Origin of the sequence: Oribacterium sp. oral taxon 078 str. F0263, assembly GCF_000469565.1 — a bacterium.
Lineage (GTDB): Bacteria > Bacillota > Clostridia > Lachnospirales > Lachnospiraceae > Oribacterium.
Genome location: NZ_KI273128.1, coordinates 56,539 through 106,318, shown reverse-complemented (window position 1 = coordinate 106,318; position 49,780 = coordinate 56,539). Strand labels below are relative to the sequence as shown.

At 57.4% G+C, this 49,780-nt stretch carries 39 protein-coding genes, 1 other RNA gene and 1 pseudogene; 36 read left to right on the top strand and 5 right to left on the bottom strand.

Going from position 1 to position 49,780, the window contains the following annotated elements; all coding sequences use genetic code 11:
* The first annotated feature begins 779 nt into the window (after positions 1 to 779).
* The 5 genes from HMPREF1986_RS10270 to HMPREF1986_RS10250 all read left to right on the top strand — a co-directional run bounded on the left by HMPREF1986_RS10270 (position 780) and on the right by HMPREF1986_RS10250 (position 5,766).
* Positions 780 to 2,825 (top strand): DHH family phosphoesterase, encoded by a 2,046-nt coding sequence (locus HMPREF1986_RS10270; RefSeq protein WP_021774768.1) that lies wholly within the window; start codon positions 780 to 782, stop codon positions 2,823 to 2,825.
* Positions 2,825 to 3,274 (top strand): 50S ribosomal protein L9, encoded by a 450-nt coding sequence (gene rplI / locus HMPREF1986_RS10265; protein ID WP_009216102.1) that lies wholly within the window; start codon positions 2,825 to 2,827, stop codon positions 3,272 to 3,274. The genes HMPREF1986_RS10270 and rplI overlap by 1 nt, the downstream gene beginning before the upstream one ends.
* Positions 3,275 to 4,624: a replicative DNA helicase gene (dnaB, locus tag HMPREF1986_RS10260; RefSeq protein WP_009216101.1), complete on the top strand. Its 1,350-nt coding sequence runs from the start codon at positions 3,275 to 3,277 to the stop codon at positions 4,622 to 4,624. It abuts the gene before it with no gap.
* Between the two features lie 141 nt (positions 4,625 to 4,765).
* A complete protein-coding gene (locus tag HMPREF1986_RS10255) occupies positions 4,766 to 5,482 on the top strand; it encodes an adaptor protein MecA (protein ID WP_021774767.1) in 717 nt (238 codons plus the stop codon).
* A gap of 38 nt (positions 5,483 to 5,520) precedes the next feature.
* Positions 5,521 to 5,766 carry a DUF1858 domain-containing protein gene (locus HMPREF1986_RS10250; RefSeq protein ID WP_009216099.1) on the top strand — a complete coding sequence of 82 codons (246 nt, stop codon included), beginning with the start codon at positions 5,521 to 5,523 and terminating at the stop codon, positions 5,764 to 5,766.
* Between the two features lie 575 nt (positions 5,767 to 6,341).
* On the opposite strand, the gene HMPREF1986_RS10245 is transcribed toward HMPREF1986_RS10250, so the two are convergent.
* On the bottom strand, positions 6,342 to 6,962 hold the full coding sequence (locus tag HMPREF1986_RS10245; RefSeq protein WP_021774765.1) for a TetR/AcrR family transcriptional regulator: 621 nt from the start codon (positions 6,960 to 6,962) through the stop codon (positions 6,342 to 6,344).
* A 406-nt stretch (positions 6,963 to 7,368) separates the two neighbouring features.
* On the opposite strand from HMPREF1986_RS10245, the gene HMPREF1986_RS10235 reads away from it, so the two are divergent.
* The 3 genes from HMPREF1986_RS10235 (at position 7,369) to HMPREF1986_RS10225 (ending at position 14,415) form a co-directional block, all read left to right on the top strand.
* Positions 7,369 to 9,633 carry an efflux RND transporter permease subunit gene (locus tag HMPREF1986_RS10235; RefSeq protein WP_242837378.1) on the top strand — a complete coding sequence of 755 codons (2,265 nt, stop codon included), beginning with the start codon at positions 7,369 to 7,371 and terminating at the stop codon, positions 9,631 to 9,633.
* Between the two features lie 119 nt (positions 9,634 to 9,752).
* Positions 9,753 to 12,245 (top strand): hypothetical protein, encoded by a 2,493-nt coding sequence (locus HMPREF1986_RS10230; protein WP_155978808.1) that lies wholly within the window; start codon positions 9,753 to 9,755, stop codon positions 12,243 to 12,245.
* Between the two features lie 232 nt (positions 12,246 to 12,477).
* Complete coding sequence (locus HMPREF1986_RS10225; RefSeq protein ID WP_021774760.1) at positions 12,478 to 14,415, top strand: hypothetical protein; 1,938 nt, start codon at positions 12,478 to 12,480, stop codon at positions 14,413 to 14,415.
* Positions 14,416 to 14,603: 188 nt separating this feature from the next.
* Here HMPREF1986_RS10225 and rsmI read toward each other — a convergent pair whose 3' ends face one another.
* On the bottom strand, positions 14,604 to 15,479 hold the full coding sequence (gene rsmI, locus HMPREF1986_RS10220; RefSeq protein WP_036600290.1) for a 16S rRNA (cytidine(1402)-2'-O)-methyltransferase: 876 nt from the start codon (positions 15,477 to 15,479) through the stop codon (positions 14,604 to 14,606).
* Between the two features lie 446 nt (positions 15,480 to 15,925).
* On the opposite strand from rsmI, the gene HMPREF1986_RS10210 reads away from it, so the two are divergent.
* The 4 genes from HMPREF1986_RS10210 to HMPREF1986_RS10195 all read left to right on the top strand — a co-directional run bounded on the left by HMPREF1986_RS10210 (position 15,926) and on the right by HMPREF1986_RS10195 (position 20,378).
* Entirely contained in the window at positions 15,926 to 16,465 is a 540-nt protein-coding gene (locus tag HMPREF1986_RS10210; RefSeq protein WP_155978807.1) for a hypothetical protein, read from the top strand.
* 13 nt (positions 16,466 to 16,478) lie between these two features.
* Complete coding sequence (gene metG / locus HMPREF1986_RS10205) at positions 16,479 to 18,500, top strand: methionine--tRNA ligase (protein WP_021774758.1); 2,022 nt, start codon at positions 16,479 to 16,481, stop codon at positions 18,498 to 18,500.
* A 72-nt stretch (positions 18,501 to 18,572) separates the two neighbouring features.
* A complete protein-coding gene (locus HMPREF1986_RS10200; RefSeq protein WP_242837377.1) occupies positions 18,573 to 19,289 on the top strand; it encodes a TraX family protein in 717 nt (238 codons plus the stop codon).
* A 36-nt stretch (positions 19,290 to 19,325) separates the two neighbouring features.
* The gene (locus tag HMPREF1986_RS10195) at positions 19,326 to 20,378 is read left to right on the top strand and encodes a TatD family hydrolase (RefSeq protein ID WP_021774756.1); all 1,053 of its coding nucleotides are present in this window, start codon (positions 19,326 to 19,328) and stop codon (positions 20,376 to 20,378) included.
* A gap of 192 nt (positions 20,379 to 20,570) precedes the next feature.
* Here HMPREF1986_RS10195 and ffs read toward each other — a convergent pair.
* Positions 20,571 to 20,700: signal recognition particle sRNA large type (ffs, locus tag HMPREF1986_RS12960), an RNA gene on the bottom strand.
* A gap of 59 nt (positions 20,701 to 20,759) precedes the next feature.
* Between ffs and HMPREF1986_RS12650 the strand changes: the two genes are divergently transcribed.
* From HMPREF1986_RS12650 to HMPREF1986_RS10145, 8 genes are all read left to right on the top strand, one after another.
* Complete coding sequence (locus HMPREF1986_RS12650) at positions 20,760 to 22,547, top strand: MBOAT family O-acyltransferase (protein WP_021774754.1); 1,788 nt, start codon at positions 20,760 to 20,762, stop codon at positions 22,545 to 22,547.
* Positions 22,548 to 22,605: 58 nt separating this feature from the next.
* Positions 22,606 to 24,009: a DHHW family protein gene (locus HMPREF1986_RS10180; RefSeq protein ID WP_021774753.1), complete on the top strand. Its 1,404-nt coding sequence runs from the start codon at positions 22,606 to 22,608 to the stop codon at positions 24,007 to 24,009.
* 184 nt (positions 24,010 to 24,193) lie between these two features.
* Complete coding sequence (locus HMPREF1986_RS10175) at positions 24,194 to 25,492, top strand: UDP-N-acetylglucosamine 1-carboxyvinyltransferase (protein WP_036600285.1); 1,299 nt, start codon at positions 24,194 to 24,196, stop codon at positions 25,490 to 25,492.
* Between the two features lie 63 nt (positions 25,493 to 25,555).
* Positions 25,556 to 27,061, top strand: a complete 1,506-nt coding sequence (locus HMPREF1986_RS10170; RefSeq protein ID WP_155978806.1) for a hypothetical protein — start codon at positions 25,556 to 25,558, stop codon at positions 27,059 to 27,061.
* A gap of 257 nt (positions 27,062 to 27,318) precedes the next feature.
* Entirely contained in the window at positions 27,319 to 28,602 is a 1,284-nt protein-coding gene (locus HMPREF1986_RS10165) for a glycoside hydrolase family 10 protein (protein ID WP_021774750.1), read from the top strand.
* A 227-nt stretch (positions 28,603 to 28,829) separates the two neighbouring features.
* On the top strand, positions 28,830 to 29,336 hold the full coding sequence (locus HMPREF1986_RS12645; protein WP_009215885.1) for a hypothetical protein: 507 nt from the start codon (positions 28,830 to 28,832) through the stop codon (positions 29,334 to 29,336).
* 88 nt (positions 29,337 to 29,424) lie between these two features.
* Positions 29,425 to 29,580 (top strand): hypothetical protein, encoded by a 156-nt coding sequence (locus HMPREF1986_RS10150; protein WP_155978805.1) that lies wholly within the window; start codon positions 29,425 to 29,427, stop codon positions 29,578 to 29,580.
* 59 nt (positions 29,581 to 29,639) lie between these two features.
* A complete protein-coding gene (locus HMPREF1986_RS10145) occupies positions 29,640 to 30,266 on the top strand; it encodes a TetR family transcriptional regulator (RefSeq protein ID WP_021774748.1) in 627 nt (208 codons plus the stop codon).
* A gap of 29 nt (positions 30,267 to 30,295) precedes the next feature.
* On the opposite strand, the gene HMPREF1986_RS10140 is transcribed toward HMPREF1986_RS10145, so the two are convergent.
* Positions 30,296 to 30,970: a hypothetical protein gene (locus HMPREF1986_RS10140; protein ID WP_021774747.1), complete on the bottom strand. Its 675-nt coding sequence runs from the start codon at positions 30,968 to 30,970 to the stop codon at positions 30,296 to 30,298.
* A 390-nt stretch (positions 30,971 to 31,360) separates the two neighbouring features.
* Here HMPREF1986_RS10140 and rho point away from each other — a divergent pair, with 390 nt between their 5' ends.
* From rho to nth, 12 genes are all read left to right on the top strand, one after another.
* The gene (rho, locus tag HMPREF1986_RS10135) at positions 31,361 to 33,292 is read left to right on the top strand and encodes a transcription termination factor Rho (RefSeq protein WP_021774746.1); all 1,932 of its coding nucleotides are present in this window, start codon (positions 31,361 to 31,363) and stop codon (positions 33,290 to 33,292) included.
* A 134-nt stretch (positions 33,293 to 33,426) separates the two neighbouring features.
* Positions 33,427 to 33,870 (top strand): hypothetical protein, encoded by a 444-nt coding sequence (locus HMPREF1986_RS10130; protein WP_051273923.1) that lies wholly within the window; start codon positions 33,427 to 33,429, stop codon positions 33,868 to 33,870.
* 38 nt (positions 33,871 to 33,908) lie between these two features.
* Positions 33,909 to 34,469, top strand: a complete 561-nt coding sequence (locus HMPREF1986_RS10125; RefSeq protein WP_009215878.1) for an RNA polymerase sigma factor — start codon at positions 33,909 to 33,911, stop codon at positions 34,467 to 34,469.
* Positions 34,466 to 35,329: an RsiV family protein gene (locus HMPREF1986_RS10120; RefSeq protein ID WP_021774744.1), complete on the top strand. Its 864-nt coding sequence runs from the start codon at positions 34,466 to 34,468 to the stop codon at positions 35,327 to 35,329. Before HMPREF1986_RS10125 ends, HMPREF1986_RS10120 begins: the two co-directional genes overlap by 4 nt.
* Positions 35,330 to 35,462: 133 nt before the next feature.
* A complete protein-coding gene (rpmE, locus tag HMPREF1986_RS10115) occupies positions 35,463 to 35,663 on the top strand; it encodes a 50S ribosomal protein L31 (RefSeq protein WP_036600279.1) in 201 nt (66 codons plus the stop codon).
* Positions 35,664 to 35,776: 113 nt separating this feature from the next.
* Positions 35,777 to 36,748: a DUF1385 domain-containing protein gene (locus HMPREF1986_RS10110; protein ID WP_009215875.1), complete on the top strand. Its 972-nt coding sequence runs from the start codon at positions 35,777 to 35,779 to the stop codon at positions 36,746 to 36,748.
* A complete protein-coding gene (prmC, locus tag HMPREF1986_RS10105) occupies positions 36,703 to 37,641 on the top strand; it encodes a peptide chain release factor N(5)-glutamine methyltransferase (RefSeq protein WP_051273922.1) in 939 nt (312 codons plus the stop codon). Before HMPREF1986_RS10110 ends, prmC begins: the two co-directional genes overlap by 46 nt.
* A 51-nt stretch (positions 37,642 to 37,692) precedes the next feature.
* Entirely contained in the window at positions 37,693 to 38,769 is a 1,077-nt protein-coding gene (gene prfA, locus HMPREF1986_RS10100) for a peptide chain release factor 1 (RefSeq protein WP_036600239.1), read from the top strand.
* Between the two features lie 416 nt (positions 38,770 to 39,185).
* Positions 39,186 to 40,943: a glycosyl hydrolase family 18 protein gene (locus HMPREF1986_RS10095; RefSeq protein ID WP_021774741.1), complete on the top strand. Its 1,758-nt coding sequence runs from the start codon at positions 39,186 to 39,188 to the stop codon at positions 40,941 to 40,943.
* A gap of 86 nt (positions 40,944 to 41,029) precedes the next feature.
* Complete coding sequence (locus HMPREF1986_RS10090; RefSeq protein ID WP_021774740.1) at positions 41,030 to 42,136, top strand: L-threonylcarbamoyladenylate synthase; 1,107 nt, start codon at positions 41,030 to 41,032, stop codon at positions 42,134 to 42,136.
* Between the two features lie 95 nt (positions 42,137 to 42,231).
* Positions 42,232 to 42,732 (top strand): deoxycytidylate deaminase, encoded by a 501-nt coding sequence (locus tag HMPREF1986_RS10085; protein ID WP_009215869.1) that lies wholly within the window; start codon positions 42,232 to 42,234, stop codon positions 42,730 to 42,732.
* A gap of 143 nt (positions 42,733 to 42,875) precedes the next feature.
* The gene (gene nth / locus HMPREF1986_RS10080; RefSeq protein ID WP_021774739.1) at positions 42,876 to 43,574 is read left to right on the top strand and encodes an endonuclease III; all 699 of its coding nucleotides are present in this window, start codon (positions 42,876 to 42,878) and stop codon (positions 43,572 to 43,574) included.
* A gap of 127 nt (positions 43,575 to 43,701) precedes the next feature.
* Here nth and HMPREF1986_RS10075 read toward each other — a convergent pair whose 3' ends face one another.
* A complete protein-coding gene (locus HMPREF1986_RS10075; protein WP_021774738.1) occupies positions 43,702 to 44,118 on the bottom strand; it encodes a TOBE domain-containing protein in 417 nt (138 codons plus the stop codon).
* Positions 44,119 to 44,668: 550 nt separating this feature from the next.
* Between HMPREF1986_RS10075 and ppk1 the strand changes: the two are divergent.
* From ppk1 to HMPREF1986_RS10050, 4 genes and pseudogenes are all read left to right on the top strand, one after another.
* Positions 44,669 to 46,954 (top strand): annotated as a pseudogene (gene ppk1 / locus HMPREF1986_RS10065) (polyphosphate kinase 1); the annotation flags it as partial.
* Between the two features lie 2 nt (positions 46,955 to 46,956).
* A complete protein-coding gene (locus HMPREF1986_RS10060; protein ID WP_021774735.1) occupies positions 46,957 to 47,829 on the top strand; it encodes a hypothetical protein in 873 nt (290 codons plus the stop codon).
* Between the two features lie 60 nt (positions 47,830 to 47,889).
* Positions 47,890 to 48,987 carry an SPL family radical SAM protein gene (locus HMPREF1986_RS10055; protein ID WP_021774734.1) on the top strand — a complete coding sequence of 366 codons (1,098 nt, stop codon included), beginning with the start codon at positions 47,890 to 47,892 and terminating at the stop codon, positions 48,985 to 48,987.
* An 88-nt stretch (positions 48,988 to 49,075) separates the two neighbouring features.
* Positions 49,076 to 49,777: a CAP domain-containing protein gene (locus tag HMPREF1986_RS10050; RefSeq protein ID WP_021774733.1), complete on the top strand. Its 702-nt coding sequence runs from the start codon at positions 49,076 to 49,078 to the stop codon at positions 49,775 to 49,777.
* The last annotated feature ends 3 nt before the right edge of the window (positions 49,778 to 49,780 follow it).

Here is a 49,780-nt window from a genome sequence, read left to right as displayed (position 1 = left end):
CGCTGGCCGCGGCAGCCGGAGTGAGAGCGTCCTGTGCCGGGCAGACAAAGGGCAGAAAAGGCGGCATCCCTGCATGCTCATATCTGTTGTCCCGTCAGATGCCAGAATGTCCGCTCATGCTGACATAACCATCCACCGTGCATAAGTCCTTACGCGGTATTTCGCTGCTGGCGCAGCTTTCATACCGCTGACAGATATTCGCATTCCGGGCTATCGCCCTACATGCTCATATCTGTTGTCCCGTCAGATGCCAGAATGTCCGCTCATGCTGACATAACCATCCACCGTGCATAAGTCCTTACGCGGTATTTCGCTGCTGGCGCAGCTTTCATACCGCTGACAGATATTCGCATTTCGGGCTATCGCCCTTCATGCTCATATCTGTTGTCCCGTCAGATGCCAGGATGTCCGCTCATGTTGGCATGGCCATCCGCCGTGCATAAGTCCTTACGCGGTATTTCGCTGCTGGCGCAGCTTTCATACCGCTGACAGATATTCGCATTCCGGGCTATCGCCCTACATGCTCATATCTGTTGTCCCGTCAGATGCCAGAATGTCCGCTCATGCAAGCATGGCGTCCATTCTGTCGCCTGACGAGGACTTATGCACTTAGTATAGCACAGTCCGGCGGGAAGCCGAAGGGAAAAGCGAGGTCTTTTCTGCTTTGGCGGGGCGATTTTTCGCGGGGAATTCCGGAGGGGAGCCCCGCTTCCCATTTTCCGCTTTAGCGGTTATAATAATTAAATTGTAAAAGAGCATTCAGGAAGGGAAGAGGGAGCATGAAAAAGCGGAAAAAACAAGCGAGCTTGATGGATCTTTATCTGCGCTGGCCGATCTGGCTTTCGGCGCTCTTTTTGCCCCTCGCCCTCATCGGGAGTTTTTTTTCGCGTGCTGCGGCCCTTTTGATTCTGATCGCGGGGCTCATCCACCTTCTGATCGCACTCCGGCTCTATTTTACGAGGCGGAGCGGGCTGATCTCCGCCCTTTTGAATTTTTCCCTTTCCACCGGGGAGGAGCAGCTTCGCCGCATCTGGGAGATGCCCTTTCCCTATGCGATTGTGAACGACAGGGGGACGGTGCTCTGGAAGAACAGCGCCTTTTCGGAGATCGCGCGGAAGGAGAAGAACCTGTCCGGAAATCTCCTCAGCATGTTTCCGAATATCACGGAGGAGATGCTTCTTCGGGAGGATGCGATGCTGGAGATCCACTCCTCCTTTCAGGGGAGAAAATACTGCATCGACTTTCGAAGGGCCGCTCTGATATCGGGGGAGAGCACGGAGCAGCCGTCGTTTTATGACGGGGAGAGCGAGGTGGTCTCCGTCTACCTCCGGGATGAGACGGACGAGCTTCGCCTTGCAAAGGAGCTCTCCGACGAACGCATCGTCTGCGGCCTTGTCTATATCGACAACTACGAGGAGGTCCTGGATCAGATCGAGGAGGTGAGGAGATCACTGCTCACAGCCCTTGTGGACCGGAAGATAAACCGCTATATCTCCTCTGTGAACGGACTGATCAAGAAGATTGAGAAGGACAAATATTTCTTTGTCATGAAGCGGGAGTATTTGCAGCGGATGCTGGACGACCGCTTTTCGATCCTGGATGAGGTGAGGCAGGTCAGCATCGGAAATGAGCTCTCTGTGACGCTCAGCATCGGGGTGGGCTACGGGGCCGCGGAGTACGCGCAGAACTATGAGTACGCGAGAGTCTCCATCGACATGGCGCTCGGCCGGGGAGGAGATCAGGCGATCGCGAAGTCTCAGGACAGCCTGAGCTACTTCGGCGGGAAGTCCAAGAGCACGGAGCGGGTCACGAGGGTGAAGGCGAGAGTGAAGGCGCAGGCCTTTGAGGAGCTTTTGGAGAATAAGGACCGCCTGTTGATCATGGGGCATGCGAACGGGGATATGGACTGCCTCGGCGCCTCCGTCGGCGTCTTCCGCATGGCTGCCGAGCTCGGAAAGCGGGCGAGCATCGTGCAGAACCGGGTGACTCCTCCGATCCTTCCCTTAAAGGCGCGCTTTCTGAACAATGAGGACTACCCGGACGACATGTTCATCTCCGGAGAGGATGCGAAGGAGATGGTGGACGGCAATACGGTCCTGGTGGTCGTCGACTGTGACCGCCCCTCGATATTGGATGAGCCGGAGCTCCTGGAGCTTTGCAAAACCATCGTGGTCTTTGACCACCACAGGCAGAGCTCGGAGACGATACAGGGCGCGGTCTTGAGCTACTGTGAGCCCTATGCCTCCTCGGCCTCGGAGATGATCGCGGAGATGATGCAGTATATCGGAGACGGGATCAAGGTCCGTCCGATCGAGGCGGACTGTCTCTACGGCGGCATCGTCATTGATACCCAGGAGTTTACGAGTCAGACGGGGGTCAGGACCTTTGAGGCGGCGGCCTACTTAAGGAGGTGCGGCGCGGACATCACGAGGATCCGGAAGAATTTCCGCGAGGATCTGAAGGATTACCAGGCGAAGGCCGAGGCGATCAGCGGAGCGGAGATCTACAGGGATGCCTATGCGATCAGCTCTCTCAAGGCGCAGGGGCTGGAGAGCCCGACCGTCGTCTGTGCGCAGGCCGCCAACGAGCTTTTGAATATCCGGGGGATCAAGGCCAGTGTCGTCATGACCTCCTGGAACGGAAAGGTCTACGTCAGCGCGCGCTCCATCGACGAGATGAACGTGCAGGTGCTCATGGAGAAGCTCGGAGGAGGCGGGCACCGCACCGTGGCGGGGGCGCAGTTTAAGGCGGGGAAGATTCCCGAGATCATCGCGCAGGTGAAAAAGGCGATTGATCAGATGATTGAGGAAGGAGAGGTGTCCTGATGAAGCTTATCTTGTTAAAGGATGTGAAGTCGCTGGGAAAGAAGGGGGATGTCGTAGAGGTCAATGAGGGCTATGGCCGGAATTTCATCATCCCCTCAAAGGCGGGGATTCTCGCCGACGCGAAGAACCTGAACAGCTTAAAGCTGCAGAAAAAGAAGGAGGAGAAGCTCGCGGCGGAGAAGCTCGCGGAGGCGCAGGACCTCAAGGGGAGACTCGAGGAGGCGAAGATCGTCCTGAAAATGAAGGCCGGAAAAGAGGGCAGGACCTTCGGGGCGATTTCCACGAAGGAGATCGCGGAGGCCCTGAAGGAGCAGACCGGCATCGAGGTCGATAAGAAGAAAATCGAGAGCGATGTCCCGATCCGAAATCTCGGCGGCTATGAGCTTCGCATCCGGCTTCACCGGGATGTCGAGGCGAAGCTTCACCTGAGCGTTCAGGCGGCGGAATAGATGGCGGAGCTTTCGGAAAAGCTGATCCAGAGGGTGATTCCGCACTCTCAGGAGGCGGAGCAGAGCGTCATCGGCTCCATGCTCCGGGACAAGGAGGCGGTCGCCGCCGCGACAGAGCTTCTCAGCGAGGAGGACTTCTACCAGCGGCAGTATGCCATACTCTTTCGGGTGATGCGGGAGCTCTATAATGAGGCGAAGCCGGTGGACCTCGTGACGGTGCAGGAGAAGCTCCGGGGGAAGGATATCCCGCCGGAGCTCTCGGAGATCGCCTTTTTGAAGGAGGTCATGCAGTCCGTCGCGACCAGCGTGAATGTGCGCTCCTACTGCTCGATCGTAAAGGAGAAGTCCGTACTCCGCGCTCTGATCCGCGCGAATGAGGAGATCGCGGAGCTCTGCTATTCCGGAGGGGAGGAGCTGGAGGAGGTGCTCTCCATCGCGGAGAAGAAGATCTTTGATCTCCTCCAGAAAAGAAGCGCGAGAGAATTCACTCCGATCGAGGATGTCGCGATGACCGTCCTCCACAATATCGAGAAGGCTTCCCGGCAGAAGGACCCGATCACCGGAGTGCCCACGGGTTTTCTGGATCTCGACTACAGAACGGCGGGGCTTCAGCCCTCGGATCTCATCCTGGTTGCGGCGCGCCCCTCCATGGGAAAGACGGCCTTTGTCCTGAATATCCTGGATTATGTGGGAGTCCGGAAGAATATGCCGGCCATGGTATTCTCCCTCGAAATGTCGAAGGAGCAGCTGGTAAACCGCATGCTCTCCCTGGAGACCCTGATCGACGCGGACAAGCTTAGGAAGGGAACGCTCACGGACGAGGACTGGGCGACGCTCATTGAGGGGATTGACCGCGTCGTTGCCTCCAATATCATTATCGACGATACACCGGGGATCTCGGTATCGGAGCTCCGCTCAAAGTGCAGGAAGGCGAAGCTTGAGAGGGGACTCAGCCTCATTATGATCGACTACCTCCAGCTCATGACCGGCTCCGCCGGGAAGAGGGCGGAGAACCGGCAGCAGGAGATCACGGAGATCTCGCGCTCTCTGAAGGCGCTGGCGCGGGAGATGAACTGCCCGGTGATCGCGCTCTCCCAGCTCTCCAGAGCCTGCGAGCAGCGCCCGGACCATCGCCCCATGCTCTCGGACCTGAGGGACTCCGGCGCGATCGAACAGGATGCGGACATCGTTATGTTCCTCTATCGGGATGATTACTACAATAAGGATACCGAGCATCCGAACGAGGCGGAGATCATCATCGCGAAGCAGAGGAACGGTCCGATCGGCACCGTGACTCTGCTCTGGCAGCCGGAATATACTCGATTTGTGAACGCGGAGCGCGGGAGCTGAGACGGGCTTATTAACTTTCTATAAATTTTTATCAAAGTGCTTTGCAAACGGGAAGATTCGTTATATGATACGGTATCCAGAGGGGGTGAAGGCAAGGGGAAGAAGCGCTTTCATCCCGGCAGAGAAGGAGGGGGAGGAGCCATGAAATTGGAAAAAATTGATGACAACTCCATCAGGTGCACGCTGAGCAGTCTGGATCTTTCTTCCAGGAATCTGAATCTCCGTGATATGACGTATGGTTCTCAGGCGGCGAAGCAGCTGTTCAATGAGATGATGCAGAAGGCGCGGGTGGAACTCGGCTTTATACTGGATAATACGCCGCTCATGATCGAGGCGATTCCGCTGCAGGGAGGATCCGTGCAGCTCATCATCTCCAAGGTGGAGGATCCGGAGGAGCTGGACACGCGCTTTTCGAAGTTTACCCAGAGGGGAGACGGGCAGGGGAGTATTTTCTCCCGCCTCGCAAGCCAGATCCTGGAGGGAGCGCAGGGACTTTTGAAGCAGGCACAGGAGACGGAGGACGCGGCTGCGGGAGGCGGAAAGAGCGCTGCGGAAGAGGAGGAATCCGGGATGCGGATCTTCCGCTTTGACAGCCTGGACCGTGTCATGGATGCCGCCGCCGCGGCCGGGGACAGCTTCCGTGGCGGAAGCACACTGTATAAGGACGAAGACCGGCGGCGCTATTACCTTACGCTTCATCCCGAAAGCGGAAAGGGGGAGGATATCTCCCGGCTTTCCAATCTGCTTTCGGAGTACGGTGAGAAGGTGGAGGGGGATGAACTGAACGAGGCCTATTATGAGGAGCATTTCGAGACTCTGATGGGAAAGGATGCGATGCGGAAGCTCGCATTGATCTAAAGCGCTCCCGGCGCGGAGAAAGGATAAGGGTGATCCGGATGGCAGAGGTTACAAAGGATATGAGAATCGGGGATATTCTGGCAATCAATGAATTGATCGCCCCCTTCCTGATGCAAAACGGCATGGGCTGCGTCTACTGCCCGGCGTCTCAGGAGGAATCCCTGGAGGAGGCCTGCGAGGTCCACGGCATTGACCCGGATGCGCTGGCTGAGGATTTAAATGATGTGATCCGGGAGTATGCGGAGGCGCAGAAAGAGGCGGAGGCAGGGGGAAAGACAGATTAAAGGACCCCTTCTCCCGGAGAAAAGCGTGCTATAACGAAAGGAAGAGGGCGGCCGCGTGGATGGCGGGGCCCTCTTTTTGTGCTTTTGTGCAGGGAAAAGGTATATTTTTTAGTGCCCCAAGGGGAGACATTTTGTTTTGCGGGAATCATGCCGCAGACTCTCATTTTCCGGGGCTCTGAAATTTTTTCGAGAAATTTTAAAATTCCTATTGACAACTGGGATTTTATGTTGTATCCTTTCTACAGTTAGTTAGATATAACTAACCTGTGGGGCTGCAGAATTCCTGATCTGCAATCACCATAACGCGCCGGGTGTTCGTGTCCTCCTGACCATAAGCACGTTCACTTGGAAATCTCCTGAAATAGATAGACTCAACTTAAGTGACCGTCAGCAGTGATGCGGCGGGAAACGCGAAAAAGCGAGAGCCCCATCTCTCGCTTTTTTCGCGTTTATTTTTATGGAATATTCTCCCATTAACGGTTAGGGCAGCTGCGTTCCTGTTCCGGTCTTTTTCGCATGGGGGCTGTACGCCTCTGCCCCGGTCTTCTTTTTGTACTCTGGAGCGCCAGGGCTTATCACATATGGTTCGCGAGGAAGATTCCGGTGATTTCCGCGAGCTCCTCCGGGCTTTCTATCATGCCGCCGTGGAACCAGTACTGGAGAAGACTGAGACAGCCGCCGACGATGAAGGAGAAGTAGGCATCGAAGTGCTGGATCCCCTGCCTTCTCAGGATGGCGCTCCAGTCGTTCAGGCACTTCTCCCGGAGGAAGGTCTTGAGCTGATTCAGAAAATTGATGTCCCCGTTTTCGCCGATCAGGATGCTGACCAGATCCGCGTTGTCCCGGCAGAGCTCATAGACGCCGCAAAAGAGCGGCACCGGATTTCCGCTCATGAAGTCTTCGCTGTGAAGCTCGACGGCTTCCCGGAGCTTCGTGAAGAAGTCTCCCTCCGACTGCGAGAGGAGATCAAAGACGTCCTCATAATGAAGGTAGAAGGTGCCGCGGTTTACGTCGGCGATATCTGTGAGCTCCTTTACGGTGATATCCTTGATGGTTTTCTTCTGCATAAGCACGGTGAGTGCGTGCTTCAGGGCGTTTGTGGTCTTTCTCACTCTGCGGTCCCGCCTCGGAGTGTCCATCTTCACGCTCCGCTCCCGGCTTTTCTCCAGCTTTCCCGGTTTCCCCTTCACAGCCATAATTTCTCCTCCTTCATAAGCTCCTGATTTCTCCTGCTTCTTTCTTTCTCTGCGGCATGCTTTTCTTCGCGCCTATCCTCATAGAGGACGATAAACGGGCATAAAGTGTAAATATGATGATAAACGAACTTCGGATTGATTATTGGGTATTGCGTTACTCGACTCCGAATCCTATAATGAACACTACTACATAAATAGACAGATGTCAATTATCAAAATGCTGACGAAAAAGGAACAAAGAGAGCAGGAAGGGAAATGCAGGGAAAAAGGGCATTCGGAGCTTCGGCGATACCGTTGATTTCGGAATGCTCCCGGCAATGGAAGCCCGGGGAAGAGCTATGGCAAAAGGCGGAAGCAAAGCGGCCCGGGATCCTTCGGCGGCAGGATGGAAAAGAGGAGTGCTTTCATGGCAGAGGAAAAAAGGGAAGAGAAGAAAAGGCATCATAATCTTGCGGACTTCATCGTGGACCACAATAAGGGGATCCGGGATATCGTCTTCTTTTTTGTGATCCTGAGTGCGGTCTGCTACTTCTTTGTCGGGGTAAACTATGATCTCACCTCCTATCTTCCGGATTATGTCCCCTCGAAGGTGGCGATCAATAAGATGAAGGAGGTCTTCGGCTACCCGGGGACCGGGCGTCTCATGCTGAAGGATGTGACGCTCTATGAGGCGAAGCAGTATAAAAATCAGATCGAAAAGGTAGAGGGCGTCGATCAGGTCGTCTGGTGCGATACGAAGACGCAGATCTACAGCTCCTCGGACTTTATCGATGCGAAGGATATCTCCGATTATTATAAGGATGGAGACGCCGTTATGGATATCACCTTTGTGAAGGGGGATACCCATAAGCTCACGCACCGGGCGATCGATGAGATCGAAGAGATCGTCGGGGACAGGGGAAGCCTGGTGGGGATGTCGCCGACCAACAAATTCATTGAGGAGAATGTCCAGGAGCAGATGAAGATGATCATGGCCGTCGCCGTGGTCTTCATCTTCCTGATCCTCCTTCTGACGACGACCTCCTGGTTTGAGCCCGTGCTCTTTTTGACCGTCATCGGCTGCGCGATCGTCATCAACAAGGGGACGAATATCTTCCTCGGGACGATCTCCTATATCACGAACAATATCTCCGATGTCCTGCAGCTTGCGACCTCGATGGATTATTCTGTCTTCCTGCTCCACGCCTATGAGCGGGAGCGGGAGAGGGGGCTTGGGAAGGAGGAGGCTCTGAAGGCCGGCCTCATGAGCACGATCACGACGATACTGGCGTCCTCCATGACGACCTTCTTCGGCTTCATCGTTCTCGTCTTCATGCGCTTTCGGATGGGCTTTGACATGGGGATCGTCATGTCAAAGAGCATTATATGCTCCCTTCTCATGGTGATCTTCCTGATGCCCTCGCTCCTTCTGTCCTGGTCGGATCGGATCGATCGGACGAGGCACCGCCCCTTCCTGCCGAAATTTCAGAAGAGCTCGAAGCTCATCGCAAGGCTGAGTCCGGCGGTCCTCGCGCTCTCTCTCCTCCTCGCCGCTCCGATCTATGTCGCGCAGGGGATGAATCACTTCCTCTATGGCTCGGATGCGACGGGGGCCGGGCCCGGAACGAAGATCTACGAGGAGGCGGCGGAGATCGACCGGAAGTTCGGCCGCTCCAATCTCCTCGTCGCCATCTTCCCGGATACGGAGCCGGAGAAGGAGAGGGCGCTCGTGGATGAGCTGAAGGAGCAGGACTATGTGAAGAAGGTGATGGGGCTTTCCGCCTATCTGCCGGACGGCATACCGGATGATTTTCTGCCTCGGAGCGTCACGGAGCTCTTTCATAAGAGCGGCTATACGAGGCTCCTCATCTATATCAAGACAAAGCCGGAGAGCAGGACGGCCTATAAGGACACGGAGCTTGTCAGCGAGAGGATACGGAAATATTACCCGGAGGAGAGCTATATCACCGGGAACACGCCTACGACGGAGGATATGGAGAAGATCCTGATCCCGGACTATACCCTCGTGAATAATCTCGCGATGCTGAGCATCTTCATCGTCGTGGCGCTCTCCTTCCACTCCCCGCTCATGCCGATCGCGGCGATGATCCCGATCATGATGGCGATTTATGTGAATATGGCTTTCCCCTATGTGGGGGGACAGAAGCTCATCTTCATCGCCTACGCCGTGGTCTCCTGCATCCAGCTCGGTTCGACCATCGACTATGCGATCTCCTCCACGGAGAATTATCTCCAGATCCGGCAGAGCGAGAAGGATAAACAAAGGGCGGCGGAGCTCATGACGGAGCGCTCGCTTCCCTCCATCCTGACCTCGGGGACGATCCTCGTGGTCTGCGGCTATGCGATCAGCTTCCTCTCCTCGATCCCCGCGATCAGCGAGGTCGGGCATCTCGTCGGGCGCGGCGCGATTCTGTCGGTCTCGTTCGTGGTTCTGATGATGCCCTTCCTTTTGCAGCTGATCGATCCTTTTCTCACGACGCCGGCCGCGGAAAAGAAGGCGAGACGCCGGGCCGCGATCAAGGAGGCCGCGATGAACGCGAGAAATACCAGAAGGAAGGTCTGCCGCAGGATACAGGAAATCCTGAGCGGAGGAGGGGAGGAGGTCCTCAGGGCCGGGGCGGAAAGGGTCCGGGCAAAACAGAAGGACAGAGAAGAAGAGAGAAAAGAATAGAGAATAGAGATAGAAATGGATATAGCCAGGCTATGGGGCGCGGGACGGCGGCGGAGAGCTGCTTTTCGATCGCGATAGAGGATAAGGGGCGCAGGATGTCCGGAAGGAGTTTGGGAAAGATGAGAAAGCAATGGATCAGAGAATTTAAGAGGAAAAGCGCGTGCGGCCTCGCGGCGCTCTGTCTTTTGACGGAGCTGCTCTGCCCGATCGTGAGTGCTGCGGGCCCCGCGGAGGCATCCGTCGAGGAGACGATGTATCTCAATCTGAATCACTATGGTCAGATTTCGAAGGCCAATGTCGTGAAATCCGTGAATTTCAATTCCCAGCCGAGCTATACGGACCACGGGAATTACACAGAGCTCATCAATATGTCCGGTACGGAGAAGCCGGAGCAAAACGGGGACAGTGTGACCTGGAAGGCACCGGAGAAGCCGGGGAAGTTCTTCTTTGAGGGGAGGCTTGATCCGGAGAGAGCCGTCTCCCCCTGGAAATTCGATATAAACTATAAGCTGAACGGCGTCCCCGTGAACGCGGAGGAGCTCGCCGGGGCCTCCGGTCTTGTGGAGATGCAGATCGACGCCTGGCCGAATGAAGCGGCCTCCGATTACATGAAGAATAATTTCATGCTGATCCTGGCCCTTCCGATCGACAGCAATAAGATTTACTCGATCGATGCGCCGGATTCTCAGACCATGTCCCTCGGGCAGTACAGCGGCGTCGTTTTCGCGGCGCTCCCCGGGCAGGAGGGACATTTCACCGTCCGCATGGGGACAGACAGCTTCGAGACCGTGGGGGCGGTCATGATCATGAGCCCCGGCACGCTGGGCGGCCTTTCGGAGATAAAGGATATCAAGGAATTAAAGGATAAGTTCCGGGGAAATACCAACGATATGATGGATGATGCGGATGCGCTCCTCGACAATATCGCGAATATGTCCTCCCAGCTGGATCTCAGCAGCGAGATGATCCGGGAGCTCAGGGCGGGGAAGGACAAGCTCCACAGCGCAAAGGACTCGATCTTTGCGGGAAATGATCTCGCGATCCAGGATATCCGGGAGCTCTCCGACAGCCTGAGCCCGCTCCGGAATTCTCTGAAGGATACGCAGTGGATGGTCTACGATATCAACCGGAATCTGAACAGTCTGAATCAGGACCTCATCGACGGAAATGATAAGCTGGATCAGCTGAAGATCCGCCTTCAGAATCTCGGCTCCTCCTTAAACGGCGTGGAGGGAGTGGACACATCGGAGCTTCGCTCGAGTCTGGAGAGCACAAACGAGGCTCTTCGGAGGATAAGGGGCGGAATCGCGGGAGGACAAAGGGCGGCCGGAAATCTGAATTATATCGCAAGGGGAGCGCTCAGCGACGGCGCGGAGCTCATCGCGACCGCCTCCAATATCACGAAGTCCGCGGCACTCTCTCAGGCAAGCTATGATGAGGCCTACCTTCCGGAGTCTGTCATCGAGCTCATAGAGCAGCAGATCTCATCCGGTGGGAAGGATATCGGCTCCTATTCCGAGGAGGAGCTCTCCTCGATGAAGCAGACGCTTACGGCCCTCCTCTATACACACGATCAGCTTTCGTCGCAGCTTGCCGCGGCGGGACAAAACCGCGCGGTGAGCGCTCAGGATATCCGGGAGGCGGCCGCCCGCGCCGCAGCGGCTGCGGGCGGGAATCCGGCCGCGGCGACGGAGGGGGCGGTACGGCTTGCGACAGCGGCGCAGAAGGAGAATGCCTCCCGCTTTCTCGGGAGACTGCGCTCCCTCCGTCAGCAAAACAGCCGGATCGAGGAGCTCTCCCAAAGGGCGGCGCAGAAGGGCAGCGCGGTCCAGAGCGCGGCGGCGGGGAATCTGAAGGGGCTGAGTGATGCCCTTTCCGAGCTCGCCGCGGGAGCCGCCCAGGCCTACGGCAGTGTGAACGCGGAGAATCTCATCGCGCAGATCGATCAGCTCTCTGCGGATATCGAGAGCGTGAGCCTGGAGGCGGGTTCCGTTTCGAAGCAGAGCGCAAAGCTCGTCGATCAGCTCGTACTCTTAAATGGGGATGTGAATAGCCTGATCGGGACCATGAATCTCTATTATCCGGATGTCCAGACTGCTCTCACGAATTCGGGGAATACTCTCCAGTCGGTGCAGAAGGCCTCCAATGACATCTCGGGGACTCTTCAGCTTGCAAACGATACGCTCCGCTCCGCCTCCGGAAATTTCGGAAGCGCCGCGGATGCCGGGCTTTCCGCCGGGCAGAAGGCGGTGGACAATGCCGGAGCTATGATCGAGAACACGAAGAAATTCAAGGAATCCGGTTCCGAGCTTCGAAAATCCATCAACGATGAGCTGGATGAGCGGGAGGCGGACAATAATTTCCTCAATATGGACCCGGAGGCCCCGAAGGTCTCCTTTACCAGCGAGGAAAACCCGGAGCCCTCGAGTCTCGCGATCGTCTGCCGCACGGAGGAGATCTCGAAAAAGGAGGATTCCGCGGAGAGTCTGGACAGTGAGGAGGCCGAGGAGCAGCAGAGCCCCTGGCAGAGGATCGCCCGGGTATTCCGAAAGATCTGGGAGGGGATGAGGAGCGTCCTCGGGATCGGAGGGAAGAAGGGAAAGACGAGCTAGTCTTTGAAAGTCCCCGAGAGGGAAATCTCCCGGGGGCTTTTTCGGTATCTGAGACGGAAAGCTTACATTTATAATAAGATTTTATCATGGACTTGACGAACTTTCGCTCTTTTCGCTATACTATGGCTGTTAGCTTGCTCTAACTAAAGGCTTCCGCCGATCATTTCGGCAGGATCGAAGTTATCCGTCCCTGCAGTATAGGGACGATGCATTTCCCAAACAGGAGGTAAGAATGAGCGAAAGGCAGGTTTTCCGGTCGGCATCCGTGCTCGCGCTGCTCGCGGCACTTTTTGTCTTTGCGGCGCCGCTCTCGGCATACGCCGGGGCGTCCCCCTCTTCCGATGCGGATTTTAAGCCCTTTAAAAGCGGAAACGATGTATATGCGCAGCTGGATGTGGATTATGCGGACTTTTTCTACGGCGAATTAAAGGATCCTCAGGAAAATCCGACGATGGAGCTGAATGCGCAGGACCCGGCAGCGGCACTTCGGGCGGAGGGCTACTACGATGCGGTGTCGAGCGCCACAGTCGGAAAGGCGGCGAAATGGGAGCAGGTGAAATCCGATACCTCCTCCGGAAAGACAGTTGCGACGGGGATCCGCAAGGTCACGGTGCGGATTCCGGAGAGCCTCTATAACAGCGCGAAGGCCGCGCAGGCGGGGAACGCGCAGTGCAGCAACGAGCTTCTCAACATCGTCGGAAGCCTTCCGGAGATCGCGACATCCTCGACGATTCCGGTGCCGGACGAGTACAAGACGCTGAACGGAGACGGCTCCCTTACGAAGATGAAGACGGATACGGAGACGGTCGAAGCCAAGGCGGCGGAGATCGTGACGGGGAAGCGCTTTGGGAACTATACGCTGGAGCTCAATCTGGAGAATGCCCCGAAGTCCGCGGACATCATGGGAGCGATCCTGGAGACCGAGGACGGGGCAAAGTACGGCATGAAGCCGATGGACAATATCTTCCTTCGCTCCGATGAGATGGCCTTCTCCGTCCGCTCCTACACCGAGCCGCACGGAAATACACCGGGCTATCAGCGCTTCCACGATATGCAGGGAAAGACGATCCGGAAGATCACCTATCTTCTGAAGGGGAAGAAGGATGTCGTGATCGACACGAAGCTGAAGGTGAAGACTCTTCTCGACGACAGCTCGAAGATCACGGCGAAGGATAATGTCTATGGGAAGGAGAGCTCCGATGTTTCCCTCAGCTTTTCCGTCCCGTCGGATTCCTCCTATCAGCTGAAGAGCGTAAGCTTCAAGCAAAAGGAGCTCGCAAAGGATGCGGACTACAGCTATGACAGTGCTTCGAAGCTTCTTAAGGTAAAGACGAACGCCAATACCGGAATCGGACTCTATACTCTCGTATTCACGGACGAGAAGTATGAGGATATCAAGGTGGAGTTTCGGCTGAGTTCGGGACATCCGGACGGCAGTGTGAGGTTCTCCGGAAATACCCTGCAGCTTCCCTCCGGCATCACGACGGCCGCCTACATCGGAAATATCTCCGCGGTCAAGGTGAGCAAGCTGGATGCGGCCGGAAAGGTCGTTGCGGGCTCCGAGCTCTCCTTCTCGGATCCGAAGCTGACTTTGGGAAAGATCTTCTTCGACGAGAACGGAAAGCTCAAGCTGGACGCGGTGGTGCCGGGACGCCATAACACAAAGACCGTGGCCTTCCCGGACGACGGAAATTATCAGATCGAAATCACATCGGACGGCTATCCTTCGGTTAAGGCTGCGGTTTCCAAGCCGGAGAAGGCGAACAATGGCGGAAGCGGAAGCGGCTCCGGTGGTTCCGGCGGCTCCGGCGGAGGATCGGGACGGAGATCCGGGAGATCCGGCGGGGGCAGTGTGACGACGAATACGGCCGGAAGCTTCAAGGAGTGGGTGCAGGATGCCAAGGGCTGGTGGGTCAGGCTGAATAACGGCTCCTGGCCGGCCTCCGTATGGCAGCGCTACAGCTGGAACGGCGGACAGTACTGGTACTATTTCGGTGCCGACGGCTATGTCATGAGCGGCTGGCAGTGGATCAACGGAAAGTGCTATTATCTGGAGCCGACAGCCGGGAAGAACTTCGGACATATGTATGAGAATACCACGACGCCGGACGGCTATACGGTCAACGCGAACGGCGAGTGGACGGTGAACGGCGCGGTACAGACAAAATAAAAGCCGCGGACAGAAGTCCCAAAAGCCGGAAAGGAAAGGGCCGGCCTCCCATCGGAGGTCCGGCTCTTTCCTTTCTGCCGTCATGGATGAACAATCTTATGCAGGGAATCCTTCCGATTTTCCCCGCATATCCTTTCCCCGCATATCCGGAGAAGGCCGGCAGCGGGCGTACTTTGGAAATCCCCGCTTTACGGGCTGCCCTTTTCGCTTTCCCGCCCGTCTCCCTTCAGGGCGCGGTAGATCTCCCGCTTTCCGATTCCGCGGTCTCTCGAGGCCTTTTTCATCGCCTCCTTTTCGCTCAATCCCTCCTTCATGTAGAGCGAGAGATGCTCCTCCAGGCTGAGCGATTCCCAGCGGGAGGCCGCCTCCCGAAGAAGCTCCCGCCGCGGCTTTCCCTCGATCACAAGGACGTATTCTCCCCGCGGGTCCTCGCTCTCATATCGGAGAAGAGCCTCGGAGAGATCTGTCCGGAGGATCTCCTCGTGGAGCTTTGTGAGCTCCCGGCAGAGGGAGATTCTGCGCTTTTCTCCGAGCACAGTGCAAAGCTCCGATAGGGTCTTCCGGAGCCGGTGGGGAGCCTCATAGAGGATCAGAGTCCTGGGCTCCTCCGCGATCTCCCGGAGGCGTTCCTGCCTTTCCTTTTTATCTCTGGGGAGAAAGCCCTCGAAGGAGAAGCGCCCGGAGGGAAGCCCGGAGAGGCTGAGCGCCGTGAGGACGGCGGAGGGACCGGGCAGGCTTGTGACGGAGATCCCGGCCATAGCGGCCTCCCGGACCAGCTCCTCCCCCGGATCCGAGATGCAGGGCATGCCCGCGTCGGTGATGAGCGCGATGCTTTTCCCCTTCAGAAGCTCCTGCAACAGAAGCTTCGCCTTATCATATTTATTAAATTCATGATAGGAGGTCATCGGCGTCCGGATCCCGAAGTGAGCGAGCAGGCGGGCGGAATTTCTGGTATCCTCCGCCGCGATCAGATCCGCCTCCCGAAGACAGCGGAGCACCCGGAGGCTGATGTCCTCCAGATTCCCGATCGGCGTCGCGCAAAGACAGAGCCTTCCCTTTTCCATGCTGTTTTCCCCTCCTGAGCCTTTTCCCGATTCCGCTGCCAAAATCCCGCCGCTCTGCCGCCTCTCCATTCCGCGCTGCCGGAGCGGCATTTTCCCGGATTCCAGTATACTTCATCGCCGTTTTTTTGTCATAGCGTTTTTGAGGGAGCGAACAGAAGGGAGATCCGATCGGCAGAGCGGCCAAGACTTGAAAAAGAGGGGGGCTTTCGATATACTAAGGAAGCGCTGATCCCGGCGTTGATTCCCGGGGTGGAAAGCGCTTAAGGCAGGGGATTTTCGGATGGCTCCCCGCTCCGGGAGAGCGGCGGAGCTCCGGAGGAAGCGCGCGGGGGAGCCGCCGGATCGGCAAAATGACTGCGGCAGAGGATTCCCGGCGGCCCCGGTTCAGGAAGGGGAGCTTTCCCTCCTCCTTCGGAAGGGCAGAAGAAAAATCAGAGGTGAAGACGATGAAGAAATGCTTTTGGATGATATTGCTTTTGACGGCGGCACTGCTTTCAGCCTGCGGGGGGAAGGAGGGCGGAAAGAGAAAGGCCCCCGATGCCGCGGCTATGCCCAGCGCGGCGCCGAGCACGCCGGAGGAGACGAATCCGGAGAACGGGCTTCCGCTCTCCAAGCAGCCGGACCCCACCGCTCCGGTGCTCGAATCCATCGTGATCTACGCTCCGGACGGGCAGGGGAAGATCATAGAGAAGATGGAGGCCGCGGAGAAGCTCACGGAGGAGGCGATCGTGAAGCTCCTCGTCGAGAACGGCACGCTGAAGGAGGGCGCGAAGTTTGTCAGCATGGAGCAGACGGACAGCGCGGAGACCAGGATGGCGGGGCCCGGCGTGAAGGACAGCGGCGGAAGCAAGGTAAAGAACGCCACCGTCACGATCTCCGGCTTTGCCCCGGGAAAGGGGCTCGACGAGGAGACGGCAAAGCAGGCGGTCTCGGACAGCTTCCGGGAGAACTACCAGCTGAACGAGGTTGAGCTCGTCCTTAAGTAGGGAGAGGCGAAGGATGGAGAAGAAAGCTTATTATATCACGACCGCGATCGCCTATGCTTCCGGAAAGCCGCATATCGGAAATACCTATGAGATTGTGCTCGCGGACGCGATCGCGCGTTTCAAGCGCTTCGAGGGCTATGACGTCTTCTTTCAGACCGGGACGGATGAGCACGGGCAGAAGATTGAGCAGAAGGCGAGGGAGGCCGGGATGGAGCCCGGGCAGTACGTGGACGGAGTGGTCGGGGAGATCCGGGCGATCTGGGATCTCATGAACACCTCCTACGACAAGTTCATGAGGACCACGGACCCCTACCATGAGAAGCAGGTTCAGAAGATCTTCCGGAAGATGTACGAGAAGGGGGACATCTATAAGGGAGTCTATGAGGGCTGGTACTGTACCCCCTGCGAGTCCTTCTGGACGGATTCGCAGCTTGTGGACGGGAAATGCCCGGACTGCGGACGGCCGGTGGAGAGGGCCAGTGAGTCCTCCTATTTCTTCCGGATGTCAAAGTATGCGGACCGCCTGATGAAGCATATCGAGGAGCACCCGGAATTCATCCAGCCGGTATCCCGGAAAAACGAGATGGTAAATAACTTTCTGAAGCCGGGACTGCAGGATCTGAGTGTCTCCCGGACCGTATTCAAGTGGGGCATCCCCGTGGATTTCGATCCGGAGAACGTCATCTACGTCTGGCTGGATGCGCTCACGAACTATATCACCGGCCTCGGCTACGATGTGGACGGGAATTCCTCGGAGCGCTTCCACAGATACTGGCCCGCGGATCTTCATCTGATCGGGAAGGATATCATACGCTTTCACACGCTCTACTGGCCCATCTTCCTGATGAGTCTGGAGCTTCCTCTTCCGAAGCAGGTCTTCGGCCATCCCTGGCTCCTCACCGCGGCCGGAAAGTCGGAGGAGGGGGTGAAGATGTCGAAGTCCCGCGGCAATGTGATCTACGCGGATGAGCTGGTGCAGCTCTTCGGCGTCGACGCGGTCCGTTTCTTCGTGATCCACGAGATGCCCTTCGAGAACGACGGCGTCATTTCCTGGGAGCTCATGGCGGAGCGCTACAATGGCATGCTCGCCAATATCCTCGGAAATCTCGTGAAAAGAAGCATCGCGATGAGCAATAAGTACTTCGGAGGCATCGTGCGGGACAGCGGGGCCGCGGAGCCGGTCGATGAGGATCTGAAGGAGACCGTCCTGAAAAATGTGCGAGCCATCGTCGCGAAGATGGATGAGCTCCGCATTGCGGATGCCCTGGACCTGCTCTTTGACATCTTCCGCCGCTCAAACAAATATATCGATGAGACGGAGCCCTGGCTTCTCGCAAAGGAGGAGGGGAAATCCGCCCGTCTCGAGACCGTACTCTACAATCTCACGGAGGCGATCGTGATCGGGGCCTCCGTCCTGGAAAGCTTTATGCCAAGGACCGCGGAGGAGATCCTCCGGCAGCTGAATACAGAGGCCAGGCCCTTGGAGCAGATGGACCGCTTCGGTCTCTATCCCTCCGGGACCCGCGTCACCGGGGATCCGAAGGCGCTCTTTGAGAGAAAGGATCTGAAGCAGCTTCTCTCCGAGGTGGAGAAGCTCTCCAAGGAGAGCGGGGCCTTCGGCGGAGAGAAGGAGAAAAGCGGCGCGGGAGAGGGAGAGACGCCGGAGAGCACATCCGAAGGGGAGAGTCCCATTCTCGCGGAGAAGAAGGCAGAGATCGGCTATGAGGATTTTGAGAAGCTTCAGTTCCGCGTGGGGAAGATCCTCTCCGCAGAGGAGGTGAAGAAGTCGAAGAAGCTTCTCCGCTTTGAGGTTTTGGTCGGAGAGGAGAAGCTGCAGATCCTCTCCGGCATCAAATCCTTCTACCGCCCGGAGGAGCTCGTCGGGAAGAAGGTCATGGTGCTTTGCAATCTGAAGCCCAGAATGATCGCAGGCTATGAGTCCCAGGGGATGATCCTCTCTGCGGAGGGGCACGGCGGAGAGCTCGCTCTTATGACGCCGATGCGGGATATGCCCTCCGGCGCCGGGATCTGCTGAGTCATGGGAGCTCACAGCGCGCAGAAGGCCCTGGATATGCTCCGAAAGCGGGCCGGCTTCTCGGGAGGGCTCTTGAAGACGATTGCCCTCCTCTCCATGACGCTGGACCACTTCGCGGTGATTATCATTCGAAACGGGAAGCTCTATGGCTATTCCCCGGAGTATTATCAGATGGCGATCGCGACTCCGGCGGGACAGCGCTGGCTTGCGCTCTACCGGGTCTTCCGTCTGCTCGGACGGCTCGCATTTCCGATCTTTGCCTTTCTCCTGGTGGAGGGCTTCATCCACACCGGAGATTTCTGGAAATATTTCAGAAGGGTCTTTTTGATGGCGCTTCTATCGGAGCTTCCCTACGACCTCGCTTTTTTTAACGCGATCTATCATTTCGAGAGGCAGAATACGGGCTTTACGCTCGCCTGCGGACTGCTCATGCTGTACGGCATGAAGCGCTTCCGGAAGAAGCCTCTCTATAAGTGGCTGGGCGTGGCCCTATCCTGCGCTATGGCAGAGCTTCTGCGCTTTGACTACGGGGCGGTCGCCATTCTCTCCATCGCCCTGATGTATAACTTTCGAAAGGAGAAGGCCCTTCAGACCTTCTCCGGAGCGCTTTGCTCCGCTGTGAATTCCTATGAGAGCTTCTGCCTCGGGGCAGCGGCCTTTCTCCCGATTTTTCTCTATAATGGAGAACGGGGCCGCTTTCACTCCCGCTGGCTCTTCTATATCTACTATCCGCTGCATCTGATCGTCATGTACCTGATGATCTATGCGGGCTCGATGATTACCTCCTAGGATGAGTCCGCCGCGCGGCAATGCGAAAGGTGAGATATGATCTTTGACAGCCATGCGCATCTTCTGGACCCGGCCTTCGACAGGGATCGGGAAGCTCTTCTCTCCCGCCTTCCTGGGGAGGGGGTCTGCGCTGTGACGGAGATCGGCTTTGATCTTGAGAGCTCCCGGAGGGCGGCGGAGTTTTCGGAAAAGCAGTTATCCCTCCGGCGGGGTCCGGAGGGAGGAAGCGGCGCGGAGGCGGGGCCGGAGATCTATGCCGCCGTCGGACTTCACCCGGATTATGCGGCGGACTGCTCCGATGAAGTCGTGCGGGAGCTCTCGGAGCTCTCTCTCAGGAAGGGCGTCGCTGCGATCGGAGAGGTAGGGCTCGACTACTATCACCTCGATAAAAGAAGCCCCTGTCAGAGGGAGGAGGCAGTCCGGGCAAAGGGGGAATTTCTCAGGCTGCAAAGAGAGCTTCTTTTGAGAAGGGAGGAGAGAGAGCAGCTTCTCCGGGAGAAGGAGCCGGGCGAAGAGGAGCTCCTTTCCTTTGTGCCAGGGGGAGAGGAGCTCTCCGCCCTCTCCCTCTCCAAGAAGAGCTACCGCGCCTTAAGGGAGCTCTCGGAATCGGTGGATTTCTCCTATGCGCCGGAGCCGGAAATCCAGAAGAGCTGCTATCTTCGGATGATTGAGCTCGCCCTCTTTCGGGGGCTTCCGATCGTCATCCACTCGAGGGAAAGCGCGCGGGACAGCTACGAGCTTCTTCGGGACAGCGGAGGATACAAAAACAGCGGCATCGTCCATTGCTTTTCCTATCCGCTCGAGGTCGCGAGGCAGTTTGCGGAGCTTGGCATGTACCTCGGGATCGGAGGGGTTCTGACATTTCCGAACGCAAAAAAGCTCCGCAGACTTGTCGCAGAGCTTCCCCTTTCCATGATGGTTTTGGAGACGGACAGCCCTTACCTTTCTCCCCTGCCTCACAGGGGGGAGCGGAACAATCCGGCTCATCTTCGCTATGTCGTGAGAGCGCTGTCGGAAATCAAAGGAATCCGGGAGGAGGAAGTGATACGGATCACGGCGGAGAATGCGAGAGCGGTCTATCGGATCTAAGCTGTTCTCCTTCGTCTCTTCGGCCCTTCCCTGCCCGCCGGGAACAGGGCTTTCCGCTTCGACCGCCGCACTTATCGGAGCGGGGGACCGATATTATAAGGAGAAGAAGCGCCGGGGCGATGGATCGTCACAGCGGCGCGCGAGATTTATAGCAGTGCTGAGAATTGAGAATTTGACGCATTTCAGCGAAAGCTTCGGGGCGGCTCCGCCCAGGAGAATCCACGGCACATGAAAGTGTCCCCTTAGTGCTGCTATGTTCCCATCCTGACACGGTTCGAGGTCTCTCATTGCGTGGGGCCCGGACTTCATCGCCGCCCCGAAGTGGAATCATTATACCGAAAGAAGAGAGAAAATACAAGGGGAGAGGGAGAAGAGGTAAAGATGAGCTTTTCCAGTCTGTTTTTTACAGCGGGCTTTCTGCCGCTTTTTTTGCTGATTTATACTGCGGTGCCCGGCGTCCGGCGGAAAAACCGGGTGCTTTTGTGTTTTTCTCTCCTTTTCTACCTCGCGGGGGGGCTCCACTATCTCCTTCTCCTCCTCCTTATGACAGCGCTGAGCTTCGGCTTCGGATATCTCATCGAGGAGCGCCGGGGGGAAAGGAGGTGGTTCGTGATCGGAATCTCCCTCCTCCTTCTGAACCTCGTGTTTTTTAAGTACAGCGCATTTTTCCTAAGGCCGCTTCTTCCGCTCCTCCCCTTCCATCTTCCGGGAGCTCTCCTTCCTCTGGGCATCTCCTTCTACAGCTTCCGGCTGATCTCCTATCTTTCGGATATTCAAAGCGGCAGGCTCCGCGCGCAGAGCTTCGAGAGTCTGCTTCTCTATACGGCGGACTTCCACATCATCTCTCAGGGGCCGATCGTCCGTTTTCGGGAGATGGAGGCCGCCCTCAGAGAGCGGAGGATGAGCCCGGAGGATTTCTGTGAGGGCATGTTCCGCTTCTGTCTCGGACTTTCGAAGAAGACGCTGCTCGCGGACCACGCGGGGAAGCTTGCGGGGCAGTTTCTGCCGCTCGACTTCCTGCACGCGGCCTCCCAGGGGAATCCGCCCTCCGTCCTCGCCTCCTGGCTCGGCGGGATCTTTTATATGCTCCAGATCTACCTGGATTTTTCCGCCTACTCCGATATGGCGCTCGGCCTCGGGAGAGTATGCGGCTTTGACTATCCGGAGAATTTCGACTATCCCTACGCCGCGCACTCCGTGCGGGATTTCTGGAGGAGGTGGCATATTTCGCTCTCCTCCTTCTTCCGGGATTATGTCTATATCCCGCTTGGCGGAAGTCATGTCAGCCTGCCAAAGCTTTGCCGGAATCTTCTTCTGGTCTGGGCTCTTACGGGCCTTTGGCACGGCGCGAGCTGGAATTTCGTCCTCTGGGGGCTCTACTACTTTTTCTTTATCATGATAGAGAATCTGAGGAGAAGGAGGGAGAGAGAGGAGCTGGAGGAAGAGAGAGTCGGAACAGGGGAAGAAGGGGAGAGAAAAGAAGAGGAGAAAGATAGAGACAGAGAAGAGAAGCCGGAGGAGAAGGCGGCGGAGAGCGCCGGAGGGAAGGAAGGAAGAGGCTTTCCGGGCTTTAGGAGACAGAGCGCCGGAGAGAGAGGAAAGCGCGGGAGAGAGGTCCGGGGGAGGAGGCTCCTCTCTCATCTTTATACTCTGCTCGTCGTCTACTTCGGCTGGATCCTCTTTCGCTTTTCGGATTTTCACGCGCTCATCGCCGCGCTGAAGCTTCAATTTGGCATCGGAGCATCCGCCCTTTGGGATCCGATCACCGCCTTAAGCCTTTGGAACAATCTTATCTTCTTCTTCGCCTGTCTCCTCGCTTCTACCCCGCTCTTTCATTACATCGGGATTTCCATGCAGAACGGCCTTCAGCAGAGCCTCTCCCTTCGGAGGAAGGAGGAGAGGAGGAGCGAGCGGATCAGGGACAACGAGAGCTTCGGGGACGACAGCCTCCAGCTTTTCGACCGGGAGTCGGAGGCAGAGGCGGAGAATGAGCACGAGATTGCCCTCAGGCGGATTCAGCTTCGGGCGCGCCGCAGGAAAAGGGCTCTCCGAAGAGCCGCGTTTTTCTATTATCTCGAGAGGGGAGCCGCCGCCCTGCTCTTCCTCGCACTCTCTGTGATGGCGATGGTGGGGAGCAGCTATATGCCGTTTTTATATAATCAATTTTGAGAAGGCAGTTTTGAGAAGGCAGTTTTGGGAAAGCAGCCGGGGGAAAGCGAGGGGGAATATGAGCGAGAGGAGAGAAAATGCGCGGGAGCGCGGGAGGAAGAGGCAGAGCTCGCGCGGAGCATACGGGATGTGCCTTGCGCTCTCCCTTTCGCTGCTCTTCCTCCTGATCCTCGGCCTCCTCCTGCCGCTCCGCCCCTCGTATTCCGAGTCGGAGAAGCGGAAGCTCGCGGAGCTCCCCGCGCCGAGCCTTCGCACCCTCTCCGACGGAAGCTGGTTCCGCGATTTCTCCAGCTGGTACTCCGATACCTTTCCCTTCCGGGAGGAGCTCCTCTCCTGGGAGGCCTCGCTGGAGAAATACTATGGCTTCCAGGGGGAGGCGATCTATTCCAAAGGGGAGAGAAAGAAGGAGAGCATCCCGGAGACCGCGGGAGAGACCGCGCCGACGCTGGCGTTCTCCGCGCCGGAGACAGAGAGCGCCGAGGAGAGCAGGGAGGCGGAGACCGCGCCGGAGACGGATGCCGAGGGAAATCTCATCCTGAAAAAGCAGGATACGAAGGGAGTCCACGTGCAGGGGGAGCAGGCAGGCACTGTCTATGTCACGGGAAACTGCGGCTATGAGCTCTATTATTTCAGCCAGGAGAACATGAGGTCTCACGCCTCTCTCATGAATACGGTCCGGAGCCTGCTCCCGGAGGATATCAGCCTCTATTCCATGATCGTGCCGAATTCCTTCGGCATTAAGCTGAGCCCCGCCGTGCAGGAAAAGCTCGCGAGCTCGGGCATGGATCAGGCGATCAGCTACAGCTACAGCCTCATGGGAGAGAAGGTAAAGCGCGTATCCATCTATGAGGAGCTTCTCTCTCACAAGGAGGAGTACATCTATTTCCATACGGATCATCACTGGACGCAGAGGGGAGCGTACTACGCCTATCTCGTATTCTGTAAAGAAAAGGGCTTTACGCCGCATGCGCTCTCAGAATATCAGAAGAGGGAATATCCCGGCTTCTACGGGAGCTTTTACTTTGCGACAAAGCGCGCGGAGGCACTCAAGGTGAATCCGGACACCGTGCGGGCCTATCTTCCGCTTGCGACAAACAAGATGCATTTCCGGGACCCGAAGGGGCAGGAGGGGGACGCGCTTGTGATCAACGACGCGAATACGATGAGCGCGGGGAATCGCTACAGCTGCTTTCTGATGGGGGACAATGCGTTCACGGAGATCGACAATCCGAATCGAAACGACGGCTCCGCGATCGCCCTTGTGAAGGATTCCTACGGGAATGCCTTCGCGCCCTTTCTCGTCGATCACTACCAGCATGTCTATGTCTTCGACTACCGCTACTACCGGGAGGACTTCGTCGCCTTCCTCCGGGAGCATCAGGTGAAAGATGTTCTCTTCCTGAATAATATCATGTCGCTTGGCGCAAACAGCGCGAAGGAAATGATGGGGATGTTCCATTGAGCGCGGCAAAGCTTTGCCGCGGAAATCGCATCCGCCCGGCTATGTCTTGCAAATTGCCGGAGCAGGCATTATAATTAGGCGCGAAATAGGGGGATTTCCGTCTCCATAGCGGGGGCGGAGAGTGGGAGACAGAGAGACAGCGTTCGTCGGGAACGCTTTGTTTTTTGCCCGGCATAGGGGAGAGATGGAACAGCAATTTATCATGAGGGGCGGACGTCCGCTCCGCGGGGAAGTGGTGATCGGGGGCGCAAAGAATGCGGCGCTTGGCCTGATAGCGGCGGCAATCCTTACAGATGATACCGTGGTGATCGAGAATCTCCCGGACGTCCGCGATGTCAATGTCATGCTGGATGTCCTGAGAGAGCTGGGAGCGGCGGTGGAGCGCACGGGGAGCCATACGGTTTCCATCTGTGCGGCGGGGATCCGGGAGCTCAGCATCAACGATGAGTTTATCCGGAGGATCCGCGCCTCCTATTACTTTATCGGGGCACTGCTTGGGAAGTATCACAGCGCGGTCGTGCCGCTCCCGGGGGGCTGTGCGATCGGCTCCCGCCCCATCGATCAGCATTTGAAGGGCTTTCGCGCGCTCGGCACGGATATCCGGATTCAGAACGGCTGCGTCGTCGCGGAGGCGAAGGACGGCCTTAAGGGCACGCACATTTACCTGGATGTCGTATCGGTCGGCGCGACGATCAATATCATGCTGGCGGCTGTGCTTTCGGAGAGGAAGACGACGATCGAGAATGTCGCGAAGGAGCCGCATATCGTGGATGTCGCGAATTTCCTGAACAGTATGGGGGCGAATATCCGCGGGGCGGGGACCGACACGATCCGCATCCGCGGGGTAAAGCGCCTCCACGGCACGAGCTATGCCGTGATTCCGGATCAGATCGAGGCGGGGACCTTCATGTGTGCCGCTGCGGCAAGCCGCGGGGATATCCTCATCAAAAATGTCATCCCCAAGCACCTGGAGTCCATCTCCGCAAAGCTCGTCGAGATGGGGAATACGGTCGTGGAATACGATGAATCCATCCGCGTGATCGGAAGCGCCGTACAGCGTCCGACGGATGTAAAGACCCTGCCCTACCCGGGCTTCCCCACCGATATGCAGCCGCAGATCTCGGTGACACTCGGCCTTGCGAGGGGGATTTCCGTCGTGACGGAATCGATCTTTGAGAGCCGCTTTAAGTATGTCGATGAGCTCGCGAGGATGGGGGGAGCGATCAAGGTGGAGGGAAATGTCTCCATCATAGACGGCATCCGATCCTATACGGGGGCCTCGGTCAATGCGCTCGACCTTCGGGCCGGGGCGGCTCTCGTCATCGCGGGACTCTGTGCGGAGGGCATTACCACGGTGCGAGAGATCGGCTATATCCAGAGGGGCTATGAGCACTTTGAGCGAAAGCTCCAGGCTCTTGGCGCGGAGATCCAGCTTGTGGAGGACGAGAGAGAGGCGCAGAAATTCCGGATGAGAGTGGGCTAGGGGATGGAGCACTCTCCCCGGGAGCTATGGCAGAAGAGATTCGGAAAGGGAGAGGAAATCAGCATGAGAGTAAAAAACGGGAAGAGAATCGGGAGAGCGGGGCTTTGTGTTCTGCTTTCTTTTTTGGCCTTGACAGCTTGTTCTCCTCAGAAAAAGGGAGAGGAGCGGGGGAAGGAGAAAGAGAGCACAGAAAAAAGCACGGAAAAGAGCACAGAGGCGCCTTCCGGCGCGGCAGCGGGTGAGAAAAAGGAGGAAGGAGCAGAAAAAGGAGAGGGAAGCAAGAAGGAGGAACAGCCCGCCGAGCTCCTCTCCGCGCTGGCAGAGATCAGCAAGGTGAATTATGAGAAAAAGGAGAACACCTCCTCTTTGAATGATGAAAATGCGGTCCTCAAAAGCGCGGGTCCCATCGCGGTCTATCTTCCAAAGGAGGGGTATCATATTACTGACAATCCGGAAGAAATCCGGGCTTATGTCACAGTATCCGACGAGCGGCGCTATGCCAATGTGACGCTCAGGACGGAGGAGGGCAGCAGCTCGTTCGTCCGGAATTATAAGGACCGCTTCCATAGTTTGGAGGATATTCATTTTGATTGGGAGGACTCAGAAGATTTGCAGGAAAAATTGATCGATCTGGATGGGACGAAATGGCTCAGAGTCTCCTACAAAAAAATCTCCAGGAGCAAGGATGGTGACAGCTCAAAAGATGCTGAGAACGACTTTGTGATTTTTCAAAGCTTTTTGCAGAACAGATTGGTAGAGCTTTGCTTCGAGCACATGCTGACCGCGGATCAGTACAAGGGCTTTACGGGCGAGCCCTTCACGGAGGAGGGGATGGAGGAGATCGTGAAATCCGTGCACACGGTGCCGGTGAAGGTGCCGGACGCCGTGCGCCTGGATTCCCTCTCCATCGTGGATAAAAAAGCTGTGAAGGCGGACAAAAATCCGGGATATACGGAGCGGATGGAGAAGATCAAGCTGGATCCTGATGTGGATCAGAAGAAGTGGAAGCTGAAGGATCATCCGGATATAGTTTCTCTGCTGGATGGATATCTTTCGGATCTTAAGAAGGTGGATCCAAAGAGCCTGGAGGATGTCTCCTCCTTCTCGGGCGGCGTCGTCACGCTGTCCCATAAGGAAAAGGATAAGGAAGTCAGCATGAAGATCCCGGAGATCTATAACTCCGGGAAAACGGGTCCTCTCTACCACTTCCACAGGAATACGATAGACTATAATCCGGAATACGGGATCGAGGTCTCCGTGTCCGCCGGGAGAGAGCCGGAGCGAAAGAACTTTGCCTTCAATTTTGTGACGGGGCACTTCATCCGGGAGGAGGAGGCAGGAGTTCAGGTCGTCGGGGACCGCGGCTTTCTCGTTTTGCTCCAGCTGGATGAGAGCACACTGCCCGCCTATACGATGCTTCGGAAGAAGGCCATAACCTATGCCGACGGAGTTATCGTGAACGTTGACTTTTCCATTCCGGAGGCAGAGCTCTCACCGCTCAACGAGACAGAGCTTGAGATTTTGAAATCCATCTCCATACAGGAGAAGTCGGATGCAAAGAAAAATTGAGGGGATACGGCAGTCTGATTTTTCCTCTCTGACAGATTTCGAAAGCGAAGTGTCAGGAAAAGTTTAAAGTATTCCTTTCCGCCTTGTAGTATTATGATCCCAATACCTTTGCTCCAATCCGCGGAAGGCGGGAGGAGCCCATGAGGACGGGAATGTCGGAGGCTTCGACTTCGGCGCAGAGCCTTCTTTTTGCGGGGCTCTCCTGAGCGCCCTGCGGGGAGGCTTATCCGGGGAAAAAGAGGCGGAAAGGATGGAATATGGTCAGACAGGATGATGATCGGAGGGAGAGACGGGGCTTTGAGAACTGCGCCTTCGGGGGCGTGCTGCTTTTTTTCCTCTTTCTGATCTTTTTTATGGTCTTTCTGGAGCCCGCTCTTGGCTTCTTCTCCTATGCCGCGGATTCGGCATCCTCGGAGAAGGAGCTTCGCGGCGTATGGTTTTCCTACCTCGACTGGAATGAGATGCCGAAGTCGGAGGCGGAATTCAAGGAGCGGGCGGACAGGGTAATGACGGAGATCCAGGCAGAGGGGATGAATGCGATTTTCTGCCATGTCCACAGCCATTCGGACAGCTACGGACAGAAGCTCCAGAGCTTTCCGGCCTCCCGCTTTATGGTGACAAAGGAGAAGAGCCCTTCCTTCGATCCGCTCGCGTATATGATCGAGAGCGCGCATCGGCACGGCCTTCGCTTTCACGCCTGGGTCAATCCCTATCGGGTGAGCGGCTATCTCGTGAAATGGGCCGACATCCCGGAGAGCTCGATCGTGAAGAAATGGGCGGCGGACCCGGCGAAAAAGAGAAATGTCCTCCTTCACGGGGGAGAGTATTATCTGAATCCGTCCAGTGAGGAGGTGCGGAATTATCTCACGGGGGCGATCCGGGAGCTCTGCGCGAATTACGATATCGACGGCGTTCAGTTTGACGACTACTTCTATCCCGCGCTCGATGACAGCGATCCGGAGAAGAGCTTTGATAAGGCGGATTATGAGAGCTCCGGTTCCACGCTCTCCCTCTCCGACTGGAGGAGGGACAATGTCTCAAAGCTCGTCCTCGCGGTGCACAGGACGGTGCATGAAGTGAAGAAGGATGCGGTCTTCGGCGTGAGCCCGGTCCCCCTTCTCTCCAGCCTCCGGAGTGAGAAGGCCTACTTTGTGGATATCGACCGCTGGATGTCCTCCGCCGATTATGTGGACTATATCATGCCGCAGATCTACCACGGCTTTGAGGCGAAGACCGGAAAGGGAACGCCGGCGAAGCATGCCTATGGCGAGTGCCTTGCGAGCTGGGTAAAGCTGAAGAGGGAGAAGAAGAGTCCGGTCAAGCTCATGGTCGGACTGGCTCTCTATAAGGCGGGGACGAAGAGCTGGGACGGAAACAGCACGCCGGAGTGGCTCCGCTTCCAGGACATTCTCGCAAGAGAGGTCAGGGCCGCGCGGGAGAGCGGGGAGGTCCAGGGCTTTGGCATCTTCGACTATCAGAATTTCGACGATGCGGCCGCTCAGCCGGAGCTTCAGAATCTCCGGAAGGTCTTTTCGGAATAGCCTGGGGAAGGACCGGGAGCTAAGGGAGAGGAGAAGGCCGCGCCGCCTTTTTGCGGCATCCTCCCGGGACCGGGGGCAGGGACTGCCCCCGGAAAAGAAGGACTTGACATTTTCTTCCCGGAACGGTATCATTGCGATAAAATTAAACGATTTTTAAGACAAAACCAATATATGATTTTGTCATTAAAAGAGAATTGCCATGGAAGGGAAACTGGGAGGAAAAGAGGATGTTCAAGAAGGGACTTGTTGTTTGTGCACTTGCGGCGGTAATGACGATGGGGATGACGGCGGCGGCTTTTGCCGGCAGCAGCGATGCCTTTTCTGTCTATCCGGTGAACGGCGGCTCCGGCTATGATAATATCGACGGCCCGGAGGCCCCGAGGAAGGGAGAGTGGAGGAAGTATTCCAACGGAAAGTGGGCCTATCAGTATCCGAACGGGACCTGGGCGGCGAACTGGTGCTTCCTGGATTATAAGGGAAGAGGGGACTGGTATTATTTCGATGAGAAGGGATGGATGCAGACCGGCTGGCTGACGGATAATTCCGGGACCTACTACCTGCAGCCGGAGTCCGATGGACAGCAGGGCCGCATGTATGTGGGAGAGCATATCATCGACGGAAAGTCCTATCGCTTTGAGACACGGCAGAAGCACTGGATCGGGCATCTTCTGAAGGAGGAGACCAAGACAGAGGATGAGAGCCTCAAGATCGCGAAGCCGAATCTGAAAAAATAGCATCGGAATTATGATCCAGGGAAGGTACCGGAGCGGCTGTCGAAACGGCCGCCCCGGTGCCTTTTTTCATGACGGAGAGGAGGAGGCAATGCTTCGAAAGATTATCGCCTTATTATTCATCGCGCTGCTGCTTTTCTTTATCGTTCAGAGTGCGAGACTTGTGCTCCGCGTCCATCATCGGGAGAAGGGGCGGACAGAATCCGCGCTTCCGGGCCCTTCAGCGCTCTCTCAGCCGCCGCTTTAGACAGGCTGGGACAGGACAGTGCACGGGGCGAAGCAGGAAGAGGGAAGTGAGTGCGCGGAATGGCGAGAGTATCGGAGGAGAGAATTCGGGAGCGGAGAGGGGAGATCCTCGGGGCCTGCGAGAGGCTGTACCGGGAACGATCCTTTAAGGAAGTGACGATCAAGGAGATCAGCAAGGAGACGAGCTTCTCTCGCCCCAGCATTTACAATTATTTTGAGACGAGGGAGGAGATCTTTCTCGCGCTTTTGCAAAGGGAGTACGAGAGCTGGACGGAGGGTCTCCGCAGGATCTGCGGCGGCGAAGAGCTCAGCAGAGAGGAGCTCTCGGAGGGGATATCCCGGAGTCTTTCGGAGCGGGAGCTGCTCCTTCGGATTCAGGCGATGAATCTCTATGAGATCGAGGAACACAGCAGAGAGGAGCGTCTCGAGGACTATAAGAGGGTATATCTCTCCGCGGTGGAGGAGATACGGCGCTGCCTGCGCCGGACGAAGCCTCCCCTCTCGGAGGAGGAGATGCGGGACTTTATCTATGCCTTTTTTCCCTTCATGTACGGGATCTACCCCTATGTCCATCCGACCTGCAAGCAGTGCCGCGCCATGGACCGGGTCGGCATCTCCCACCCGGAGACGGACATCTATACGATCTGCCGGCGCTTTCTTCGGAGGATGCTCGGGCAGCAGTCTTAGATAGAATCCAATCCGCGCCGCGCAGCTTCCTAGCTTAAGGAGAATTTTCCGGTGCTCTGATTTCCGGCCTGATCGCTCAGATATACCGTGATGCTCTCCGCCTTCATGGGCATGGTCACGACGCCGCTCTCTTTATTGATGTCGATGGGCTTTACATTGTCCCCGTCGCTGTCCACGCCGTAGATGGAATCGAAGCTCACGCCGCTCTGTGTGTCACTGACCTGAAACTCCACATAGCCGGATCCGATGTCCACGGAGTCCTTGTCGATCACCGGGCCGGTTCTGTCTAAGAGGCTCACCTGCACATTGACACTGTCCGACATCCAGTTTATGGATTCCGCGCGGATATTGAGATTCCCGTTGTCCGAGAGAGACGCGATGTAATCCTCTCCGTCCTGCTTTAATTCTACGGGCTCCCCCTCGAGCGTCGCCTTGACATTCTTTATGGGGAGGAGAGAATGGAGGCGGATCCGGATCGACGCGCTCTTATAGTCCGAGGTGTCCGGGTCATCGGTCGATACCGTCGGCCGGGAGATGGCCAGATAGAGGATCGCGCCGTTTATGATGAGATAGGGAAAGAGAAAGAAGAAAAAGAAGCGGAAGACGGCTTTTCCCCTTCCCTTTTTCTTTTCGCGAAGCGGCCTGCCGTAGGCATCATAGCGCATGGGTACACGGCCGGCGGAGCTTTCTTTTTTTGCTTTCATAAATTTCAGAAACCTTTCTGCGCAAAACGCAAGGAAGACGCGGGCGGATCCCGCTTTTTCAGCCTGTTAGTATAGCAAAAATTCCCTTGCCTTACAAGCGTTCCCTTGCTATACTCAAGAGGTATATCTATGCTTTACGTCCTTCATCGGCGCCCGGGTTTCATTTTGGGAGGCGCGCGGATGGGCCGCCCTTCAGGGGCTTTTCTATAATACGTCGGCGCTTTGAGGCCGGCGGATCCCAGTGAAAACATAAAATGAGAAAATGAATCCCCAAGGCTTAGTCACTATAGACAGGAGCCGGGACTGTGCGCTGTCTTTTCCGCCGGAGTCCCCGGTTTTTGTCGCCGGAAAAAAGAGGGAGGAAACCCTCAGCGCAAGGAGGAATGCGATATGACAGAAGAAGAGGAGAAGAAGCGCCTGGTGGAAGAGGCGGAGACAGAGAAAGAGGCGGAGAGCCCAAAGCGAAGAGGAAGGAGAAAGAGCGTCTCGGAGACAGCGAAGGAGAGCGCGGCGGAGGCTCCGAAGAAGCGCCGCGGCCGTCCGCCGAAGAAGAAGGCGGAGACGGAGGCCGGGTCCCTTCCCGAAGAGGCGGCGGAGCCGGAGAAGAAGCCCGCAAAGCGCGGCCGCCCGAGGAAGAAGGCCCCGGAGACGGAGGAGAAGACACAGGAGGAAAAGCCGTCCTTCTCCGAGGAGGCAGCTTTGGCCCCGGTGAAAAAAGAGGAAAAGCCTTCGGAGGAGAGAGCGAAGGAGGAGACAGTTCCGGAGGAGGGGAGCAGTTCCTCCTCCCGCAGAACCCATAGCGCCGGGGAGAAGGATGCCTCTCCTCGGGACATTGTGGACGCCATAGAGGTTGTGGCCGCGCCGATGGAGGAGCTCCCGAAGCCGAGGATTCCGCGTTCTCCCGCGGGACTTAGGACGGGGGAGAGAGGCCCGGCGAGAAGAAGAGGAGAAGGCGGGGAGAATGGACGCCCGCCGCGCTCCTTCTCCGCAGAGAGCATGGAAAAAATAGAGAGAACGGACACGAAATCCGCGGTGGAAGCCCTGACGGAGCTTCTCGCTGCCGCGAGGGAGCCCGCCGCAGAGGGAAGAGCGGAGCGGGAGACGCGTCCGGATCTGGAGCTGAGGGGCCCGGAGCTTCCCCCGATCCGCGGGGCGGAATCCAGACCGGCGGAGGGCATACTGGAGCTGGTCCCGGACAATAATTACGGCTTCATCCGCTCCAATAATTTTCTGTCCGGGGAGAATGATGTCTATGTCAGCGGGCAGATGATTCACCGTTACAATCTTCGGACCGGGGATCTCCTGATGGGAGACTCCAGGCTCAGAAGTCCGCAGGACCGCTACCGGGCTCTCATTTTCCTGAAGAAGGTCAACGGGATCCGGGTCAGTGAGCTCCCCGCGAGGAGGCAGAGCTTCGACCGGATGACCCCGATCTTCCCCAACGAGAGGATCCGCCTCGAGACAGCGGGCATTCCGAGCTCGCTTTCCCTCCGCGTCCTGGATCTCCTCGCTCCCATCGGGAAGGGGCAGAGAGGCATGATCGTATCCCCTCCGAAGGCGGGAAAGACGACGCTTTTAAAGCAGGTCGCAAAGGCCATCCTCCGGAATGAACCGGATATGCATCTTATGATCCTTCTCATTGATGAGCGGCCCGAGGAGGTCACGGATATGAGGGAGGAGGTCGTCGGGGAGAACGCGCAGGTTCTCTACTCCACCTTTGATGAGCTCCCGGAGCATCATAAGAGGGTCGCGGAGATGACGATCGAGCGGGCCAGGCGCCTCGTGGAGAGCGGGAAGGATGTCACGATTCTCCTCGATTCCATCACAAGACTCGCCCGGGCCTATAATCTTCTGGAGCCGCCGTCCGGGAGGACGCTGTCCGGCGGACTGGATCCCGCGGCGCTTCATATGCCAAAGAGCTTTTTCGGCGCGGCCAGAAATATGAGGGAGGGGGGAAGTCTCACGATTCTCGCCACCGCGCTCGTGGACACCGGCTCCCGCATGGATGATGTGGTCTATGAGGAATTCAAGGGGACCGGAAATATGGAGCTGGTTCTGAACCGCGAGCTCCAGGAGCGGAGGATCTTCCCCGCGATCGATATCCTGAAGTCCGGGACGAGAAGAGACGATCTTTTGCTCACGGAGCTGGAGAGAAAGGCGCTCGACATCATCCACCAGCAGACCAGTGAGGAAAAGAAGGGCTCCGTCGAGGAGGTTTTGAGCCTTTTCGAGCGGACAGAGAATAATGAAGAGCTCTGCCGGGCTCTGGTCGAGAATAAGCCCATCCTCTCCCGGAAGGTCATAAAAATCAATCAGCGCTGAGGCCTGTCCTGTAACCTCCGCCCCGCGCTTCCTGTCCCTTATAAGGTGCAGGCACTTCTCCGTGCTTTTCGGGGACTGCCTGCCGAGACGGCAAAGGACGGGATCGGGGACATGCCCCGGAAATGGAGGTTTTTATGAAAAAAGGCATCGTTTTAATGGCGGCACTGCTTTCTGCTCTGGCTTTCTCTGCCTGCGGGCAGCAGACAGCTTCTCAGTCTGTGAAGGCGGAGACGGAGACGGCAGCAACGGAAGAGAAGAAGGAAAGCAAGGAGATCACCGTCTCCGAGGAGGCGGAGAGCGAAAAGGCCGATACCAAGAAGGATGAGGCCGGAGGAGAAGAGAAGGCGGAAAAGAAGGAGACGCTCAAGGGAAAGCTCTCCGACAAGAAGGACTTTATGATCACGATCGATACCGCGGACGGCAAGAGCTACGCGCTCAGCTTCGATGAGAAGGAAGCACCGGCGGGGCTTGACAAGGTCAAGGTGGGAGATGAGGTCGAGGTCAGCTATTCCGGGACGCTCTCCGAGGTGGACAGCTTCACGGGGAAGGTCTATTCCGTCAGTGCAGTAAAGAAGTAAGTCCCCGGAATTCACCGGGGCAGGCGGGAAGGGCACGAATGTCAGACGAAGAAATCATCAGGCTGTATTTTTCGCGGGATGAAGCCGCGATCCTCGCAAGTCAGGAGCGCTACGGCGCGTATTGCAGAAAAACCGCTGCTAATGTCCTGTCCTCTTCGGAGGATATCGAGGAGTGCCTGAATGATACCTGGCTCCGTGCCTGGAACGCGATTCCGCCGGAGCGGCCGCGGGTTCTCCGGGCCTGGCTCGCCCGCGTGACGAAAAATCTCGCGATCAATCTCTTTAAGAAGCAGCGCGCGGAGAAGCGGGGAACGGGGGAGTTCACGGCGGCCCTGGACGAGCTCACGGATATGGTCTCTCTCTCCCGGGACAATGTCTCGGAGCAGCTGAACCGTGAGGCGCTGACAGAGTGTATCGAGAACTTTCTGCGGGGCGAGTCCGCGAGTGCGAGGCGCTATTTCATCCGGCGCTACTTCTACACAGAGAGTATCGCCGAGATCGCAGAGCGCTTCCACGCCGGGGAGAGCGCGGTGAAGGTGAGCCTTCACCGGACGAGGAAGGCGCTCCGGGAGGTCCTCGAGAAAGAGGGTTTTTTATGAAAGGGATAGATCTGATGGAGGCGATCGCAAATCTCGACGAGAGGATGATCGCGGATTCAGACGGAGAGCCTCTGGGAGAAGCGGACAGGAGAAGGCCGGCAGCGCTTTTCGGAGGATCCGCCTTGCTTCGGGGGATCCTCACGGCGGCGGCCTGTGTACTGCTCTTCAGCATCGTCCTGCCAAACAGCGGGGGGGAGCAGGCCTACGCACTTCAGAATATACCGCTCATCGGCTCTTATTTTCAGCTTGTGACCTTCCGGAAATACTCTTATCAGGGGAAGGGACACAGCGCCGAGGTGAGTATCCCGAAGCTCGAAGCGTCGTCCTCGGTCAATTCTGAGGCGGCGGCGGAGGTAAACCGTAAGATTACGGAGATCAGCGACAGGCTGATCTCGGAATTTAAGGAGGAGGCGAAGGAGGAGGGCTATTCCAGCCTGGAGATTTCCTCGAAGCTCCTTCTCGATAATGAAAGCTTTTACTGTCTCCGCCTCACGGCGCTCAGCACGGCGGCGGACAGCTATGAGGAGAACAGGTACTATACCATCCGAAAGAGTGACGGGAAGCTTCTGTCCCTGAAGGACCTCTTCCTCCCCGGCACGGACTATGAGTCGGAGATCAACGCGGAGCTCCGGCGACAGATGCAGGAGGAGATGGAGAGGGATCCCGGGAAGAAATACTGGCTCGACGATCCGGAGATGAAGGAGAGCAATTTCCGGGGAATCCGGGAGGATCAGGCCTTTTATCTGAATGAGAAGGGAGAGCTGATTCTGAGCTTTCCGGAGGGGGAGATCGCACCGATGTACATGGGGGAGTGCCGCTTTCTGATGCCCTCGGGACTTGGCGGCTTTTCTCCCAAATAGAAACTTGCCATTCCGCTGAATTTATGGTACGGTATCCGGGTTACAGCTTTATGCTGGACGAGAGGATAGAGGGATCGGGGAAAGTCCCGAGAGAGAAAGAGCATGGTCGGAAACCATGCGGAAAGAGGAAAAGATGAAGGAAGGAATTCACCCCAGCTATTATCAGGCGACCGTCACCTGCAACTGCGGAAACAGCTTTGTGACCGGCTCTACGAAGCCGGAGATCCATGTCGAGGTCTGCTCCAAATGTCATTCGTTCTACACCGGAGCGCAGAAGACCGCGGCGGCAAAGGGACGTATCGACAAGTTCAATAAGAAGTTCGGTATCCAGTAGCCAGGGGATATCTCGCGGGGGAGCAGAGCCTGTTCGGCTCTGCTCCCCGTTTCCATACAAAAGGGGGACATGGAGAAACGGCCCGGCAGTCACCGGGAGCAGAAAGGAGTTCTATGCGGGAGGGGAAGAAGACACAGATCTATTGCGGGATCGGCGGGCAGGCGGTGATCGAGGGGATCATGATGAAAAACGGCGAGGACTACGCGGTCGGCGTGCGGAAGCCGGACGGGGAGATCACTGTGAAAAAGGAGCGCTATGTCTCTCTGACGGATCGTTATCGCTTCCTGAGGCTCCCGCTGATCCGAGGCGTTTTCTCCTTCTGGGACTCTCTCCGTCTCGGGATGCGCTGCCTCAGCTTCAGCGCCTCCTTTTTTGAGGACGATGAGGGGACAGAGGCCTCGGCCTTTGAGAAGTGGATGGACAGGACCTTCGGGGAGCGCGCAGCCTCTGTGCTCTCTTCGATCGTCATCGCCTTCTCCTTTCTCGCGGCCCTCCTTCTCTTTGTGCTCCTCCCGACCCTTCTGATCGGACAGCTGAAGCGCTTCCTCCCCTCGGAGAGCCTGCTCGCTTTCCTGGAGGGGCTGCTGCGGGTCCTGATCTTCATCGCCTATTTAAAGCTGGTCTCCCGCTCGCGGGATGTCCGGAGGACCTTCGAATACCACGGGGCGGAGCATAAATGCATCAACTGCATCGAGCATGGCCTTCCGCTCACGGTGGACAATGTGGCCCTCTCCTCGAAGGAGCACAAGCGCTGCGGGACGAGCTTCCTCGTCTATGTGATGCTGATCTCGATCCTGCTCTTCATGCTGCTCCGCTTCGACAGCATCCTTTTGAAATTTTTATCCAGAATTCTCCTGATTCCGCTGATCGCCGGGATCAGCTATGAGCTTCTCCGCCTGGTCGGGCTCTGGGACAACGCGCTGACAAGGCTGCTCTTTGTCCCCGGCATGTGGATGCAGGGACTCACCACGAAGGAGCCGGACCGATCGGAGATCGAGGTGGCGATAGCCGCTGTGGAGGCGGTCTTTGACTGGCGGAAATGGGAGAGGGAAAAGTTCCCGGAGGAGAGCGGAGGAGCGCTGTGACGCTCCGGGAGCTTCTTCGGGAGGGGGCTTTTCGCCTCCGAGAGGCTCTCGTTCCGGATCCGGACTATGACGCGAGGCAGCTTTTGTTTCATAGCTTTTCTCTGGATGCCCCCGCTTACCTCATGAAAAGCTCTGCAGAGCTCTCTTCGCTCTATCCCGACGAAGGAGAGAGGGCGGAGCGGACAGCGGATTTCCGGCGTCTTCTCTCTGAGAGGGCGTCCCGCATCCCGCTGCAGCAGCTTCTCGGCTATACGGATTTCTTCGGCCTTCGCTTCCGGGTGAGTGAAGCGGTGCTCTCCCCGCGGCAGGATACAGAGATCCTCGTCGAGGAGGCGCTCGCGGAGAGCGCCGGGAAGCACGCGCTGGATCTTTGTACGGGGAGCGGCTGTGTGGGAATCAGCCTTCTCTACTACGGAGAGTTTAAGAGCATGCTGCTCACAGACCTCTCCGCGCCTGCCCTGAGAAAAGCGGAGGAGAATGCGGAAAGACTGCTTCCGCCGGAGAAAAGGGCGAGGCTCTTTCTGCTTCGATCGGACCTTTTTCAGAGGATCTCAGAGTATGAGAGGGAGAAGGGGATACAGGGTTTTGACCTGATTCTCTCGAATCCGCCCTATATTCGGAGGGGGGAGATCGAAAGTCTGGAGCCGGAGGTCTCGGAGCATGAGCCCCGCATGGCGCTGGACGGAGGCGAGGACGGGCTTTTCTTCTACCGGGAGATCGCGAGGGAGGCGCCGAAGCATCTGAGGCCCGGGGGGAGGATCTGTCTGGAGATCGGCTTCGATGAGGCAGAGGAGGTATCGGCGCTTCTCCTCTCCGCCGGCTTTTCGGAGCTTTCCCTCCGGAGGGATCTCTCCGGAAAGGACCGCGTGCTCAGCGGCATTTTCCGGGGCTGAGCTTCCGAAAGCCGGAGAATTGAGTGAGAATAGAGAAAAGAGGGGATGAGAATGTTTGAGAATCTGGAGGAGGTCCGCCGCCATTACGAGGAGCTGATGCTCTCTCTCACGAGGCCGGAGCTGAGCAATGACATCGCGCGCTATCGGAAGCTGATCCGGGAGCAGAGCGAGCTGGAGCCGCTCTATAAGACCTACCTCGCTTTTCGGAAGGCGGAGGAGAGTGAGAGGGACGCGCTGGAGCTTTTGCAGAAGGAGAAGGATCCCGAGCTTCTTGAGATGGCGAAGGAGGAGCTCCAGAATGCGAAGGAGGAGCAGAGCCTTCTCGGGGAGAAGCTTCGCCTTCTCCTCCTCCCAAAGGATGAAAATGACGATAAGAATATCGTGATGGAGATCCGCGGCGGCGCGGGAGGGGAGGAGGCCGCGCTTTTTGCGGCGGAGCTCTACCGCATGTATATGAGCTACGCGGAGCGGAGAGGCTTTCGGACGGAGCTCGTCTCCTTCCATGAGACCGGGCTCGGCGGCCTGAAGGAGGTTATATTCATTGTGGACGGGCAGGGCGCTTACTCCAGGCTGAAGTATGAATCCGGAGTCCACCGCGTGCAGAGGGTGCCGGAGACGGAATCCGGGGGCAGAATCCATACCTCTACGGCGACGGTCGCCGTCATGCCGGAGGCCGGAGAGGTGGAGGTGGAGATCAAGCCGTCCGATGTCAGGATGGAGGTCTTTCGCTCCTCCGGGGCCGGCGGACAGCATATCAACAAGACCTCCTCCGCGGTGCGCCTCATCCATATCCCGAGCGGGATGGTGGCGGAGTGCCAGGAGGAGCGCTCCCAGCTTCAGAACCGGGAAAAGGCGATGCGGCTTCTCCGTGCGAGGCTCTATGAGATTGAGTCCAGGAAGCGCCATGAGGAGAGCGCGGCGGAGAAGCGCTCCCAGCTTGGGACGGGGGAGCGCTCGGAGAAGATCCGGACCTACAATTTCCCGCAGGGCAGAGTCACGGATCACCGCATTAAGCTGAGCCTCTACTGCCTGGAGGAAATTCTCGGCGGCGATCTGGATCCGCTGATCGATCCGCTCATCACGGCGGAGCAGGCGGAGAAGCTTAGCCGGATGGAGGAAAGGATCTGAGACCGGACAGCGTCTTGGATTCCTTTTCTTCCAAGAAGAGGCTGCTTTCGCCCGGATCGCCCTGCCTTCAGGCCTTGATCCCGGTATCGAAATCTTTCATTTTACCGTCGTCCGGCCCGGGCGATGGTATTTTTTCTTAATTTGTTATGCTCTCTTTCCTTTGCTATACTGTATAGGTGTATCGTCAAGCGTTGAAGCGCGGGGGACCGATAAAGAAAAGAGGCGGGGATTCGGAGCCGACGACTCGATCCGAGCGGGGCTTTGGCGATAGAGGATGAAATCGCAAAAGATCCGGGCGGAAGACGGCCCGGGTCGGATCGGCAGGGCGGCGGAAGCTTTCCGCTTTGGAGCTTGCCGGCGAGCTTAGACGGAAGCAGCGCTTTTCTTAAAGGATCGCGCCGGAGGGAGGGAATTTCATGGAGCAGGAGGAGAAGAGGGAGCTTGGGAGATCCCGGAGCCGGAACGGAGGAGAGAAGCGCCGAGCCGGGAAGAGGAGTCCCGTTCCTGTGCTGACGGCATTTCTTTTCCTTTTCATTCTGGGCTTTCTCGGCGCCGCCATGCTTTATGTGAAGAAGTATATGCCGACATCGAAAAGGGCGGATCTTTCCGAATATTTCGATGTTGCGGGAGATAATGTACAGGTCTATCTGAACGATGAGAAGGAGAAGACGGAGAAGGATTATCTCGTGGTCGGCCGTTATAAGGACGGCCATGTCTATCTGCCCTATGATTTTGTCTATGCCTCTTTGAATAAGCGCTTTTACTGGGCCTCCGATGTCTCGGAGTTCCTCTACTGCCTCCCGAAGGAGATCGTGAAGACCAATGCGGACGAGACGCTTTCGGACGGAAGTCCGGCCTTTTTTCAGGATGGGAAGCAGCTCTATCTGAATACGGACTGGATCATGCAGTACACGGATCTTCGCTGCCGGCAGTTTGTGGATACGGAGCAAAAGAGGATCTTTCTCGATAACAGCAGGGGGCAGTATACCGAAGCGACGCTTTCCGGGAGGGAGGCCGTGCGCCTGAAGGGAGGCGTGAAGAGCGAGGTCTTGACGATACTCTCCAAGGGGGATACGGTCACGGTTTTGGAGAGCATGGAGAAGTGGTCCAAGGTAAGGACCGGGGACGGCTTTATCGGCTTTCTCAGAAACAGTAAGCTCATGGATATCCGAAAGGAGACCGCAAAAAGCGACTTCCAGGCGCCGGACTACACGCATATTACGAGGGAGGACGGATCCAAGATCGAGCTTGGCTTCCACCAGATTACCTCTCCCCAGGCCAACGCGGGCCTGGATGCCCTCACACAGAGCAATTCGGGGATGAATGTCATCGCGCCGACCTGGTTTTCTCTCAGCGACAGTGAGGGGAATTTCGTGAGCTATGCGGATGCGGATTATGTCGCGATGGCGCACGCGAAGGGCTATCAGATCTTTGCGACCGTCAATAACTTCGATCAGGGCGATGTGGATGAGAAGAAGCTCTTTCGGGATACGTCGATCCGGGAGAAGCTGATCGAGGCCCTGGTGCAGGCGGCGAAGGACAGCGGCATCGACGGGCTGAACATCGACTTTGAGCTGGTCCCGGAGTCGGTGGGGAAGGATTATGTTCAGTTCATGCGGGAGCTCTCCGTCCGCTGCCGAAATGAGGGGATCATCCTCTCCGTGGACTGTTATGTGCCCTATGACTACAACCGCTACTACGATATTGAGGAGCTCGGAGCCTACTGCGACTATGTCATCATTATGTGCTACGATGAGCACTACGCGGGCTCCAAGGAGGCCGGCTCCGTCTCCTCGATCTCCTATGTGGACCGCGGGATCCAGGAGGCCATCGCGGAGATCCCGAAGGAGCAGGTCATCATCGCCGTTCCCTTCTATACCAGGGTCTGGATCACAAAGAGCGACGGGAAGCTGAGCTCGGAGGCGATGGGGATCCGGAGGGCCCAGGAATGGGTCAAGCAAAAGGGCGTCAATCTGAGCTGGGACGAGGAGCTGGGGCAGAATTACGGCTCGGTAGAGGACAGCGACGGCCGAAAGGAGATCTGGATGGAGGATCAGAAGTCCATGCAGCTTAAGATGAAGCATATCCGGGAGGCCGGCGTCGTGGGAGTCGCCGCGTGGAAGCTGGGGCAGGAGCCGGACGGCTTCTGGGAAAATCTCCGCATGAACGGCTAGAGGACTTGCTTTGCGCTTCTCCTTTCAGCGCTGTGGGAGGCCCGGCGCGGCGGAGGGGTCGGAGAGTCAGGGGAAAAAGATAAAAGATGGAGACGATCATACGGGGAATCGAGGGAATCGAAGAGGCAGCGGAAATTATCCGAAGGGGAGGCCTTGTGGCCTTTCCGACGGAGACGGTCTACGGGCTTGGGGGAAATGCGCTGAGTCCGGAGGCAGCCCGGAAAATCTACGCGGCGAAGGGGCGTCCCTCGGACAATCCTCTGATCGTCCACGTGAGCGGCATTAAGGATGCAGAGCCTTTGGTCACGGAAATCACGGAGAACGCCAGGCGGCTCATGGCGCGCTTCTGGCCCGGTCCTCTGACCCTCATTTTGAGAAAGACAGAGCAAATCCCGAGGGAGACCAGCGGAGGACTCGACACAGTGGCGCTCCGCTGCCCGGAAAATGCGTGCGCACTCCGTCTGATTTCGGAGAGCGGCGTCCCGATCGCGGCCCCCTCGGCAAATCTCTCCGGGAAGCCCTCGCCGACAGAGGCCGGACATGTGGCGAAGGATCTCGGAGGAAGGATCGATATGATCCTGGACGGGGGACCGGTCGGGATCGGCGTGGAGTCCAGCATTCTCGATCTGAGCGCGGATACGCCCATTCTGCTCCGCCCGGGGGCGGTCACGGCGGAGGAGCTCTCGGCCTTTCTCGGACAGAAGGTGGGGATCGACCCCGCAATCCTGTCCGGCACTGTCTCGGAGACGATGCATCCCAGGGCGCCCGGTATGAAGTACCGGCATTATGCCCCGGAGGCCGAGATGTATCTTGTGACGACGAGGCTCTTTCGGGATAGGGGAGAGGCGATCGGAAGAGAGGAGAGGGAGCTCTCCGACCGAAGGACCGCCCGCTGGATCCGGGAGAGGGCGGAAAGAGAGCTTTCGGAGGGAAAGAGGGTCGGGATCCTCTGCGTAAAGGAGACAAGGCCTTTCTATCCCCCGGACAGTCCGGACGGGACTCTCTCGGTAAAGGTTCTCGGGAGCAGGGAGGAGATGCTCACGATGACGAGATCGCTCTTTCGGCTCCTCCGGGAATTCGATGAGGAGAAAAAGGACAGGATTTACGCGGAGAGCTGCTCGGACCGGGGCGTCGGCTTCGCCCTTATGAACAGAATGCGGAAGGCGGCCGGGATGCGGGAGATCATCCTCTAGGCTCTGCCCCCTTCGGGGCGGGGAGAGGGACCATAGCTATTCAAGAAGCGAGGAATCGATGCTTCATCGCAGGATGCGGAGAGAGGAGAGCCGTGATGTCGGAGAGCGGGAAGAGAGAGGATTATATCAGCTGGGAGGAGTATTTCATGGGGGTCGCGGAGATGTCTGCGCGGCGCTCCAAGGACCCCAGCACACAGGTGGGAGCCTGCATCGTCTCCCGGGACAATAAGATCTTGTCCATGGGTTATAACGGCTTTCCGAGGGGCTGCTCGGACGACCTTTTCCCCTGGACGAAGATCCATGTGAGCGACGATCCCTATAATGCGAAGTATTTTTATTCTACCCATGCGGAGCTCAACGCGATCCTGAATTACCGCGGCGGTTCCCTGGAGGGGGCGAAGCTCTATGTCACGCTCTTTCCCTGCAATGAGTGTGCAAAGGCCCTGATTCAGGCCGGGATCAAGACGCTTGTCTACCGGGAGGATAAGTATGCGGATACTCCGGAGCTTCGGGCCTCCCGCAGGATGCTGGATGCGGCGGGGGTCCGCTATTATCAATACCAGGAGACAGGGAGGGAAATTCATCTTAAGCTGTAGGAGAGCGCAGAGGGGCCGTGCAGCGCTTCGGACAGAGGCCAAGACGCCGGTAGCTATGAGGAGGGAGTGGCCTTTTACGGAGAGAAGACCGGGCGGCAGAGTGCTTTCCCGCACTGTTTTTTAGAGTTTGGGGGACAGCGGCGATGGAATTTGAGACGGAGAAGAGAGAGGAGAGAGAAAAAAGGGTCCGGGAGATCATGAAGCGCTTAGAGGAGCATTACCGGGAGGTCCCGATGAGCTTTCTCGAGGCGTCCACTCCCTGGCAGCTTCTCTTTGCGACGATACTCAGCGCGCAGTGCACCGATGCGAGAGTCAACAAGGTGACGGACCTTCTCTACCGGAAGTATCGTTCGGTGCAGGACTTTGCAGACTGTGATCTCCGGGAGCTGGAGCGGGACATCCATTCCATCGGCTTTTATCACAGCAAGGCGAGAAATCTGAAGGCCTGCGCGGCGGTGCTTCTCGAAAAGTACGGGGGGAGGGTGCCGGATCAGCTGGAGGAGCTGACGGCTCTTCCCGGTGTGGGGAGAAAGACCGCCAATCTGATCCTGGGGCGGGTCTACGGTAAGCCCTCCATCGTGGTGGATACCCATGTGAGAAGAGTGTCGAATCGGCTCGGGCTCGCGAAATCCTCCGATCCCCTTAAGACGGAGCTGCAGCTTCAGGACTCCCTCCCGAGGGAGTTCTGGACCCGCTGGAATACCAGGGTCATGGCGCTTGGGAGGACACGATGCAGCTCATTAAAGCCAAAATGTGAAAGCTGCTATCTGAAGGATCTTTGTCCGAGCCGGGATGGGGATCCCGGATACTGGAGGGCGGCACGAAAAAAGCCGGGGAGCTGAGCCCCGGCTTTCCCTTTCCCGGAAGCCATAATCCTCTCCTCCTAAACCCTATCCTCAAAAGTGTTCGGGGGAGAAGCGGAAGGAGAGCACGGATCCCGGGATGCTACTTTACGTTAGGAAGCAGTGATCAGTCGACACTGATCATGACGGAGGTCGCCTTGATGACGGCGACAGCCTCCTCTCCCGCCTTGAGAGAGAGCTCCTTCACGGCCTCGAGACTGATGGTGGAGCTCAGACCGAACTCGGCGTCCACATCCAGCTTTACGATCGCGTTCACCGCACCGGGAAGGATCTCGGTGATCTTTCCCCGGAACTGATTTCTCGCGGAAATTTTCAGGAAATCGTTGGCCATCATGACCTCGGTCGCCTTGATGACAGCGGTCGCCTCCTTTCCCGCCTTGAGTCCGAGCTCCCGGATTGCCTCCATGGAGATCGTCGCGGAAACCTTATGCCCCTTCGGGGTCTCCAGCTTTACGATGCCGTTCACCGCGCCTTCCTTTACCTCGCGGATCGTTCCCTTGATTTTATTCCTTGCGCTGATCATCTTACTTCCTCCTAAATACCCTGTGGATCACTCTCTGCCGAACCTTCCCGGCCCGGCATGGTCTGAGCGGGGGATTCAGATGCGGATTTTACTCCTCCCGAATGGGAGCCTGCATGCCGAAGCGGGACCCGGAGCGGATCGTTGTGGATCCGGATGCGTGCTCTGTCTCTCCCGAAGGGAAGCGGGGAGCGATCGGTTTTCGTGCGAAGAGCTGCCATAGGACAGCACCTGTTTTCCCAGTTTAACAAAAAAGTCTCGAAATGGGAAGATTTATAACAAAGTCCGCGCCCCGCATCCCGCTGTCTTTTTCCGGATTCTTGAATCCCTCCTCTCACTCTGCTACAATCAATAAAGCAATGCTGTATTTTGACAGTAAAGCTTCGCCTTTTCACAGCGCTTCTGACGCTGAAGGATATCCGGATTTCAGAAGGCGAGGCGGGCACGGCAATAAAGAAAAGCTCTGCCTTACGGCAGAAGAAGCGGCGGAAAACCGCGAAAAACAGGTCCACGGGGATATCAGAGGCCATGGAAAGGGCGGCGGAGATATCGCAGGGAGGAAGAGATGAAGAAGAAGGCAGCGGTCTATTTTCAGAACAGGGAACTGTCCTGGCTGCAATTTAATGAGAGAGTTCTGAACGAAGCGGGAAATCCGCGAGTTCCGCTTGCGGAGCGGCTGAGCTTTGCCTCGATCTACCAGACCAATCTGGATGAATTTTTCATGGTCCGGGTCGGCACCCTCATGGTGCAGATGCAGTCCGGGAAGAAGGTCCGGGACAATAAGACGAATTTAAGCTGCAAGGAGCAGGTGAGGAGGATCATCCGCCGGGTGAAGCATCTCGAGCGGAAAAAGCAGCTCATCTATGAACAGCTCATGGGGGAGCTCGAGCCGGAGGACATCCACATCATCAACTTTCAAAAGCTCTCCGACGAGGAACAGACGCGTCTTGAGAAGTATTTTGACCAGGCGATCCGCCCCTACCTCTCCCCGATGATCGTCGGGAAGCAGCAGCCCTTTCCCTTCCTTCAAAACCGGGAGCTCTACGCTGTGGTGCTCCTCAGCACGCGGAACGGGAGAAGGAGAATCGGCATCGTCCCCTGCTCCAATCCCGTATTCCGCCGTCTCATCGAGATCCCCGGACGGAAGGGCTATCATATGCTCTCCGAGGAGCTGATCCTCCACTTTGTCTCGAAGCTTTACCAGAATTATCAGCTGGAGGGGAAATCCATCCTCCGGGTGACGAGAAACGCGGATATCGATGCCAACGACGTCTATGACGAGGACATGGATTACCGCGGCATGATGGAGCAGCTTCTGAAGAAGCGGAGCCGTCTGAATCCGGTGCGGGTGGAGCTCACGAGGGATCTGAACCACAGCGCGAAGAAGAAAATTGCGCATTATCTCAGGATACCGGCGTCCCATATCATCCGCTCCGCGACGCCGCTCGACCTCTCCTATGTCTTCCAGCTCCAGAATGCGCTCCGGCAGAACCCATCGCTCTTTTACCAGAAGCTGAGCCCCCGCCCCTCCGCCTCGATCTCCCGCGCGGAGTCGGTGCTCTCTCAGGTTGCGCGGAAGGACATTCTGCTCTCCTATCCCTATGAGAGCATGAAGGGCTTTCTCAGCATGCTGCAGGACGCTTCCAGAGACGAGAATGTCGTTTCCATCCGGATCACGCTCTACCGCGTGGCGGATCACAGCCAGATCGTGGACGCTCTGTGCGAGGCGGCGGAGAACGGGAAGGAGGTCCTTGCTCTGGTGGAGCTCCGCGCCCGCTTTGACGAGGCGAACAATATCGAGATGTCCCGGAGGCTGGAGGAAGCGGGATGCCAGATTATCTACGGGCTTGGGAACTACAAGGTTCATTCGAAGCTCTGCCTCATCACGAGGAAGGAGGAGGCGGGCTTTAGCTTTATCACGCAGATCGGGACCGGGAATTACAATGAGAAGACCGCGGCGCTCTATACGGATCTTTGCCTTATGACCGCAGATCCCGAGATCGGAAGGAATGCCCTGGAGGTCTTCCGCTGCCTTTTGCAGGGGGAGACGGTCCGGGAGAGCGGGAAGCTGCTGGTCGCTCCGAACTGCCTGCAAAACCGGATCCTTTGCGATATGGACCGGGAGATCGCAAAAGCCGCGGAGGGAAGACCGGCCTATATCGGGATCAAGATCAATTCCCTCACAGACAAAGATATCATCGAAAAGCTGGTGGAGGCCTCAAAGGCCGGAGTCAGGATCGAGATGCTGATCCGAGGGATCTCCTGCCTCATCCCCGGGATATCGGGAGAGACGGAGAATATCCGCATCGTGAGCATCGTGGGGCGCTTCCTTGAGCACTCGAGGATCTATCGCTTCGGTCTCGGAGAGGAGGAGAAAATCTATCTCTCCTCCGCGGACTTTATGACAAGGAATACGCTTCGGAGAGTCGAGGTCGCCTCCCCGATTTACGATGAGGCACTGAAGGAGAGGATCCGCCACATCTTTGACACGGGGATGCAGGACGATGAGAAGGGAAAGGAGCTCCTCTCCGACGGAAAGTATCACGACCGGGAGCTTCATCCGCTCGGGGAGAGGCTGAATTCTCAGGAGCTCTTCTATCGGGAGGCCTATCTCGCGGCGGGGGAGACGGAGAATGCGGGCCGGGGCCGGGGAGCCCTCCGGGAGGCGGGAGGCGGAAAGGAGAGGGAGAGAAGCTCTCCCCTCCTGCTTCCCGAAAAGCGCCGCTTCGAAGAGCTTCTTCCGCTTCCGGCGACGCTTCCTCCGGGGAGGGAGAGCGGAGCGAAGTCAGGGGGAAAAACGGAACAGGACTCCGATTCTTCCTCCGGGAGGGGGGACTGACAGTGCTCTATCTTTTCGCAGCCTCCTATCCGGAGGCAGCTCCTCTGATCCGGAGGGGAGGATGGAGGAAACGGAGCGGGAGGAGTGCCTTCTTGCAGTTTCAGGACAGGGAGGGAAAGCTGCTTCTGAGCCTGAGCGGGAGCGGGCAGATCGCGGCGGCCTCCGCCGTCTCCTCCGTGCTCTCCTCGGAGGGAGTCTCCTGCGGGGACTTCTTGCTTTCCTTCGGGAGCGCGCGGCGCCTTGGCTCTTTTCGGGGAGAAGGGATGCGGGGGAGCTTGCGGAGCCCGGAGCGAGAAAGGGAGAGCGGTTTTTTCCTCCTGAATAAGCTTGTGAATCTGGACAGCGGGAGAAGCTTCTATCCGGATATGCTCTATGACCTTCCCTTTCCGGAGTGCACGGGATTTTCGGGAGAGAGGTTCTATGCGGGGGAAGAGAGCGGAATTTCGGAGGATGCGCTTTTTGACAGAGAATCCGCGGCGATCTATGAGGCGGGTTCCTACTACCTGTCGCCGGATCGGATGCTTTTTCTGAGACTTTTGCAGGAAGATGCGGGGGAGGAGCAGCGGAATGCGCTTTTTACGGAGCAGGAGCCGGTGCTCTCCTCCCTGATCGGACAGCTGCAGGGTCTTTCGGAGGAGCTTCGAAGCCGTGCAGCGCTCTTCTCCGAAGAGGAGGAGGCCGAGATCGGGAAGCTTTCTGCGGCGCTCCACTGCTCCCTCTCTATGGATGGGAGGCTTCGGCAGCTTCTTCTCTACCAAAAGCTTTCCGGGGAGGACTGGAGGGAATATTGGAACGCGCTCTATCGGCTGGGGGAGCTCCCGTGCCGGGATAAAAAGGAGGGGAAGCGCATTCTGGAGCGCGCCCTTTCGTTTTAAAGGCTGCGGTGGCTTTTCGCCGGGGATTTTTGCGCGGGATTTTCGGGAGGGCATGGAGCTTTGAGAGGATTTTCCCATATTTATATCGAGAAGGAGCTCATCGGGGATCCGGAGCTCGATCCGCTGCTCCGCCGTTTTCCGGACGCGAAGCTTGTGGAGATCTCCCATTATAAGGATGTATTTAATCGGAGGAGGCAGAACCGGGAGATGCAGCAGCGCTCTCAGAAGCTGATCCTCGCCAGGAAGAGGGGGAGGCTGATCTATCCCGGCGCACCGGTCTGCCAGAGCTTTGGGGAGGAAAACTTTTTCTACAGCTCTCTCGTGATGAACTGCATTTACGACTGCGAATACTGCTATCTGAAGGGGATGTATCTCTCGGGAAATCTAGTGCTCTTTTGGAATCTTCCGGAGCTTTTCTCCGAACTTCGAGAGCTTTTGCGAAAGGGAACGGTGTATCTTTGCGTCTCCTATGATACGGATCTCCTCGCGCTGGAGGGACTCTTTCACCTCCTTCTCCGCTTCACGGACTTTCTCAGGGAGGAGCCGGGGCTTCGGATCGAGGTCCGGACGAAGTCGGGAAATCGAAGCTTTTTCAAGGACTTCGCCGGGAGGCTTTCGAAGGAGGATAGGGAGCGGATGATTTTCGCCTTCACGCTCTCCCCGGAGAGGATCATCCGCTCCTTTGAAAAGCGGACGGGGAGTCTTCGCGCGAGGCTTGAGAGCGCAGAGGAAGCGCATGCCTATGGCTTTCCGATCCGTTTTTGCTTTGATCCCATGATCTACTGCCCGGGCTGGGAGCAGGCCTATCTGGAGCTTTTGCATCAGGTCTTTCGGACATTCTCCCCGGAGGAGATCCGGGATTTGAGCGTCGGGAGCTTCCGGATCTCCGGAGCCTATCTCCGGGAGCTTCGCCGCGCCCTCCCCCGCTCCGTGATCGCGCAGTTTCCCTACGAGAATGACGGCGGAGTCTGTCATTACGGGAGAGGACTCGGAGAGCGGATGGAGGACTTTTTGCTGAAAGAGCTCGGAAAGTGGATTCCGGAGGAGCGGATTTTCCGCTGGAATCCGGCCGGAAGCTCCGGAAAGGCCCCAGGAATTCCGAATTTGAAAGAAAATGGAAAAGAAGCAGAGATTGACTTTAGGGGAGCTTTTTCCTAGGATAGAAATGCCGGCGCGCGGAGAGCGCGGCGGATTTCCCGTCTGAAAGAAGCGGGAAGAGTATGACAGACTTTACAGGAGGAATGGAATGAAAATCAGAAAGCTGACAGCGGCGGCGGCAATTCTCGCTTTGCTCGCTTCGAATGCGGTTTATGCGGGCGGCTGGCAGAGCAGCAGAGGGGGCTGGTGGTATGATCTTGGAGGAGGGAATTATCCGGCGGGCGGCTGGCTCTGGATCGACGGAAACGGTGACAGGATCGAAGAGTGCTATTATTTTAAACCGGACGGCTGGCTTCTCACGGGGACGACGACTCCGGACGGCTTTACCGTGGACGGAAACGGCGCGTGGACGGTAAACGGCGTCGTACAGAGAAGAGCGGTCTCAGGAGGGTCGAACGGGAGCGCGCTCAGCGCGGCGAGCGAGCGGGCGGAGCTTCTCCGCCTGGTAAATCAGGAGAGGAGCAGGGCCGGACTGCAGCCGCTCTCCGACAATTCCGCACTTGACCGGGTCGCGGAGCAGAGGGCGCAGGAGCTGGGGACTCTCTTCAGCCACACAAGACCCAACGGACAGGAATGGTCTTCGCTCTACGCCCCGATGGGCATCACGGAGTACCATGCCGTGGGGGAGAATATTGCGAGCGGACAGAAAAGTGCGGAGTCGGTCATGGACAGCTGGATGCACAGCGAGGGGCACCGCCGGAATATCCTGGATCCGAAATACAGCTCCATCGGCATCGGCTACAGCGTACAGGGCGGGCAGAGTTACTGGGTTCAGAATTTCCTGGGCTAGGAA

What these genes read in the sequence shown, in the direction of transcription:
- HMPREF1986_RS10140 (WP_021774747.1), bottom strand. Translation starts at nt 30,970, where the DNA reads ATGAAAGCAAAAAAAGAAAGCTCCGCCGGCCGTGTACCCATGCGCTAT.
- HMPREF1986_RS10210 (WP_155978807.1), top strand. Translation starts at nt 15,926, where the DNA reads ATGAAGAAATGCTTTTGGATGATATTGCTTTTGACGGCGGCACTGCTT.
- metG (WP_021774758.1), top strand. Translation starts at nt 16,479, where the DNA reads ATGGAGAAGAAAGCTTATTATATCACGACCGCGATCGCCTATGCTTCC.
- HMPREF1986_RS10085 (WP_009215869.1), top strand. Translation starts at nt 42,232, where the DNA reads ATGTCGGAGAGCGGGAAGAGAGAGGATTATATCAGCTGGGAGGAGTAT.
- rho (WP_021774746.1), top strand. Translation starts at nt 31,361, where the DNA reads ATGACAGAAGAAGAGGAGAAGAAGCGCCTGGTGGAAGAGGCGGAGACA.
- prmC (WP_051273922.1), top strand. Translation starts at nt 36,703, where the DNA reads ATGGGAGAGGGAAAAGTTCCCGGAGGAGAGCGGAGGAGCGCTGTGACG.
- rplI (WP_009216102.1), top strand. Translation starts at nt 2,825, where the DNA reads ATGAAGCTTATCTTGTTAAAGGATGTGAAGTCGCTGGGAAAGAAGGGG.
- HMPREF1986_RS10095 (WP_021774741.1), top strand. Translation starts at nt 39,186, where the DNA reads ATGGAGCAGGAGGAGAAGAGGGAGCTTGGGAGATCCCGGAGCCGGAAC.
- HMPREF1986_RS10180 (WP_021774753.1), top strand. Translation starts at nt 22,606, where the DNA reads ATGAGCGAGAGGAGAGAAAATGCGCGGGAGCGCGGGAGGAAGAGGCAG.
- nth (WP_021774739.1), top strand. Translation starts at nt 42,876, where the DNA reads ATGGAATTTGAGACGGAGAAGAGAGAGGAGAGAGAAAAAAGGGTCCGG.
- HMPREF1986_RS10270 (WP_021774768.1), top strand. Translation starts at nt 780, where the DNA reads ATGAAAAAGCGGAAAAAACAAGCGAGCTTGATGGATCTTTATCTGCGC.
- HMPREF1986_RS10130 (WP_051273923.1), top strand. Translation starts at nt 33,427, where the DNA reads ATGAAAAAAGGCATCGTTTTAATGGCGGCACTGCTTTCTGCTCTGGCT.
- HMPREF1986_RS12650 (WP_021774754.1), top strand. Translation starts at nt 20,760, where the DNA reads ATGAGCTTTTCCAGTCTGTTTTTTACAGCGGGCTTTCTGCCGCTTTTT.
- HMPREF1986_RS10245 (WP_021774765.1), bottom strand. Translation starts at nt 6,962, where the DNA reads ATGGCTGTGAAGGGGAAACCGGGAAAGCTGGAGAAAAGCCGGGAGCGG.
- HMPREF1986_RS10110 (WP_009215875.1), top strand. Translation starts at nt 35,777, where the DNA reads ATGCGGGAGGGGAAGAAGACACAGATCTATTGCGGGATCGGCGGGCAG.
- HMPREF1986_RS10225 (WP_021774760.1), top strand. Translation starts at nt 12,478, where the DNA reads ATGAGCGAAAGGCAGGTTTTCCGGTCGGCATCCGTGCTCGCGCTGCTC.
- HMPREF1986_RS10235 (WP_242837378.1), top strand. Translation starts at nt 7,369, where the DNA reads ATGGCAGAGGAAAAAAGGGAAGAGAAGAAAAGGCATCATAATCTTGCG.
- HMPREF1986_RS10145 (WP_021774748.1), top strand. Translation starts at nt 29,640, where the DNA reads ATGGCGAGAGTATCGGAGGAGAGAATTCGGGAGCGGAGAGGGGAGATC.
- HMPREF1986_RS10120 (WP_021774744.1), top strand. Translation starts at nt 34,466, where the DNA reads ATGAAAGGGATAGATCTGATGGAGGCGATCGCAAATCTCGACGAGAGG.
- HMPREF1986_RS12645 (WP_009215885.1), top strand. Translation starts at nt 28,830, where the DNA reads ATGTTCAAGAAGGGACTTGTTGTTTGTGCACTTGCGGCGGTAATGACG.
- HMPREF1986_RS10125 (WP_009215878.1), top strand. Translation starts at nt 33,909, where the DNA reads ATGTCAGACGAAGAAATCATCAGGCTGTATTTTTCGCGGGATGAAGCC.
- HMPREF1986_RS10090 (WP_021774740.1), top strand. Translation starts at nt 41,030, where the DNA reads ATGGAGACGATCATACGGGGAATCGAGGGAATCGAAGAGGCAGCGGAA.
- rsmI (WP_036600290.1), bottom strand. Translation starts at nt 15,479, where the DNA reads ATGGAAAAGGGAAGGCTCTGTCTTTGCGCGACGCCGATCGGGAATCTG.
- HMPREF1986_RS10165 (WP_021774750.1), top strand. Translation starts at nt 27,319, where the DNA reads ATGGTCAGACAGGATGATGATCGGAGGGAGAGACGGGGCTTTGAGAAC.
- HMPREF1986_RS10250 (WP_009216099.1), top strand. Translation starts at nt 5,521, where the DNA reads ATGGCAGAGGTTACAAAGGATATGAGAATCGGGGATATTCTGGCAATC.
- HMPREF1986_RS10255 (WP_021774767.1), top strand. Translation starts at nt 4,766, where the DNA reads ATGAAATTGGAAAAAATTGATGACAACTCCATCAGGTGCACGCTGAGC.
- HMPREF1986_RS10195 (WP_021774756.1), top strand. Translation starts at nt 19,326, where the DNA reads ATGATCTTTGACAGCCATGCGCATCTTCTGGACCCGGCCTTCGACAGG.
- HMPREF1986_RS10050 (WP_021774733.1), top strand. Translation starts at nt 49,076, where the DNA reads ATGAAAATCAGAAAGCTGACAGCGGCGGCGGCAATTCTCGCTTTGCTC.
- HMPREF1986_RS10150 (WP_155978805.1), top strand. Translation starts at nt 29,425, where the DNA reads ATGCTTCGAAAGATTATCGCCTTATTATTCATCGCGCTGCTGCTTTTC.
- prfA (WP_036600239.1), top strand. Translation starts at nt 37,693, where the DNA reads ATGTTTGAGAATCTGGAGGAGGTCCGCCGCCATTACGAGGAGCTGATG.
- dnaB (WP_009216101.1), top strand. Translation starts at nt 3,275, where the DNA reads ATGGCGGAGCTTTCGGAAAAGCTGATCCAGAGGGTGATTCCGCACTCT.
- HMPREF1986_RS10230 (WP_155978808.1), top strand. Translation starts at nt 9,753, where the DNA reads ATGAGAAAGCAATGGATCAGAGAATTTAAGAGGAAAAGCGCGTGCGGC.
- HMPREF1986_RS10175 (WP_036600285.1), top strand. Translation starts at nt 24,194, where the DNA reads ATGGAACAGCAATTTATCATGAGGGGCGGACGTCCGCTCCGCGGGGAA.
- rpmE (WP_036600279.1), top strand. Translation starts at nt 35,463, where the DNA reads ATGAAGGAAGGAATTCACCCCAGCTATTATCAGGCGACCGTCACCTGC.
- HMPREF1986_RS10075 (WP_021774738.1), bottom strand. Translation starts at nt 44,118, where the DNA reads ATGATCAGCGCAAGGAATAAAATCAAGGGAACGATCCGCGAGGTAAAG.
- HMPREF1986_RS10170 (WP_155978806.1), top strand. Translation starts at nt 25,556, where the DNA reads ATGAGAGTAAAAAACGGGAAGAGAATCGGGAGAGCGGGGCTTTGTGTT.